The organism is Verrucomicrobium sp., from assembly GCA_028283855.1.
Classification (GTDB): Bacteria; Verrucomicrobiota; Verrucomicrobiia; order Methylacidiphilales; family GAS474; genus GAS474.
In genome coordinates, this window is the sequence record JAPWJX010000009.1 from 110,160 (window position 1) to 164,772 (window position 54,613).

The window sequence follows — 54,613 nt, forward strand, 5'->3', positions numbered from 1 at the left end:
GGGTGTCGACGATGTTGACGTGGTAGTCTTTGTACTGGAAGGCGGCGTTCTTGGCCCGGATGGTGATGCCCTTTTCCCGTTCCAGGTCCATGGAGTCCATGACGCGCTCGGCAACCTGCTGGTTGGAGCGGAAGGTGCCCGACTGGCGGAGGAGCTGGTCGACCATGGTGGTTTTGCCGTGGTCGACGTGGGCGATGATGGCGATGTTGCGAATCTTTTCCATAAATTGAAGGGGTTTCTTTTAGACGGAAACCCCCGGCATGACAAAGGAATTCAGCGCGCGGGCGCCGAAGGGGCCGCGGAGGCCGATTCCAGGACGGGCGGCGCGGGCAGGGGAGGCAGGTTGGCGAAGCCGTAGTTGAAGAGGAGGGAGGCGTCTTTCCACTTGTCCGGGCTGTTCAAGATGATGAGCTGCAGCTCGTGTCCGTCCCGGGTGGCGCTGGCGGCGTAGGTGTGGCGGGAGCGCTCCGTCCAGCCGGTCTTGGCCGGGCCCATGCCGGGGTATTTCCCCAGGAGCTTGTTGTGGTTCTTCAGGAGCTGGCCGCCGTGGGCGGTGACCATCCAGTAGGTTTTTGTCTGCATGATTTCCCGCAGTTCCGGAATGGCCAGGGTGCGCTGGAAGATGCGCAGGAGGTCCCGCGCGGTGGTGTATTCCCCGCGGGCGGGCAGGCCGTTGGGATTGACGAAGTGGGTGCGGGTGCAGCCTAGATCGGCCGCCCGCTTGTTCATGAGGGAGACGAAGGCGGGGACCGATCCGGAGACGTAGCGGGCCAGCGCCATGGCCGAATCGTTATCGGAGGCGATGAGGAGGGAGTGGGCAAGGACGTTGATGGAGACGGTCTCCCCCGGGATGAGGGGAACGTGGCTGGGCTCCACCCAGGTGTCCCCGGGCACGACGGTGACGGCGCCGCGCAAGCCCAGGTTGTGCTCGTAGAGGAGGAGGGCCGTCAGCAGCTTGGTGGTGCTGGCGGGCAGGAGCGGTTTGTCGATGTTGCGCGCGTAGAGAACCTGGCCGGTCGTCGCGTCGTAGAGGAGGGCGGACTTGGCCAGCAGGCGGTTGTTCACCTCCTCGGCGGTGGAAGCCAGGTAGGCGAGAGCGGCGGCGTCCGCGGCCCATGATCGGCCCAAGGGGCAAATCAATAGCAGGGCGAGGACGGCGATCAGACGCGGCATTTCGCGGGCGAAGGAGGCCTTCGCGGGCCGGGCGGGCCGGCTCCGCGCGGAGAGCTTCCGCCGGGAAAGGACGGAAGCCCCAGGAAGAAGGCGCCGGAGCGGGGGCCCGGTTAGGCCTTGTAACGCAGGCGCTTCTTGTGGCGGTTCTCCCGCCGGCGCTTGCGACGCTTGTGGTTGTTGATCTTGCTTTTGCGGCGCTTCTTTAACGAACCCATAATATCTTTGTCTGTTTTCTAATTGGGAGGCGGCATCATACCGATCCCGGTCTTTCGGTCAATGGTCAATAGACCACTTTGCTCAAGGGATATTCGATGATCCCTTCCGCCCCCATTTCCTTCAGGGGCGGAATGAGGTCCCGGACGACTCGTTCGTCCAGGATGGTTTCCACGGCCACCCACTCCTGGTCGGAGAGGGGGGAAATCGTCGGGCGGCGCAGGGCGGGGAGCTTCTTCAGGATGAAGTCGAGCTTCCGGCGCGGCACGTTCATCTTCAGGCCTACCTTGTCCCGGGCCAGGAGGGCGGCGGAAAGGAGGAGGGCGATCGACTGGAGTTTTTTCCGCTTGGCGGGGTTGTTCCAGGCGGCCTTGCTGCAGATGAACTGGGGATAGCTCTCCATCACCGTGTCGAGGATGCGGAGCTTGTTGGCCCGGAGGGAGGAGCCCGTTTCGGTGATGTCGACGATGGCGTCGACCAGCTCCGGGACCTTCACTTCGGTGGCGCCCCAGGAGAACTCGACCTCGGCCTTCACGCCGTGGCGTTTCAGGTAGGACTTCACCAGGTTGACCGGCTCGGTGGCGATCCGTTTGCCCTGGAGGTCCTTGACCGACTTGAAGGGGGAATTCTCCGGCACGGCCAGGACCCAGCGGGCGGGGAGGCTGGTGGCCTTGTTGTATTGGAGGTCGCAGAGGACGTGGACGTCGCTCTTGTTCTCGGCGATCCAGTCTTTGCCCGTGATGCCGGCGTCCAGGAAGCCCTGGTCGACGTAGCGGCTCAGTTCCTGCGGGCGGATGAGGCGGACTTCGAAATGCCCCCCTTCCACGTACGGGCGGTAGCCCCGGGCGGAACTGACGACGGGGTAGCCGGCCTTCGCGAAGAGGTTGAACGTGCTCTGTTCCAGGCTCCCTTTCGGGAGGCCCAGGCGCAGGGGCGCGGAGGCGGTCTTTTTCGTGCTCATCTTTTCAAAAAAAGCGGAGGGCGAGCGTGCTTGCCTCGGCCAGCTTTGTAAAGGCTAGAGATGAGCCTTGAGCGCCGCGTAGACGGAGGGGAGGTCGGCGGGGTGGATACGGACGTCCCCGGTGGTGGTCATGAAATTGGCGTCGGCCCGCCAGCGGGGAACCAGGTGCCAGTGCAGGTGCTGCTCGATGCCCGCCCCGGCGGCGCTCCCCAGGTTCAGGCCGATGTTGAAGCCGTGCGGGGCGAAGGCGGCGGCCAGGGCGGCCTTCACCTTCTTGAGCGCGGAGAGGCTTTCGGCCAGCTCGTCGTCGGAGAGCTGTTCCAGCTCCGCCACTTCCCGGTAGGGGATGATAAGGGCGTGGCCGGTGTTGTAGGGATAGCGGTTAAGGACGGCGAAGGAGGCCTTTCCGCGCCAGAGGATGAAGTTGGCCGCGTCATCCGTGGCTGGGGCCTGGGCGAGGGAGGCGAAGACGCCGCCCTGGCGGACGCCGGGATCTTCCACATAGGCCTTGCGCCAGGGAGCCCAAAGATGTTCCATCGTCTGCTTTCTTAACACGCCTCATGAAGCCCGTCACGCTCTACGCCGGTTCCGACGACTTTGCCGTGCAGCAGGCGGCCACCGCCTTCACGCAAAAGCACATGCCGGAGGACCCCCTCAATTACGAGGTGGTCAACGCGCAGGTCGACGGCGTGGACGCCGCCCTGGCTCAGATTGCCGCGCTGAAGGAGGCGATCCTGACCCTGCCCTTCCTGGGCGGGAGCAAGCTGGTCTGGTGGAAGAACGTCACCTTCCTGGCCGATTCGCCGCTGGGGCGGAATTCCTCTGTCCTGGAGGCGCTGGAGGGGCTCCTGCCCGTCCTGCAGCAGGTCGATGGGACCTCCGTGAGCCTGCTCGTCAGCGCCATCGGCGTCGACAAGCGCCGGGCCTTTTACAAGGCCCTGGGGAAGATCGCCGAGGTGAAGGCCTTCGACCTGCCCGACGTCCGCAAGATGGACGCCGGGGAGATTATCGACCAGATCGAGTCCCAGCTCTCCCAGGCGAAGGTCGTGGCGGAGCCTGCCGTGGCGGAGCGGCTCTTCGCCGCCTGCGGGGCCGATCCCCGCGCCCTGGCCCAGGCGGTGGAGAAGCTCTCCCTCTACGCCGGGGAGGGGGGGAAGGTCACCGCGCAGGAGGCGCGGGCCCTTGTCGGCGGGAACCGGGAGGCCGCCATCTGGGACTTTTGCGACGCTGTTCTGGCGGGCAAGCCGAAGGCCGCCCTGGCCGAGCTGGAACTCCTCCTGAAGCAGGGGGAATCGGAGATCGGCATTCTCATCCTCCTTTCCCAACAGGTGCGCCTGGCCGCGCTGGGCGGCGTCCTGCTGGAATATAAATTGATGCGCCTGGTGCCGAAGGGGGCCTTTACCAACGCGGAGGTTTCCCCGCAGGCGGAGCCCTGCCTGCCCCGGAAAAAGTCGGGCGAGGCGACGAGCACCTGGCAGCTAGGCCAGGTTTGCCAAAAGACCCGCGCCCGGCCGCCCGCCTTCTGGATCGGCGCGGTGGAAACCCTCCACCAGGCCAACAAGCAGATCGTCACCGGCGCGGCGGACAAGCGGCAGGTCCTGGAACGCGTCGTCTTGCAGCTGTCGGCCTAGGCTGCTAAACGGTACGGTCCCATGCCGCTCCTTTCCGTCGTCGTCCCCTTTTACAACGAGGCCGAGAACCTGCCCGCCCTGATTCGCGAGATTGACGCGGCGGTCGGCGACCTCGACGCGGAGCTGATCCTGGCCAACGACGGCAGCACCGATTCCTTTTCCCGGCCCGCCACCAGCCCCCGGCTGCCTATCCGCTGGCTGGACCTGACGGAGCGCTCCGGCCAGAGCGCGGCGATGTATTACGGCATGCAGGCCGCGCAGGGGGAATACGTCGGCCTCCTGGACGCCGACCTCCAGAACGATCCCGCCGACCTGCCGAAGCTCCTGGAAAAGGCCCGCGCGGAGAAGCTGGACCTGGTGACCGGCATCCGCCGCCGCCGCCACGACACCTGGATGCGCCGTACCACCTCCCGCATCGCCAACGCGGTCCGCTCCCGCGTGCTGGGCGACCACACCACCGACACCGGCTGCTCCCTCAAGATCGTCCGCGCGGAGGCGGCCAAGCGCCTGCCCCCCTGGAACGGGATGCACCGTTTCATCCCCGCCCTCATCCTCTCCATGGGCTTTGCCACCGGGGAGATGCCGGTGAACCACCGCCCCCGCCACGCCGGGCAGAGCAAGGTCCTGCAGGGCAAGCGCGCCTGGCGCGCCACCGTCGACATGCTGGGCATGGTCTGGCTGGGCCGCCGCCAGTTCAAGGGGCGGCTGGCGCGGTGAGCGCCGAGCAGCTGCTGGGCTACGCCGCGTTCTCCCTCGTCGCCGGGATCACCCCGGGGCCGAACAACGCGATGCTCCTTTCCTCCGGCGTCCACTACGGCATCCGCCGCACCCTGCCCCACATGCTGGGGATCGTCTTCGGCTTTCCCGCCATGATCCTGGTCATCGGCCTGGGGCTGGTGACTCTCTTCGAGGCGCATCCGAACCTCTACGTGATCCTCCGCTACGCCAGCGCGGCTTACCTCCTCTACCTGGCCTGGAAGATCGCCCGGGCGGGGACGATCCACGGCGGCGTCTCCTCCGGCAAGCCGATGACCTTCGGCCAGGCGGCGGCCTTCCAGTGGATCAATCCGAAGGGATGGGTCATGGCCCTGAGCATCGTCTCCCTCTACACGCCGCACGAGCACTTCGCGCGGAACGTCGCCCTGCTCTGCGCGCTCCAGGTGCTTCTCTGCCTGCCGTGCGTGCTGGTTTGGACCGCCTTCGGCCGCAGTCTGCGCGATTTTCTGCGCCATCCCCGCGCGGCGCGGGGGTTCAACGTCACCATGGCGCTGCTCCTGGCCGCCTCCCTCATTCCGATTTTTAAGGAAACGGCGGGCAAATAGCCTTATACTTTCCCTTTCCCATGGCCCTCGACACCAATATCGACCTTCCGGCCCTGCACAACCGCCTCGCGCAGTTGCGCAGGTTTCTTTGACCCTGCCTCCCTCCAGGCCCGCCTGGGCGAGATCGAGGCGCAGATGGCGGAGGCCGGGTTCTGGGACAACTCCCAGAAAGCCCAGGCCGTGATCGCGGAAGGCAACCAGATCAAGGCCCGGCTCAATCCCTTGAAGGAGCTGGAAACCCGCCTGGCCGACCTGAACGCCCTGGCCGAGCTGATCGCCGAGGCCCCCTCCGATAGCGACGAGAAGGAGCTGGCCGCCGAATACGCCGCCACGGAGACGGCCCTGGGCAACTTCGAGATCAAGATCCTCCTCTCCGACCCGATGGATGCGAAGAACGCGATCATCAGCCTCCACGCGGGCGCGGGCGGCACGGAGGCGTGCGACTGGGCGAACATGATGCTGCGCATGTACCAGCGCTACGCGGAGCGGGAGGGCTTCAAGGTCGAGATGCTCGACATCCTCCCCGGCGAAGAGGCCGGGGTGAAGGCCGTCACCCTCCTCATCAAGGGGGAATACGCCTACGGCTACCTTAAGGCGGAGCGCGGCGTCCACCGGCTGGTCCGCATCTCCCCCTTCAATTCCCAGGGGAAGCGGCAGACCTCCTTCGCCTCCCTGGACGTCATCGGCGAGGTCGACGACGAGGTGAAGATCGACATCCCGGAGACGGAGATCCGCGTCGACGTCTTCCGCGCGGGCGGCCACGGCGGCCAGGGCGTGAACACGACCGACTCCGCCGTCCGCATCACCCACCTGCCCAGCGGCCTGGTCGTCACCTGCCAGAACGAGCGCTCCCAGATCAAGAACCGCGCCTCCGCCATGAGCGTGCTCAAGTCCCGCCTCTACGAGCTGGAGAAGGACAAGAAGCGCGCCGAGATGGAGAAATACTACGGGGAGAAGGGGGAGATCGGCTGGGGCCGCCAGATCCGCTCCTACGTCCTGCAGCCCTACCAGATGGTGAAGGACCTCCGCACCGGCGAGCAGACCGGCGACGTCCAGGGCGTCCTGGACGGCAAGCTGGAAGCCTTCGTCGAGGCCTTCCTGCGCGGCAAGAAACGGACCGACGCCGACACCGACGACGAATAATAGAAAAATTTCCCATGAAGCTAGACATCCCCTCCGGGCCCTTTGACGGCGCCCTTTTCGACTGTGACGGCACCCTGGCCGACACGATGCCCTTCCACTACCAGGCGTGGCTCCACGCCTTCAAGCAGTTCCAGACTCCCTTCGAGTTCGACGAGGACTACTTCTATAGCCTGGGCGGCACCTCCACCGTGCACGTGCCGGAGATCTTCAACCAGAAATACGGCACGAATTTCGACGCGCTGGAAATCGCCCACGCCAAGGAGGAAATCTTCCTCAAGCTGGTGAACGAGGCGACCTCCATTCCGCCCATCGGAGAAGTCGTCGCCGTGGCGCAGGAATATAAGAAGGCGGGCAAGCCCGTCGGCGTCGTCTCCGGCGGCATGCGCTCCGTAGTCGATCACATCGTGGACGCTATCGGCCTGGGCGGCGGGTTTTTCCCCGTCGTCGTCACGCCGGAGGACGTCCCCGCCGGCCGGGGCAAGCCGCAGCCGGACATGTTCCTTTTGGCCGCGCAGCGGCTGGGCCTCGATCCGAAGAAGACGGTCGTCTTTGAGGACGCGCCTCCGGGCATCGCCGCCGGAAAGGCGGCGGGGATGGCGGTCGTTTTTGTTCCCCGGCCCTAGCTAAGGAGTTCTTCCCACTCCGTCTGGGTCAGGTTGGCCAGGAAGGCTTCCTCGCCCAGGAGGGTCTGGGCGACGAGTTCCTTCTTCCGCTCCTGGAGCTGGAGGATCTTTTCCTCCACCGTGCCGCGGGCGATGAGCTTGTAGGAGGTGACGACGCGCGTCTGTCCCATGCGGTGGGCGCGGGCGGTGGCCTGCTCCTCCACGGCGGGATTCCACCACGGATCGCAGTGGACCACGGTGTCGGCGGCGGTCAGGTTCAGGCCCGCGCCGCCCGCCTTCAGGCTGATGAGGAAGAGCGGCTCGCTTCCGCTCTGGAAGCGGTCGATCACCGCCTGGCGGTTTTCCGTCGCGCCGTCGAGGTAGGCGTAGGGGATCTCCTCCTTTTCCAGCCGCGCGCCGATCAGTTTCAGCAGCTTCACGAATTGGCTGAAGACGAGGAGCCGGTGGCCGCCCGCGCGGGCTTCTTCCAGAATCTCGAAAAGGGCGTCGACCTTCGCGGAGGGCTCCTTCCACGGCGCGTCGGGTTCCAGCGGCAGGAGCTGGAGGTGGCAGCAGGCCTGCCGCAGGCGGGTAAGGGCGGTGAGCATGGCCATGGTCCGCTTTCCGGGGCTGCCTTGCTTGCCCGATTGCTCGAAGACTTCCTTCCGCCCGGCTTCCAGGACCGATTGGTAGACCTGGCGCTGCTCGGCGCTTAGGTCGCAGTAGGTGACGCTTTCCAGCTTCGGCGGGATTTCCTGGGCCACGTCGGCCTTCGTGCGGCGGAGGAGGAAGGGGTGGATGCGCTGGCGCAGGCGCTTGAGGGCGGGGGCGTCCTGGTGCTTCACGATCGGCACCTCATACCTTTCCCGGAAGAGCGGCGCGGCGCCCAGGTAGCCGGGCATGAGGAAGTCGAACATCGACCAAAGGTCCAGGAGGCTGTTTTCCAACGGCGTGCCGGTGAGGATGAGCCGCTGGGCGGCCCGCGCGCCGACGGCCTTCACGGCCTGGGCGTTTTGGCTGAAGCGGTTCTTGATGGCCTGCGCCTCGTCCAGGATGACGGCGTCGAAGTCGAGCGCCTGGTGCTTTTCCACGTCCCGCCGCAGGAGGGCGTAGGAGGTGATGAGGAGGTCGCACTGGGCGGCGCGGGCCCAGGCCTCGTGCCGGTCGGCGCCGTGGAGGACCAGGGTCTTCAGCTCCGGGGCGAAGCGCTCCGCCTCCCGCTGCCAGTTGACCAGGAGGCTGGTCGGCGCGATGACCAGGGAGGGCCGCCCCCGTTTGCGGGAGGCCAGGTAGGCGAGGACCTGGACGGTTTTGCCCAGGCCCATTTCGTCGGCCAAAATGCCGGCCAGGCCGTTGGCCTCCAGCCGGTGGAACCAGGTGACGCCCTCCTTTTGGTAGGGGCGCAGGATTTTTTCCAAATGGGGAGGGCAGGGCGGCGGCGCGGCCTCCACCAGGCGGCTGGGCGCTTTCCAAGAAACGGGAAGCAGGCCGGTGTCCCGCAAGGCCGATTCGAGGTAGGAGGCGTCCCGCTTGGCGATCTTGGCCTCTCCCAGTCCGGCGGCGGGGTCGCAGTCGGCCAGTACCTCCCGCCAGTTTTCGATGGCGCCGGAGGGGAGGAGGGCGATCTGGCCGGAGGGGAGGCGGCGGTGGGTGCGGCCGGTTTGCAGGAGCTGCTGGACTTCGCCGGGGGTGAGCTGGACCGCGCCGTCCTGGCTGCGGAACTCGGTCGTGACTTGGAGCCAGTCGCCGCCGGATTGGAGGTGGACGCGGGGCTCGACGACGCGGCAGGAGCCGAGCAGCGCGGCCAGGCGGGGAGAGAGCTCGACCTGCCACTCCCGCTGCCAGCGGGGCAGGTGGTTGGCCAGGAAGGCGATGACGGCTTCCTCCCCGCCGAGGATTTGGCGTTCGCCCGGCTTTGGGCCGAAGCCGGCCTCCGCCAGTGCGGCGCGGGCGCGGTTTTCCGCCGCCGGGGAGCGGCCTAGATAGCATAGAGGCCGGGCCGGATCGGGCAGCCAGCGGCCCGGCGCGTCGGCGGCGGGGGCGGAAAAGGAGGGGCTGCTCAGGAGGATGCGGTGGTCGCCGTAGCGGGCTTCCAGGCGGCAGGAGAGGCCTTTGAGGTCGCCGTCGATCTCCGCGGCGAGGGTGGGGACGGCTTCCTCCCAGGCGATTTCCTGGCCCAGGCGGATGTCGAGTCCCTGCGCCAGGGAGGGAAGCTGGAGGAGGTGGGGCAGTTCTTCACGGGAAAGGATGAGGGGCTGGTTTCCGAGCCGCTGAAGGGAAGGGGGCAGGGGCGGATGCTCTTCCAGGGAGGAGCTGTCAAAGCGCCAGCGCCCGCCGGGAGAGGGGAGCCATTCGCCGGGGGCTTCGGCGTGGGGCGCTTCGGCGCGGAAGCGGCCGTCGGGCAGGGGGGTGACTTGGATGAAGGGGCGCTGGGTGGCGGCGCGGACGGCCAGGTTCGTTTTCTTTCCCAGCCATGCGCCGGAGACGCCGCGCAGCGCGCGGAAAAAGGCGTCGAAGGCGGCGGCGGACAGGATGGCCATGCCGGAGAGGCCGCCCTGCCGTTCCAGGACGCGGAGCGCGTCGAGCATCCCTTCCTGGACGGCGAGGGGGCCGTGAGGCTTTGCCCCGGCTTTCTTGAGCGCGGCTTCCCACGGGAGGGAAGGCTCTCCCGGGACGGAAGCGGCTTCCAGGATGACCCGCATTTTTCCGGAGCGCCACGCTTCCGCAAAGGCGAGGGGCAGCAGCAGGGTGGCGTGCAGGACCGGCGTCCCGGCGGGAGCCTCCGCGCGGGAGAGGAGGCGGGAGGGGGTGGCGGGAGCGATGGGATCAGGAACGGAGGCGGAGGGGGGAGGCGAGGCCTTGCCGTTCTGCCGCTCGATCCATTCCAGCCCCAGGGCGACGACGTGCGGGCAGACGGTGCCCCGCTCCCGCGCCTGGCGGCAGGAGCAGAGGTTCTCCACCTCGGAGAGGCGGTCGGAGATTTTCAGCCGCGCGGTCAGGTTTCCCGTGGTCAGCCGCAGCTGGCCGGTGAGGAAGGCGCCGTCCAGGGAGACGGCGGCGACCCGGCCCGCTTTTTGCAGGGAGGATGCTTCGTTCAGGACCGGCCACCCGCCGACCTTTGCCAAGAAGTCCCGGGTGATGGCAGCCATTAAGTAAGGAAGCGGGAGCCCATTTGGCGGGCGAAGAGGGAGGGCTGAATGAGCCAGAGGGTGCTCTCCGGCTTCAGATGGGGGCGGATGACTTTCAGGCGGCTTTCCGTCAGCAGGATGCCGCGGCTGGCCACGGGGATGCGGTCCTTCGGGTCGGCCATGATATTCTCGTTCAGGATGTCGCCGGGCAGGGCGCTTTCCGAGGGCTGGATGCGGGCGACGGAGGGCGCGGCGTGGACGTCATAGGCCAGGGAGAATCCGGGGAAGCGGAAGATGTGGGAGGAAAGGGGATCTCCCGCCTCGGAAACGTCGAAAATCGGGCGCACGATGGGCGGGGAGAAAACCGGCGTCGATTTTTCCGCGCCGCGCATGAGCCGGTCGCGGCAGGCGGCCTCGACGGCTTCCAGGAGGATGGTCACGCCGCGCATGAGGTGCTCGTCGTCCCGGGGATCATGGGGAAGGACCAGCTTGGCCAGATGCTCGGCGGCGGGGCGGGTGAGGCGGAAGAGGATGTCATACCAGCGCCCCTCCTGCGGAAAGAACGCGCCTTGCCAGCCGAGGAAGTCTCCCTTGAAAAGTTCCTTTAGCTCCCCTTTGCGGAGGTCGTGCCGGTCGACCTCCAGGTCGGTGAAGGCTTTTTCCAAGGCGTCCTCGATCACCTTTACGACGAGAAGCCGCCCGTCCTCCGCGAGGACGAAGGGGCGCGGCGCGGGCATTTCCTCCCGCTTGGCGGGAGGGTGCGCGGCTTCGGATTTCTTTTCCTGGCCGGCGGCTTCGGCCGCGGCGGCGGCCTGCGCTTGGATGGCTTTCACCTGGCGGCCCAGGAGGGCCAGGCGCCGCCCCGTCATGCAGGCGGCCAGGAAGGAGACCGGCTCCACGGGCTTTTTCAGCACCATGTCCGCTCCCGCGCCGAGGGCCAAAAAGGAAGTCACGGGGTTCTCTCCCTCCACGAGGGCCAGGAGGTAGGGGTCGCTCTTTTCCGCCGCCTTGCGCGCGCTGTGGGCGATCAGTTCCACGGAAAGGTCGGGCCAGCCGTCGTCGTAGATGATGAGGTCCATCCCCTGCGGGGACTTGAGGTAGGTGAAGAAGGCGGCCCCGTCATCCGCCCAGGAAAGCTCCGCCGGGAAGGCTTTGAGAAGGGCGGAGACGGCCTGCCGCGTCTTCTCCTCTCCGACGGCGATGAGGACGCGCGCGCTCATGCCAGGGGGACGATCGTGCGCCGGTGTTTTTCGTAGAGGGCGATTTCCCTGACTCCCGCCGCTTCCAGGACGGCGGGCAGGCGGTGGTAGTCTTCCGCCAGCTGGACGTGGGAATGGGCGTCGGAGGAAAGGGTGATGGGGATCTCCAGTTCCACGGCGCGGCGCAGGAGGGGAATCTCCGGATACTGTTCCCCGACCGGCTTGCGCCAGCCGGCGGTGTTGACTTCCATGGCCAGGCCGGCCTTTTTGATGCGTTGCAGGAGGGGGTCAAAGAACTCCAGGAGCGGCGCTTCCGGGCGGAAGCCGTGGATCTTCACCAGGTCCAGGTGGGCCAGGCAGTCGATATGGCCGCGGGCGATCATTCCTTCCACCTGGGCGATGTAGTCCCGGCAGATTTCCTCCAGCGGCCGCTCGGCGAATTGGGGGGTCTGGTCGGCGGAGTCGAGCATGCGGTCTTTCCCCGCCAGGTAGTGGGCGGAGCCGAGGACGAAGTCGAGCCGGTCCCAGTTCTTTTCCACCCAGGCCAGCCCGGCGGCGCCGGTCTGCGGGTCGTTGTCCAGCTCGATGCCCGCGCGCAGCGCCACGTCCGGATTGGCCTGGCGGACTAGGTCGAGGACGTCGAGGTCGATCCCCTCATGGTAGCGGTCGTGGTCGGTGAAGGCGATTTCCCGCAGGCCTTTCTCCCGGGCGGAATCGACCCATGGCTGGAGCAGCTCCGGGGTGTAGGGCTGGATGCGGTGCCCCTGGGGGTGGCTGTGATAGTCGGAGAAAAGCTTCATGGGGCGGTCAGGGCCAAGGGAGGCTTGCCGAAGTAGGCGCCGACGGGCTTCACGTCGGTCCCCGGGACGACGCCGTTGAGCTGGAACCAGCCCTGGTTCACCTCGATGGCGTAGGCGACCCGGTCGCTCTGGCTTTCCACCGTCTTTCGGTCGAAGGGGCGCATGTCGTAGATCTCCAGGATGCGGCCGCCCCGGTCCAGGAAGGCGATGGAAAGAGGGATGCTCGTGTTCTCCATCCAGAAGACGGCGTGCTTCGGCTTCCCCAGGACGAAGATCATCCCGGCGTTGTCGGAAAGGGTGGGGCGGTACATGAGGCCGGCGGCCAGCTGCTGGGGGGTGTGGGCCACCTCCGCGTCGATGTGGGCCTTGCCCACGTTGAGGACGATCTTCGCCAGCTCCGGCTGCGCGGCGGCGGGGGTTTCCTGGGCGCAGCTCCAGTCCTTGAGGAAAAAGAGGGCGCAGAGGGCGGCCCAAAGGAGCGCTCCGCCGCCCAGCGTGGCGCCCAGGGAATACCAGAGGGAACGTTTTTGCATCGCCTGTTCCGGGAACGATAGGTTCGCCCGGGAAGGGCAGCAAATCGAATCTTGGCGGGAGTCCCTTTTCCCGATGTAATGAACTTCCCCCGATGAAAAGCAAAACGCAGCGCTGGGTGGTCAAGCTGGGCACCGGCATCCTGACCACGCCCGAAGGCCGCCTCGACCTTCCCCAGATCGACCAGCTGGTGGGCCAGATCGCCGCCCTGAAAAAGAAGCGGATCGAGGTCATCCTGGTCACCTCCGGCGCGGTCGGCGGGGGCATGGGCCTTTTGGGCCTTTCCAAGCGGCCCAAGGCCATCGAGGAACTCCAGGCCTGCGCCGCCATCGGCCAGCCGCAGATCATGCACATCTACGAGGAGTTCTTCGCCAAGCGGGACCTCCACGTCGCGCAGATCCTCCTGACCTACTTCGACCTGGACAGCCGCACCCTCTACGCCAACGCGCAGAAGACCATCTCCCACATCCTGGGCCTGGGCCGGTTCATCCCCGTCATCAATGAGAACGACGTCATTTCCTACCAGGAAATCAAGTTCGGCGACAACGACAAGCTCTCCGCCTACGTCGCCCTCATGATGGGGGCCGACCGGCTCATCATCCTTTCCAGCGTCGCGGGGCTGACCCGCAACCCGGAGGGAAAGGGGACTCCCATCGCCCACGTGAAGAAAATCGACGCCCGCGTCTCCGCCCTGGCCGGGCAGACCGCCAGCGAGCGCTCCGTGGGCGGCATGATCACGAAGCTGGAGGCGGCCCGCCTGGTCAACGCCGCGGAAATCCCCATGCACATCGCCCACGGGCGGGAGGAGGGCGTCCTCCTGAAGATCGCCCGCGGGGCGCGCATCGGCACCCGCTTCGGCCCCTGATTTTCCAATGAGCCTGGAAACCGCCATCGCCTCCCTCTGCCAGGCCACGCGCCGCGCCGCGCGGAAGCTGGCCCGCGCCTCCCTGCCGCAGATCGACGCGGCGCTGGAGGAAATCGCCTCGGAGCTGGACGCGCGCCGGGAGGAGATTTACACCGCCAACCGGGTCGACCTGGAGGAGGGGAGGAAAAAAGGCCTCTCCGCCGCCATGCTGGACCGGCTGGCCATCAAGCCGGAGACTTTGGACAAGATCATCTCCGGCGTGCGCCAGGTGAAGGGCCTTTCCAGCCCCCTGGGCGCCGTCATGCGGGAATGGACCCAGCGGGACGGGCTGCGCATCCGGCAGCTGCGCGTCCCCATCGGCGTCATCGGCATCATTTACGAGTCCCGGCCCAACGTGACCATCGACGCCGCCGTGCTTTGCCTGAAGGCGGGCAACGGCGTCGTCCTGCGCGGCGGCAGCGAGGCCTTCAACTCCAACCGTGCCCTGGCCGCCTGCCTCCAGGCCGGGCTCTTCCGCGCCGGGCTGCCCCAGGAGGCCATCCAGATCCTGCCCACCACCGACCGGGAGGCCATCGGCATCCTCTGCCGCCAGAGCGATTCCATCGACCTCCTCATTCCCCGGGGCGGGCAGGGTCTGATCGAAACGGTCGCCGCCCAGGCCCGCATGCCGGTCATCAAGCATTACAACGGCATCTGCCACGTCTACGTCCATGCCCAGGCTGACCCGGACATGGCGGAAAAGATCGTCCTCAACGCCAAGGTGCAGCGCCCCGGCGTGTGCAACGCCGTGGAGACCCTCCTGGTCGACCGGGAGACGGCGGCGGAATTCGTGCCCCGCATCGTCGCTCGGCTGCGGGCGGAGGGCGTGGAGGTGCGGGGGGACGTGGAGACCCGCGCCTTCGGCGGGGAGGCGGTCTTGCCCGCCACGGAGGCCGATTGGTCGACCGAATACCTCGACCTGATCCTTTCCGTCCGCGTCGTCGGGGGGATCGAGGAGGCGGTCGACCACGTGGAACGCTACGGCTCCCACCATTCCGACACCATCGTGACCCGGAACGAGACCGCGGCGCGGCGTTTCCTGGCGGAGGTCGACTCCGCCACCGTCTATTGGAACGCCTCCACCCGCTTCACGGATGGGGAGCAATTCGGCTTCGGCGCGGAGATCGGCATCAGCACGGACAAGATCCACGCCCGCGGCCCCATGGGGCTGGAAGAGCTGACCTCCTACAAATACGTGATCGAGGGGACCGGACAGGTCCGGGAATGATCCGCCGCGCCGCCGTTTCCGACGCGGCGGCCATCGCGCGGCTTCACGTCGCCAGCTGGCGGACGACTTACGCGGGCATCGTCGATGCCGCTTATCTCGATTCCCTGAACGAAACCGCCCGCGTTCCCGGCTGGGAGGAGCAGCTGAAAAATCCAGCGCTGGACTGCCTCGTCGCGGAGGATGCGGGGAAATTGCTCGGCTTTTCCGTGGGCGGCCCCATTCGGGAACCGCTGGCCGGTTACGGCGCGGAGCTCTACGCGATCTATCTTTTGCGGGAAGCCCAGGGGCGGGGCGTCGGCCGGGCGCTTTTTGGGGAAACGGTGGCGGCGCTCCGCGCGCGGGGCTTTCAGGGCGTCGCGGCGTGGGTGATGCGCCGCAATCCCGCCCGCGTGTTCTATGAGCGGATGGGCGGCGTGCCGGCGGGCAGCACGGAGATGCTTCTGGCGGGCGAGACGTTTAAGCTGGCCGCCTACGGCTGGGCTTAAGCCGTCGCCATGGCGGCCTGGTGCGCCCGCAGGCGCTCCGCGCCGGTGCGCAGGAGCTTCTCCGTCGTCTCCCAGCTGATGCAGCTGTCGGTGATCGACTGGCCGGGGCGGATCGCGCCGCCGGGATTGGGGAAGGCCTGGCGGCCTTCTTCCAGGTTGCTCTCCAGCATCGCGCCCAGGAGGGCGGCGTTGCCGTCGGCCCGCTGGTCGAGGATCGACTGCCAGACGATTTCCTGCCGCTCCGGCTTTTTTTCCGAATTGGCGTGGCTGCAATCGACCAAGAGGGTGGCGGGCAGACCGGCGGCCTGCATGCGGGTGGCCGCCTCGGCCAGGCTCTTCGGGTCGTAATTGGTCCGCTTGTTGCCGCCGCGCAGGATGATGTGACCCCAGGGGTTGCCCTTCGTCAGCACGGTGGCGGTGCGCCCCTCGGCGTCGATGCCCAGGAAATTGTGGGAGTGGCGGGCGGCGTCCATGGCGTCGACGGCCACCTGGAGGCTGCCGTCGGTGCCGTTCTTGAAGCCGATGGGCATGGAGAGGCCGCTGGCCATCTGCCGGTGGGTCTGGGACTCCGTGGTGCGGGCGCCGATGGCGGCCCAGCTTACGAGGTCGGCGATGTATTGGGGGACGATGGGGTCGAGGAACTCGGTGGCCGCGCCCATGCCCATCTCCGTAATTTGGGAGAGGAGCTTCCGCGCCAGGCGCAGGCCCGCCTCCATGTCGCAGGAGCCGTCCAGGAAGGGGTCGCTGATGAGGCCCTTCCAGCCGATGGTGGTGCGGGGCTTCTCGAAATAGACGCGCATGAGGAGGAAGAACTCCTTCTCCACGTCCTTTTGCAGGGCGCGCAGGCGGCGGGCGTATTCCAGGGCCCCTTCCGCGTTGTGGATGGAGCAGGGCCCCACGACGACGAGGAAGCGGGGATCCTTCCGCTGGAGGATCGCCTTCACCGTCTCCCGCGTCTCCGCGACGGTGCGCAGGGAGGCCTCCGAAAGGGGAAACGCGGCCTTCAGGTCCTGGGGGGAGGGAAGGCGGACGATTCCGGAGATGTTGACGTCTTGCAGGGGCGTGTTCACGGGGTTTGGCATGGTGCCAGAATTGACCTGGAGAGGCAAGCCGGGTTCAATTCCTCTCTTTTATGAAAGGTAAGCTTCTTGAAATCCTGGCCTCGAAGGAGGCCGAATGGCAGCGGTTGGTTCCCGTGGCCAAGGAACTCCGTGCCCAGGCTCTGCGCCGGGACGATTTCCGCCCCTTCCGCGCCGGGCTTTTCCGGGAGCCGGAGCTGGGCCTCATCGCGGAGGTGAAGAAAGCTTCCCCCTCCGCCGGGGTCATCGCGGAAAACTTTGACCCCGTCACGCAGGCGCGGGAATACGAGCGGGCCGGGGCCCACGCGCTCAGCGTCCTGACGGACGAGAAATACTTCGGCGGCAACCTGAGCCTCCTCCAGGACATCCGGGATCAGGTCGACCTGCCCATCCTGCGGAAGGACTTCATCGTCCACGAGCTGCAGGTTTATGAGAGTGTGGTGGCCGGGGCCGACGCGATCCTCCTCATCGTGGCCGCGCTGGACGATCCGACGCTGGAGCGGCTCTACCAGCTGGCCCGCACGGTGCAGCTCGACGTGTTGGTGGAAGTCCACACCCTGCGGGAGATGGACCGCGCCTTGGAACTGGGAGCCGACATCGTAGGCATCAACAACCGGAACCTCGACACCTTCGAGGTCGACCTTTACACGACCGAGGCGCTGGCCGAGGAAATCCCCAGCGATTGCCTGGCGGTGAGCGAGAGCGGGATCCGCACCGCCGAGGACGTCCGCCGCCTGCGCCGCAGCGGAATCAACGCGATCCTGGTGGGAGAAACTCTGATGCGGGCGAAGAGCGTGCCGGACAAAGTCCGGGAGCTGCTCCTCAAGGAAGAGGATTAGGGGAAGCCTTCGCCTCGACGATCGCCTTGGAGGGAGGCGTCAGCCCCAGGGCCAGGAGGAGGACCAGCGTGCCGGTCCAAAAGGGCAGGGCGGCGTTCTTGTCCAGCAGCCAGCCGCCCAGGAGCGGTCCGACGATGCGGCCCAGGCTGCCCGCTCCCTGCAGCACGCCCAGAATGAGGCCCTGGGTGTTCGGCGGGGTCAGGATGGAGCCGATGCCGAAGAGGACGGGCCGGAGCATGCCCAGGCCGATGCCGATCGCGGTCAGGCAGACGAAGATTTGCCAGAGCTTCGCGCAGAGCGGCGTCACCGCCAGCCCGGCGGCCACGGAGATCAGCCCCGCCTTGAGCAGGACCGGTTCTCCCAGCGTCTTCACCAGCCGTCCCAGCAGGCCGCCCTGGAGCATGGCGACCAGCAGGCCGACGTAGGCCAGGAGCAGGCCCACTTCCTCGATGCCGAAGCCGAAGTAGGTGTCCCCCTGCATGAAGAGGGCGAAGGTCGTCTCCCACTTGGAAAAGGCCAGGTTGGTCAGGAAGGAGATGGCGATGAGGGAGGTGATCATCGGCAGGCTGGAGGCGTAGCGCCAGTCGTGGAAGTAGCCGTCCCATTTCTTGGCGGCGGCGGTTTCCTTCTTGGAAAGGGATTCGGGCAGGAAGAAAATCGCCAGCACCAGGCTCAGGCCGGAAATGCCCGCGGCGATGAAGGCGGGCAGCTCATGCCCGCTCCGGCCGAAGACGCCCGCAAGCACCGGCCCCAGGATGAAGCCCAGGCCGAAGGCGGCGCCGATGACGCCCATGCCGCGGGAGCGGTTCTCCTTCGTCGTGATGTCGGCCACGTAGGCGTTGGCCACGGAGATGTTCGCCGCGCAGATGCCCGCCAGGACGCGGGAGGCCAGGATGAGCCAGAACTGGTGGGAGAACGCCAGGATGAGGTAGGAGGCGGTCGATCCCGCCAGGCTGACCGTCATGATGGGCCGCCGTCCGATCCGGTCGGAGAGCCGTCCCCAGATCGGGGCGAAGAGGAACTGCATCAAGGAGAAGCTGCCGAAGAGCCATCCCACCATCGCGCCGGAGGCGCCGTAGTGCCGCCCGAAGTAGGGCAGGAGGGGCATGATGAGGCCAAAGCCGATCAGGTCGATGAAGACGACGAGGAAAAGGGTGAAAAGGGTCGGTTTGCGCATGGGCGGAAGGACTGAATATAGGCCGCCGGAAGGCGGAGAAAAGCAGGATTATTCCAGCACCCGGCGGGCCAGCCGTTCCAGCAGGAAAGGCGCGCGGCGCAGGAGGCCCAGGGCCCGCCCGCCTCGGCGGCTATCGGCCAGGAGCCAGCGGGCCAGGGCGTTGACCCGCAGTTCCCCGGCGTAGAGCCGCCGGTGCCGGGCCTGGTAGCGGGCAGCCAGCGCGGCGGGGGATTCCCCCCAGCCGTCCCGCAGCGTTTCCGCCGCAGCCTCCGCGGAAGCCAGGGCAAAGAAGATGCCTTCCCCGGTGAAGGGCTCCACGAGCCGGGCGGCGTCCCCCGCCAGCCAGATCCGTCCGCGGGCGGGCTCCGCCGGGGGGCGGGAAAGGGGGGCGGTGCTGACCAGGGACTCGATCCGCGCGCCGGGGAAGAAACGGGTGGCCACTTCCCGGGGATCGAGCCGGGAAGTGGCTTCCAGCGCCAGGGCCAGGTCCGCCCGGCCGCCGCCCAGGCTCACGCAGCCGTAGTAGCCGCCGGGAAAGACGTTCATGCGGAGCGTCTCCCCCGTATCGACGCCGGTGAGGAGCGCCTGCCAGCCGACCCGGCCGTCCCGCCGGAAGGGCTGGGCCAGCCCGGCGAGGGCGGCGATGGAGGAGGCGCGGCCGTCGGCGGCCAGGATGAAATCGGCGTGGAATGTCTCCCGCTCGCACTCCACGGCGCCGTCCAGGCCGACGCGGCGGACCGCCGTTCCTTCCCGCACCTCCGCTCCCGCCCGGCGCGCTTCCCCCAAAAGCCAGAGGTCCAGGGCCGCGCGGTCCACGGCGCGGAAGTCTCCCTTCACGGGGCGGCGGAAGACGGGTTTTCCGTCCCGCTGGAGTTCCAGTTCCCGGACGGTCCCATGCTCCAGCGCGGCGAAGCCCTCCGCCAGGCCGTGCCGCCGCCAAAGGTCCCAGGCGCGGGGATTGAGGCAGCCGCCGCAGGCTTTGGGCCGGGGAAAGCGGGCCTTTTCCAAAAGGAGGACGCGGCGGCCCGCCCGGGCCAAAATCAGGGCGGCCAGGGATCCGGCCGGGCCCGCGCCGACGATCGCCACGTCCCGGCGCATGGCTACTCCGCGCGACCCAGCACGAGGCAGGAATTGATCCCGCCGAAGCCGAAGGAATTGCTCAGCGCATGGCGGAGCGGCTGGGCGCGTCCGGCCAGGGCCAGGTCCAGCGTGCCGGGATGGTCCGGCTCCTGGCAGTGCAGGGTGGCGGGGACGTATTGATGGTGGAGAGCCAGGGCCATGACGACGGCCTCGATCGTTCCGGTGGCGCCGAGAGGGTGGCCGTAGAAGCCCTTCGTCCCGCTCACCGCGGGGCGATGGGAGCCGAAGACCTCCGTCAGGGCGTGCGTCTCGTGCTCGTCGTTCATCGGCGTGCTGCTGGCGTGGGCGTTGACGTAGTCGACCTGCTCCGGCTTCAGCCCGGCCTCCCGCAGGGCCTCCCGCATCGCCAGGATGGCGGAAGCGCCGTCCGGCAGGGAGGAGGTCATGTGGTAGGCGTCGTTGTTCAGGGAGTAGCCGAGGACCTCCGCGTAGATCGTCGCGCCGCGCGCGCGGGCGGCCTCCCGCTCCTCCAGGACCATGGCGGCGGCCCCTTCCCCCATGACGAAGCCGCTGCGGCGGCGGTCGAAGGGGCGGCAGGCCACGGCGGGATCGGCGGTCTCCTTCGACATTGCCTTGATCGCGTCGAACGCGCCGAAGGTCAGCGGGGCCAGCGGGGCCTCCGCCGCGCCGGCCACCATCCGGTCGGCGTAGCCGTCCCGGATGGCGCGGAAGGCCTCCCCCACGGCGACGGTGCCGGAGGCGCAGCTGTTGGAATTGGTGGTGGCGTAGCCGCGCAGGCCGTAATGGATGGCGATGTTGGCGTGGGCCGATCCGCCGAAGACCTGAAGAGCCAGGGAGGGCGGGATCGCATCCGGGCCCTTTTCCAGGAAGCGGGCGTGCTGCTGCTCCGCGTTGGCGATGCCGCCCAGGGCGGTGCCGAAGCTGACGCCGAAGCGCGGATCGGGCGCGGCTCCTTCCGCCGGTTCCAGCCCGGCGTGGCGCAGCGCCTCCTGCGCCACGACCAGGGAGAACTGCGCGTAGCGGTCCAGCCGCTTCAGCCGGTGCGGGGGAAAGAAGGCGGACGGCTCATAGTCGTTCACCTCCGCCGCGCACTGGGCGTGGTAGGCGGTCCGGTCGAAACGGGTCAGGTAGCCGATCCCGCCGCGCTCCTCCCGGATGGCCTGCCAGAGCTTTTCGGCCCCGATGCCCAGGCTGGTCAATGCCCCCAGGCCGGTGACGACGACGCGCCTGCCGCTCACGAGCCGCCCTCCAGCCGGGCCTTGAGCCCTTCCAAGGTGAGCCCGGCGACGTGGTCGATGAGGAAGCGGCCCACCACCGCGTCCGCGATCCAGGGGCCGACGAGGGGCCAATCCAATTCAAAATCGTGGATGATCTCCACCCGCACGCCGTGCGGGGAGGGGGTGAACTCCCACCGGACTTCCATGCCGCGCGTCAGCGGCTTGAGGTGCTGGAAGCGCATTTGCAGCCGGGCCGCGTCGGCGCGGTAGACGGAGACCCAGGAAAGGGGGATGCCGGAGCGGACGCAGGCCATCTTCACGATCCCGCCGTCGCCGCCCGGAGCGCGGGTCAGAAACTCGTTGGAGCGGTAGTGCGGGAGGAATTCCGGCCACCGCTCCAGGTCGGAAGCCAGGGCGAATGCCTCCTCCCGGCTCACGGCGATCTCGATCTGCTTGTGCGCGTGCATCGAAGAAGCGAAGGCTAGCACAGATTCAGCCGCGCGACACCATGGCCTGCCGGAACCAGGGCAAGCGCGTCCACCGCAACGCCTTCCACCCCGCCCGCCGGGCCAGGGCGACGAATTCCGCCGGGGTGAACGAGCGGCGGACGGAGAGCCGCCCGTCGTGCCGCGTGGCGGCGTCCCGCATCCAAAGCTGGGTCAGGAGCCAGACGGCGGCGTAGGCCAGGCGCCCCCGCACGAGGTCCACGACGGCGGCGTTCCGCGCCACGCGGCGGGCTTCCCGCAGCACGGTCACCGCGTCCTGCTCCGAAAAATGGTGGAGGGCCAGGGAGCAGTAGGCGGCGTCGAGCGCCCCGTCGCGGAAGGGGAGGCGCTTCAGATCGGCCTGGATGAAGAAGACGGGCAGGCCGGGCGGCGTCGCCTCCCGGGCCAGATGCAGGGTGGCGGCGTGGCGGTCGACGGCAAGGACCAGACAATCGGGCCGCCGCGAGGCCAGGAGACGGGCATGGTCGCCAAATCCGGAAGCCAGGTCGGCCACGGCGGCGGGGCCTTTTCGGGGCAGGAGGGCGCGCAGCGTCCGGCGGACGGCCGCGTGGCCGCCGAACCAGCGGTTGATCTGCTCCAGGCGGCGGAGCTGCTCCCGCAGGGCGGCAGGATCGGCTTCATCCTTGTCCATCCACTCGGGGTGGTCGGCGGCAAAATCCCGGCGCATGGCCGGAAGCTACCGGGCCGGGCCCAGCGACGCAAAATTTCCTTTGCGGGGCCGCCCGTTAGCGTTTATCACCGCTGCACGCCATGACTCCATTTCGCATCGGGGTGCTTACCAGCGGGGGGGACTGCCCCGGACTCAACGCGGTCATCCGTGCCGCCGTTTGCGCGGCGACCAACCGGGGCTGGGAAGTCATCGGCTTTACCGACGGCTACGAGGGGCTCCTTTCCCCTGTCCGCTACCGGAAGCTGACGGAGGCGAACACCGCCGGCATCACCAGCCTGGGCGGCACCATCCTGGGCACGACCAATAAGGGCCGCTTCGTCGCCAAGGTCGGCATGGGAGAAAAGGCGCTCATCCCCGCGGCCATCATCGACGAGGCAAAGGAAACCCTGGAAGGCCTGGGCATCGGCGCTCTGGTCTGCATCGGCGGCGACGGGTCCCTGACCACGGCGCAGCAGCTTTTCGAGTCCGGCATCAACACCGTGGGTGTGCCCAAGACGATCGACAACGACATTTCGGCCACCGCCAGCAGCTTCGGCTTCGATTCCGCCGTCCACTGCGTCACCGACGCCCTCGACCGCCTGCACACCACCGCCCACAGCCATAAGCGGGTGATGGTGGTGGAGGTGATGGGCCGCCACGCCGGGTGGATCGCCCTGCACGGCGGCCTGGCGGGCGGCGCGGACGCCATCCTCATCCCGGAGATCCCCTTTTCCTACGAGAAGCTGGCCCGCTATATTAAATACCGCGTGGCCGACGGCTACCCCACCACCATGATCGTGGTGGCGGAAGGAGCCGCTTCTGCGGAGGGGGAGGCCGTGCTCCAGCAGGTTTCCCAGGGGAAAGGGGAGCTGCGGCTGGGCGGCATCGGCCAGGAAGTCGGCCAATACATCGAGCGGATGACCGGCCGGGAAACGCGCGTCATGGTCCTGGGCCACCTCCAGCGCGGCGGCGCGCCGACGACGGTCGACCGGATCCTGGGCACCCGCTTCGGCGTGGGCGCCATCGAGATGATCGAGCGGAAGGAATTCGGCCACATGGTCAGCTACCGCAACCAGATGATCGGCTCGGTGTCGATCGCCGACGCCGTCGGCCAGCTTCAGACGGTGCCGCCGGACGGCCAGATGGTCTCCGCCGCGCGGGCCATCGGCGTTTACTTCGGCAATTAGAGGTCGAGGACGGCGTCCAGCGCCGTGCTGTAGATCCGGCTCCGCAGCGTTTCCATCCCGGGAAAGAAACCGGCCAGGGCCTCCCCGTAGGCGTGCAGCTGCGCGCCGTAGCGTTCCGCCAGCCCGGCGGCGAAGGCCTCGCGGGAAAGCTCCCGCGGGTTCCACGTATCGGTCTTCCAGTCCAGCAGCACCCAGGTTCCTTCCGGTTCCCGGTAGAGGAAGTCGATCCGCCCGTCGGCCTCCCGCAGGCGGCTGTAGGGGATTTCCTGGAGGCGCGCCTCCGCGGGGAGGGCGGCCAGCAGGCCGTGCAGGGCGGAGCGGCGGAAGGCTTCCAGCTCCCGCGCGCCGCGCTCCTGCGCGGGGCCTTCCGGGAGCTGCCGGACGGCCAGGGCGGCGAAGGCGGCGGCGTCCTTCCCCCAGGGCCAAAGGCGGAGCGTCTCGTGCCACCAGGTGCCGTAGTCGGTCCCTTCCGTCGCCATTTCCTCGATCCATTCCCGGCGCGGCAGCAGGCTCTCGGCGGCGGGGGAAAGCGGCTCCTCTTCCGTTTCGTGGCGGCTAGGCGCCTTCTTCGTGGCCAGGAGGAGCGGGGCCAGCTCCACCTTTTCCGGCCAGGCGTCGGCCTGGGCGGGCAGGGCGGTCTTTCCGCCCGCTTCGGCGGCCAGCGGCGTTTCGGAAAGGAGGGCCGCGCTCAGCTCTAGGGGGTTGGCGAACGCTTCGGCCGATTCCTGGGGGCCCAGCATTCCGGTGTAGCCGTTCGGGCCGGGCAGGGAGACGCCGGTTTTCGTTTCCCGTTCCCAGACCGGCGCGTCGTCGACGAAGACGAGGGTGTGCCGGGCCCGGGTGCAGGCGACGTAGTAAAGCCGCCGCCGCTCCCGTTCCGCCTCCTCCTGATTCCGCTCGATGGCCGCGCGCAGCGTGCTGGAGGCGAAGGTGGGGGAAAGGGCCAGGGGGACTTCCTCTTCCCCTTCGCCGGAGGCCGGGTCGAGGGGAAGGAAGACCTTGGGATAATCGCCCTGGCCGCCGGGTTTGTCCTGGTGGCCCAGGAAGGGGATGACCACGGCGTCCCACTGCAGGCCTTTGGCCTTCTTCATCGTCATGAGTTCCACCGTCTCCCCGCCGGAGGCCGCCTGGACCGCGCCGGGTTCCTCCAGGCCGCGCCGGAGGGATTCGTGGAATTCCCGCAGGCTTCGGCCCTCCTGCTGGGCCGCGTGGGCCTGGAGGAGCAGCCGCTCGAGGCCTGTGCCGGGAGCGCCCAGGGCGGCCAGACGGTCGCGCAGGCGGCTCTCCTCGATCCACGCGGAGACGGCCAAGGCCAGCGGCAGGCGCTCCGTTTGGCCGCGCCGCCGGTGCCAGGCGTCGAGGAAGGCCTCGACCGGGCCGTCCGGGGAGGGGAAGGGCGCGGGCGCGACGCGCCGGGGCCGGGCCAGGCCGTCCCGGTAGCGGAAGCGGTAGATCGCCGCGTCGGAGACGCCGTAAAGTTCCCGCAGGAGGCCGGCGACCTCGAACTCGTCGCCCGGATCGGTCTGGAGGGTGAGGAGGGCGGTGAGCCAGAGGTAGGCCGGATCGTGGGCGCGGGGCAGGTCGAAGTGGAGGAGGCTGGGAATGCCTTCCTTCCGCAGCGCCTCGTGGATGACGGTGAGCCAAGCCCGCTTCGGGCACAGGATGGCGACTTCCCCCCAATTCCGCGCGCCCAGGCCGGCCGGGCCCAGGCGGCCCAGTTCACGGGCCAGCCAGGCGGCTTCCGCCGCTTCCTTCCGGCCGCTGCCGTCGATCATTTTGGGCCGTTGCCACCGGACGACGCGGCCCGGCGTGTCCCGGTTCTCCGGCTTGAGGGGGACGAAGCGGGCCTGGCCAGGCTCCCCCGTCAGCACGTGGGGGAAGCGGTCGTTGACGAAGGCGGCGACGCCCGGGCGGCAGCGGTACGTCTCGGAAAAGGTCAGGCAGGCCCCGTGGGCGGAACGGCCCACGGCGTCGTGGTAGCGGCGGTAGACGTCGATGGAGGCGCGCTCCCGGTAGATGGCCTGTTGGCCGTCCCCGACCATGACGAAGCGGCCGGGAAGGGGAGGCTCCGCGTCTGCGGCGGGCCAGCTGAAGAGGCCGCTTTCCGGGGGGCGGGCCAGTTCGGCCAGGAGCTGAAACTGAAGCGGGTCGGTGTCCTGCGCCTCGTCCAAAAGGATGTGGAAGCCCTCTCCCAGGAGCCGCGCGCGGACCTCCGGCTGGCGCAGGAGGCGGTGGGCCAGAACGATCTGGTCGCCGAAGAAGAGCCGCCCGGCGCGGAGCCGGAATTCCTGGTAGGCGGCGGCCTCCCGCACGGCGGCATGGAGGACGGCCTCCAGCATCGGATCGCCCCACTTCGCCAATTGTAACGGCCAGGCTTCCTGGAGGCCCTTGCCGCCTTCCTTTCCGTCATAGGCGGGCATGGGGACGAAGGCGCCGTCGGCGGCGTTCCAGGCGGCGGCCATTTCCCGCCAGCGGGAAATCCAGTGGGCGATGGTTTCCCTGGCCTTGGCGCTGACGCTGGTCACGTCGGCCAGGGCTTCCGGGTCGATCTTGAGGGCCAGGAGGGCGGCTTCCCGCTCCGCCGCGTTGGGGCCGGGCAGCCCGGCGACGGCGCTCCAGTCGACGGCCCGGCGGCTCAGTTCCCGGGCCAGCGCGGAAATCTCCCGCGCGGTGACGGCGCGGTGGACGTGGGCCAGCCACGCGGGCTCCGCTTCCGGCGCGCGCTGGCGGACGAAGTCGCGGAAGAGGAGGGCGTCGTCCTCCCCCTCCGTGACGGGGGAGGCGCCGTAGCCGAGCCAGAGGCCGTATTCCCGGATGAGGCGCAGGCAGAAGCTGTGGATCGTCCCGATGAAGATGCGGGAGAAATGCTGGGCCAGCGTTCCCGCGCGCCCGTCGGCAAAGGAGGGGAAGAGTTCCGCCTGGACGCGTTGGCGCATCTCGTCGGCGGCGCGGTGGGTGTAGGTGACGACGACGAGGCGGTCTAGCGTCTCCGGCTTCTCCCGGGCCAGGGCGGCGATGCGGCCCACCAGGGCGGTGGTCTTCCCGGTCCCCGCGGCGGCCTGGACGGAAAAGTTGGCGTCCAGCTCGCTAAGAAACCGCTGCCGATCGGACATTGTCTTGAGGGGCGGCGGCGCCGGATCCGCTCAGGAGCTCTTCCGCGCGGCGGCGCGCCTCGCGCATCTTGGGGTAGCGCACCTCCCGGTAGCCGGTGGCCTGTTCCGGCATGCGGAGGGCCTCCACCCAGCGCTGGTAGGAGGCGCGGTCGGTGAAGGAGAAGCGGGAGGCCAGGTCCAGGTACCAGTCGCGGAAGGCGCGCTCCTCCGCGTGCCAGCCGGGCAGGACGCGGCGCAGGAACCGCGCGCGCCGCATGAGGCGGAGCATCCAGGGGCGGCTCTTCAGTTTGAAGCGGAGCTTCTTCCCGCCCAGGATGAATTCAGGCCGGTTCAGGTGGCCGTAGACGGCGCGGTCGCCCAGGGAGGGGTCGATGTGGTAGCGCTCGCGGTCCCGCTGGTATTTTTCCTCGCTGGTGAGGAGGTGGGCCACATAGACCTCGTCCTTGATCGCCATGACGCGGTGCATGTTCCAGAGGGCGGCGGCGGTGGCGGCGTAGCCGAAGCGGATCTCGTCCTTCTCGTGCAGGGCGGAGAGGCGCTGGAGGTAGTCGGCGGCGTAGGCGGCGTCCTCGTAGCAGACCAGCTCGTAGAGGCGGTGGGCCAGACGGGACTGGTTATCCGGGTCGAGGCGCAGTTCCTGGAGGCCCTTGCGGGCCAGGGCCTGGTAGGCCTCCGCCTGGACCTCGCCGCGGGAGCGGCGCAGGAGGGAGGCCTTGGCGGCGACGACGGCGGCGGCCGGGCTGTCCTCATCGACCTTGGCCTCCCGGCTCCGTTCGGCGTCGACGACCAGCTTGCGGCCGATCTTGAGGGCCAGGTAGTTGGCCGCCGCGGCGTTGCCGACGGTCTCCCGGATGCCCCATTCCAGGCTTTCGAGGGAAAGCGGGATTTGCCCGCGCTGGAAGGCGACGCCCAGCATCATGATGTTGGCGTAGATCTTCGTGCCGAAGATTCGCTCGGAGATTTCGGAGATGTCCGTGCTGAAGTAGTCGTCCCCGCGCGTGTAGCGGCGCATGGAGCTTTCCAGGGAGTCGACGCAGAAGTCGTCCTTCCCCAGGAGGGTCAGGATGGTGGGCGTCTTTGCCGTGTTAATGATGACGGCGGTGTGGGAGACGGAGCCGACGCGCTGGTTGCCCGCGGGGTCGAGGCTGCGGGCGGCTTCCAGGGCGTCGATGCCCAGGATGAGGTCCGCCTTGCCGTAGGGGATGACGGAGGAGACGCGGGAGGCGTCCCCCGCCTTGATGAGGGTGACCTGGGAGTAGACGCCGCCGTTGCGGATGGCCAGGCCGTTCTTGTCGCAGAAGAGGACCTGGTGCCCTTCCCGGTGCGCGGCGCGGACCAGGGTGGCGGTGGCGCTGGCGATGCCCATGCCGCCGATGCCCGCCAGGTAGACGTGCCAGCGGTCGTTGAAGGCGGGGACGCTGGGCAGGGGCAGGTCGCCGTCCTTGATCTCCGGCAGGCGGGAGAGCGGCTTGCGCGTGCGGACGACGGTGATTTCCTCGAAGGAGGGGCAGGCGTGGATCTTCGTGCAGGCGGTGTCCGCCACGCACCAGGAGAGATCGGTCTCCACCTTGCGGCCGAACTCGGTCTCCGTGAAGGTGAGGCCGGGGCAGCCGGTCGCCTTCGTGCATTCCAGGCAGTTCTCGCAGACGTCGGTGTTGATGTTGATGAAGGTCTTCGTCTTCACGAAGCCCCGGGCCTTGGCCTCCTCCCGCTCCTGGCGGTTCTTCCGGCGGTGGAAGGTGATGCCGCATTCCTTGTCGGCGATGAGGACTTTCACGCCGTCCTTGAGGATCGTCTCCTCCAGCAGGGCGCGGTAGGGGTCGCGGAATTCCGGGTTGACCCGGATGACTTCGACGTGCGGGTCGTCGGCGATGGCGGCGACGATCTTGTCGATGCTCTGGACGAAGGTCTGGTTCCCCATGAGGTCGGCCTCGATGCCCGGCGTGGGCTGGTGGCCGGTCATGGCGGTGGTGCGGTTGTCCAGGATGATGTAGGTGATGTCCTGGCCGTTCTTGATCGAGTTGGAGATGGCGATCTGGCCGCTATGGAAGAACGTGGAGTCGCCCATGAAGACGACCTGCTTGTTCGAGATGAACGGGTCGATTCCCATGCCGGTGCCGCCGCCCAGCCCCATGCCGCTGTAATTGTGCATGAGGTCCTTGGTCGGCTCGAACATGAGCATCGTGTAGCAGCCGGTGTCCCCGTGGAAGAGGAGGTCGACCGGCTCCCGCCGGTGCTTGGCCTTCATGTAGGCGGCGTCGGAGAAGTCTTTCTTCACCTCCCGCAGGACGCTGGCGGAGTCCCGGTGGGGGCAGCCGGCGCAGAAAGTCGGGGTGCGCGGGGCCAGGTCCAGCTGGTAGCCGGCGGTCAGGTCGATGAGGGCCAGCTCGGCGCGGGCGACGTCCTCGTCCAGGGGGACGCCTTCCTTCCGCAGCTCCAGGAGCAGCGGGGCCAGGATCTGGATGACCAGGGAGGGATTGAGGCCGCGCGAGTCCGGGAACCCGGTCAGGCCGAAGGGGAACTGCTTGCCGAAGAGGGCCGGATTCGGTCCCGCGCGCCGCGCCAGGATGAGGGCGATCTGCTCTTCCAAAAAGCCGCGCCGTTCTTCGACGACGACGATGCGCTCCACCCGCCCGGCGAAGTCCTCCACCAGCGCGGGGTCCAGGGGGTAGGTGACGCCCAGCTTGAGGACGGGGATCTGCCCGGCCAGGCCCAGTTCCGTGAGCGCGTGGTCCAGGTAGGTGGCGGCCATGCCGGAGGTGACGAAGCCGACGGGGAAGCGCCCGCTCTTCCCCTCCGGGAGGGAGAGGCGGTTAACGCCGTGGCGCGCCGCGCTCTGCCAGAGCCGCTCGTAGCGGGAGGGGAGGTTCTGTTCCCGCCGCCAGGTGCGGGGAGGGAGGAGGACCATCTTCTCCAGGTCGATGGCGGCCGTTTCTAGCACTTCCTTCTGCTGCGTGTTGACCTTCGGGAAATGGTTGCGCCGGACGGTGACCGACCCGCCGCCGTCGGCCTGGTTCGTCGTCACGATGTAGGCGATGTAGAGCTCCGACTCGCGGGAGAGCTTGAAGGCCAGGTCGATCCAGTCCTTCAGCTCCTGGTAGTCGGCGGGTTCCAAGACCGGCATGTGGAGGTGCTTGGCCAGGTAGCGGGAGTCGGCGGGGACCTGCGTGGAGTCGCTCCAGGGGTCGTCTCCGCAGACGACGACGGCGCCGCCGTCCGGGTGGGCCCCGGCCAGGTTGCCCAGGGCCAGCGCGTCGGCGGCCACGTGGACGCCCACGCTCTTCATCGCCGTGATGGCGCGCAGGCCGCTCATCTGGGAGCCGTTGACCATGGCGGCGGAGAGCGCCTCGTTGTTGGCGATCATGGCGGAGATGCCGTACTGCTTCGGGATCTCCTGGATCGACTCGATGGTGTCGAAGAAGCCCGCCACGGGGGAGCCGGGGTAGCCGGTCCAGAGATGGGTGCCGCCCTCCGTTTCCAGGAGGCCTTTCACCAGCAGCTCATTGCCGGTGAACACCTCTGTGCCTTCTTCCTTCAAGAAACGGGGGTCGACTTTCATAGCGGAAATGGAAAAAAAGCCGCCGGGAAACCGGCGGGGAAAACGTTTCCAGGATCGTAGCCCGGGAGGGGAGTGGGTCAAGGTTCCCACCCTGTAAAATTGCGCCTCGCGAAGCAAAAAGCGTTGCATTTTGGGTTGATTTGCCCTTTCAACAACAGGCAATGCTCCCCCGCCACGACGGCCGCCAGCCCGGCCATATCCGCCCCTATACTTTCACTCCTGATTTTGCGCCGCACGCCGCCGGATCGGTGCTGGCCAGCTGCGGCCGCACGCAGGTCATCTGCGCCGCCTCCATTCAGGACGAGGTGCCCCGCTGGATGAAGGCGCAGGGCGTCTCCGGCGGCTGGATCACGGCGGAGTATTCCATGCTCCCCTACAGCACCCTGGAGCGGAAGCCGCGGGACATCTCCAAGGGCCGCCTGGACGGCCGCAGCGTGGAGATCCAGCGCCTCATCGGCCGCTCGATCCGCGCCGCCGTCGACCTGGAAAAGCTGGGGCCCCGCACCCTCACCATCGACTGCGACGTGCTGCGGGCGGACGGCGGCACCCGCACCACCGCCATCACGGGCGCCTTCGTCGCCGTGGCGCGGGCCTTCCGCGTCCTGGAGGCCCGGGGCGAGCTGCGTTCCTCCCCCATCCAGGCGCAGATCGGCGCGGTCAGCGTCGGCGTCGTAGGCGGGCAGGTCCTCGTCGACCTCGACTACGAGGAGGACAAGGCCGCCACCGTCGACATGAACGTCGTGATGACCTCCCAGAACCAGTTCGTCGAGGTGCAGGCCGCCGGGGAGGAGAGCACTTTTTCCCCCGAGCAGTTCACCTCCCTCCTGGAAGGGGCCCGCGTGGGCCTTAAGCAGATCTTCGATCTCCAGCTGGCCGCGATCGAGGCATGAACCCGGAAGCCTTCGCCAATCAGCCCTCCCTCCGCCGCCACCTGGGCGCGGCCGCCGTCCGGGGGCTCAAGAAGAATTGGTTCCGCACCGTCTTCATCGACGCCTTCGCGGGGGACAAGGCGCTCAAGGGCGGCATGCTCCTGGCCGCCGCCTGGGAACTTTCCGCGTGGCTGAAGAAGCACACCCCGGCCAAGCGCGTCGGCCTGGTCCTGCCGCCGGGCCTCGGCGCCGCCGTGGCCAACCTGGCCTGCGTTCTCGTCGACAAGACGCCGGTGAACCTCAACTTCACCGCCGGGCGCGGCCTCAACGAGGCGTCGATCCGCCAGGCGGAGATCGCCACCGTCCTCACCGCCGCCGCCATGCAGGCGAAGGTGAAGGACTTTCCCTGGCCGCAGGACTGCGTGGACCTCAAGGAACTGCTCCAATCCCTGCCGAAGTGGCGCATCCTCCTGCGCTGGGTCGTCGGCCTCCTTCTTCCCGCCTGCCTTCTAAGCCGCGCCATCGGCGTGCCGGAGCGGGGAGGGGACGCGGAGGCGGGCCTTCTCTTCACCAGCGGCTCCTCCGGCGAGCCGAAGGGCGTCGTCCTTACCCACCGGAACATCCTGGGGAACGCCGCCCAGTTCGAGGTTGTCCTGGAAGGCCTCCCCATCCGGTATTTGCTGGGCTGCCTGCCCATCTTCCACAGCTTCGGATTCACCGTCACCCTGTGGTGGCCGATTTTGGGCGGCCTGCCCGTCGTCACCTACGTCAGCCCGGGCGAGACGGCGACGTTGGCGGAAATCATCGCCCGTCACCGGGTGGGCCTGCTCCTGACCACGCCCACCTTCCTGCGCCATTTCCTGCGGAAGGCCTCGGCGGAGCAGCTCGCCCCCCTCGTCATGGCCATCACCGGCGCCGAAAAGCTGCCGAACGATCTGGCCGAAGCCTTCGAGGCGAAATTCTGCGTCCCGGCCTGCCAGGGCTTCGGCATGACGGAAGCCAGCCCCGCCGTGGCCACCAACCTGCCCAAGCCCGGCATGAGCCGCCTGGGCAGCGTGGGGAAGCTCTTCCCCGGCATGGCCGCCCGCATCCGGGACCCGCAAACCGGCGCCGACCTGCCGCAGGGCCAGACCGGCATGCTCTGGCTCAAGGGGGTCAACATCTTCCCCGGCTATCTGAACGACCCCGCCCGCACCGCCGACGTCCTAGAGGACGGCTGGTATAAGACCGGCGACCTGGGCCGCCTGGATGCCGACGGCTTCCTCTTCATCGAAGGCCGCCTGACCCGATTCTCCAAGCTGGGCGGGGAGATGGTGCCCCACGGCACCATCGAGGAGCATCTGGCCGCCGCCTACCCGGAGCGGGGGGAGGACTTCCATCCCGTCGTCATCGGCATCGACGACGCGGGGAAGGGGGAGGCCCTCATCGTTCTCTCCCCGTCGGACATCGACGTGCAGGACCTCCGCCAGCGCCTGGGCAGCCGGGGCCTGCCGAATCTTTGGATTCCGCGCAAGGTCCTGGTGGTGCCGGAAATTCCCCGCTTCGCCACCGGCAAGGTGGACCTGAAAAAGTGCCAGGAACTGGCCCGGCAATAGCCGAATTATAACCCGTGATGAGCGTCCGTTCCGGGCTAAAGGATATTCCCCTGCGTAAGGGGACCCCCGCCTGGCCCGCCCTGGTCCTAAGGAACCAGGACCGGCTGGCCGAGGCAGGCAGCGTCGTGAAGACGAATTCCAGCAACGAGTTCGGCTACTCCCTCCTGCGGCTCCGGGACATCTGGAACCGGAATCGTCCCTACACCCGCGCCGTCGTCTTCCCGGCCGATGCGATCGACATGGCGGGCCGCTGGCTGGTGGCCGCCGCCCGCGCCAGTGGAAAGATGGGGGAAACCGCCGCCGTGGCAGCCGAAAGCCTCAAGACCCTTTCCCCCCGCGCCGCGCGGCGCGCCCAGGACGCCTTTGAGGCATTCGGCCTCCAGCCGTGGGAAATCCGGGGCCGGAAAGAACCTTCGGTCCTGGACCGGCTCAAAGCCCCCTTCGCCTTCACCCGGGCGGACCGGATCGCGCGCGACGGCGTGTGGAAGCCCTCCATCTATCCCCGGCGGGAGCGGACCTAACCCAGCGCCTTAAGCAGCCGGTCCCGCGTGGCGGGCATCGAGTGGTGATGGCTGGCCACGGCGTGTTCCAGCGCCTTGGGACGGTCGGCGGAAAGGCCGCTCATTTCCAAAAGCCGCGTCTCGTAGCGATCGACCAATTTCCGGTGCGGCTCTTTTTCCTCCAGGTAGCGGAGGGCTTTTTCCAAAAGCTCGAACGGCTCCGCCATTTCCGTGTGCGGCTCGGAAAAGGCGGCCAGCAGATCGGCGAAATATTGGGCGCAGAGGAGCGTCCGCCAATCCCGCCGCAGCGCTAGAAAGGGATGGAGGAGCCGGGCCTCCCGCAGCGCGGCGATCTCGCTCTTCGCCGACGGCTTGTAACGGACCTCGCAAAGGTAGAAGAGATCCAGCACCAGCTTGGACTTCGGCCCCAGGGCGCCGCGCGCCATCGTCTTCATCACGCCCGCCCCGGCGGTGGCCCAGGTGACCAGCAGGCCGGTGTCCCCGTAAGGCATGCGGGCGATGACGATGCCCGGCGTCGAGGCTTCGGAAACGGCGTTCAAGAGGCGGCGGCCAGGTGCCGCGTCACCAGCGCGCGCACGTGGTGGAGGCTTTCGGAAACGGTGACGCAGAGCGCCTCGATCTCCGCCGTGGCGGTGAGCAGGTCGGGCACCATGATCGTCATCATGCCGGCCGCCGCGGCGGAACGGACGCCGTTGTGGGAATCCTCCAGCGCCAGGCATCCGGCGGGGTCGACTCCCAGCCGTGCCGCCGCCGTGAGGTAGGGTTCCGGGTGGGGCTTGCCCTGGGCGTAGTCCCCCTTGGCCACGATGGTGTGAAAGCGGTGGGTCAGGCCGTGGACGCCCAGATGGTGGTCAACCGCCTCCCGGCGGGAGGAGGTGGCGATGGCGCGGGGCAGCCGCGCCTCGTCCAGGAGGTCGAGCAGCTCCACGACGCCCGCCTTAAGCCGCAGCTGGGTGTCGGCCAAGGCGCGGACTTCCTGAATCACCTCCGCCCAGAAGGTTGCGAAATCGAAGTCCGGGCCGAAATGTTCCATGCAAACGGCGCGGCTTCCTTCCACCGGCAGCCCCACCATTTTGAGGTAGACTGAGATATCCATGGCCCGGCCCCGCCTGGCGGCGGCGGCCAGGATGGTGTCCCGGTAAAGGACCTCCGTGTCGAAGAGGAGGCCGTCCATGTCGAAGACGACGGCCTGAAGCTTGCGGGGCAGGGGCATGGGCTGGGAGGTTAGGCTTTGCGCCGCTTCGGGGCAGCCTTCTTTTTCACCCGTTTCCAGACCTCTTCCTGGGCCTCGGCCATCGCCTTGTATTGGGCGGGCGTGGCGTCGTCCCAGCCGCGCAGGTGCAGGAGGCCGTGGATGCCGTAGAGGAGGACTTCTTCCTCCATCGTCCGGCCGTAGGCCTTGCCCTGTTCCCGGGCGACGCGGGGGCAGATGAGGATCTCGCCGTGGTCGAAGGTGATGACGTCCGTGGGGGCGGGATCGTCCAGGAACTCGGCGTGGATGCGGCCGCTCTCCTCGGCGGAGAGGAGGTTCACCTCGATGCGGGAGGGCAGGGGACGCCCCGCGCGGCGCGGCGGCGGGATCAGCTCAAGGGAGGCTCGGAGCCGTAGCGCGAGGCTTTTCGTAGCCACCCGACATTCGCTTTGCAGATTGAAGACTTCCAGACGAGGGCGGGAGGGGGGATTCATTCTTGGGATAGCTGATGCGGCTGTGGAGCATCGTCTTGAGCGTGAAGATGAAGGCCTCGGAGGCTTGGCGCAGCTCCTTGAGGGAAAGGCCGGACTCATCCAGCTGGTGGCGGGCGATGCGGTCGGCCACGATGTCGTTCACCAGGTCCTCGATGCGCTGGGGCGTCGGCTTTTCCATGGAGCGGGAAGCGCCCTCGATGGCGTCGGCCAGCATGAGGAGGCCGGTTTCCCGGCTTTGCGGAACGGGACCCGGATAGCGGAAGTTTTCCTCCGGCACCTCCGGCACGTCGTCCTCCGGGAGGTTTAGGATCTCGCTGCCCGCCTTGGCGTCCTCCGCCAGCTGCTTGGCGCGCCGGTAGAAGTAGTAAACGTAGGAGGTGCCGTGGTGCTCGCGGATGGCGCCCAGGATCGGCTTCTTGAGGCGGTGCTTCACCGCCAGGTCGATGCCCTCCTTCACGTGGGAGATGATGATGAGGGAGCTCATCGTGGGGGAGAGGGCGTCGTGCGGGCTCTCGCCGGTGACGGCGTTTTCGGAGAAGTATTCGGGCTTGGTCAGCTTGCCGATGTCGTGGAAGTAGGCCATGACGCGGCAGAGGGTGGCGTTGGCGCCCACGGCGGCGGCGCCCGCCTCCGCCAGGTTGGCCACGGAAAGGCTGTGGTGGTAGGTCCCGGGGGCCTCCAACGTGAGCTGGCGCAGGAGGGGATGGTTCAGGTCGGCCATCTCGACCCACGACATGTTCGTGGTGATGTTGAAGAGGGTCTCGATGATCGGCAAAAGGGAGCTGACGACCATCGCCGTCAAAAGGCTGATGCCGACGGCCAGGGCGGCCTGTTCCCACAGGGCGTGCATCTCCCGCCCGCCCAGGGTGCCCAGGGCCAGCGCGCAGACGACGCTGACGATGCCGATGGCCACGCCCGCGCGGATCAGGTCCCCGCGGCGGCGGACGTTGCGGGAAAAGAAGACGGCGGTGAAGCCGACCAGGAGGCTGATGGTCAGCAGCTGGAAGTTCTGGTTCACCAACAGGGAGGTCAGCAGGCTGGCGACGAAGACGCTGTAAAGCCCGGCGCGCGTGCCCAGCAGGACGGTGATGAGCAGCGGCGCGAAGGCGAGGGGGACAAGCAGGACGCCCTTGGCCATCGGGACGTGCTGGTGGAAGCCCAGCCAGATGAAGAAAAGCTTGCTGGTGAAAAGATTGAAGGAGATTGCGCCCAGGAGAAGGAAGAGCTTGGAGTTGCTGTCCCAGACCTCCCTTTGGTCCATGGTCAGCAGGATGATGGAGCTGGCCAGGATGAGCAGGGTCAGGAGGATCAGCATCGGCGGCTGGACCATCCAGGTCACCGTCTGCTCCGAGTCGACGAAGAAGGAGCCGCAAGCCAGGGCGAAGAGGGCGTAGGTGGCGCAGATGACGGCGCGCATCCCCACGCTGTGCTCCAGGTGAAGGCGCCACTCGACGCTGCCGGGGTCGCGCCGCGTCTTGTCGCAGGCCATGCCCTTGCTGACCAGGCGCTTTCTTTGCAGCCAGGAGATCATAGATGCATGCTGGTCATCTGGTCCCCGCGGTGGGCGCGGTAGGCGCGGATGATCCGCTGGACCAGGTCGTGACGGACCACGTCGGCCTCGTCGAAGTCGCAAAAGGCGACGCCGGCGGTGTCCCGCAGGGCCTGCCGGGCCTCGACGAGGCCGGACTTGCGCGTGCGGGGGAGGTCGATCTGCGTCGGGTCGCCCGTTACCACGCACTTGGAGCCGGGCCCCAGGCGGGTGAGGAACATGAACATCTGTTCCGTCGTCGTGTTCTGCGCCTCGTCCAGGACGATGAAGCTCTGGCCTAAGGTGCGTCCGCGCATGTAGGCCAGGGGGGCGATCTCGATCGCGCCGCGCTCCACGTAACGGGCCAGCTCCTCCGTGCTCGAGCATGTCGTTCAGCGCGTCGTAGAGGGGGCGGAGGAAGGGGAGGACCTTGTCCTTCAGGTCGCCGGGCAGAAAGCCCAGGGCCTCGCCCGCTTCCACGGCGGGGCGGGTCAGGACGATGCGCTTCACCTCGTCCCGGCGGAGGGCGCCGATGGCGCAGGCCATGGCCAGGTAGGTCTTGCCCGTGCCCGCGGGGCCCGCGCCGAAGACGAGGTCGTGATGGCGGATCGCCTCCACGTAGGCCTTCTGGGCGGGGCGTTTGGGGACGATGAAGGGTTTCTTTGGGGAAACCTCCACGCGGGCGTCGTGCAGCTCGGAGAGGGAGACGGCCTCGGCGTCGTCCACGGTGTCCAGGGCGTATTGCAGCTCCTGCTTCTTGATGGGCAGGCCCTTTTGCTGGGCGGTGCGGAGGACGTCGATCACCTTGCAGGCGCGGACGACATCCTTCTTTTCCCCGTCAAACTTGATCCAGCCGTCGCGCGTCGTGGCTGTCACGCGGAGGCGGTCTTCGATCAGCTTAAGGTTGCCCAGCTCGTTGCCGAGCGTCGCCTGCAGGATGCGGGCGCTTTCAAAGTCGAGGGTTTCGGTGTGCTTCATGGATGCCGGCGAGGGGCTGCCGGCTGAAAAAGGAGCGGTCGTACTTGTAACCATAACATAGCATGCTTTAGTCCCTTGCGTGAACCTCCTTTTTGCCGCCAGCGAGTGCTCTCCCTACGCCAAGACCGGCGGCCTGGGCGACGTGCTGGCCGCTCTCCCCGCCACGCTGCGCCAGCGGGGCCACTCCGTTTCCTGCGTTTTCCCTCTCTATCGTGGTCTGCTAGAGAAACTTCCCAATGCGGAGCTGACCCCCTTGGAACTCTCCATTCCCTTGGGCGGCGCGACGGTCAGCGGCCGGATTTGGAAGGCGCGGGCGGAAAACGGCCTGCCGCTTTTTTTAGTTCAGCAGAATGAATTTTTTGACCGGGACAGCCTCTACGGCCTTCCGCTCGACTTTCCGGACAACGCCGGACGCTTCCTCTTTTTCAGCAAGGCCGTGGTGGAGCTGGCCCGGCACTTGAGCCCGCTGCCGCAGGTCATCCATTGCAACGATTGGCAGACCGGCATCATCCCCGCCCTGGTGAAGGCGCAGGGCCTGCCGTTCAAGACCGTCTACTCCATCCACAACCTGGCCTTCCAGGGCTCCTTTCCGGCGGCGGACTTCGGCCTCACCAACCTGCCGGGGGAATACTTCTCCGCGCCGGGCGTCGAATACTACGGCACGCTCAACTTGATGAAAGCGGGCATCGTCCTGGCCGATCAGGTCACCACCGTCAGCCCCCGCTACGCGGAAGAGATCCAGACCGAATCGGTCGGCTGCGGCCTGGACGGCGTCCTGCGCGCGCATAAAGGGAAACTCACCGGCATTCTCAACGGCGTCGACACCGCCCTGTGGGACCCGGAAAACGATCCCGCCCTCCGCGCGCCTTTCAGCGCGGAAAGCCTCAAGGGGAAGGCCGCCTGCAAGGACGCCCTCCTGGCCGAATTCGGCCTCGAGCCCGGGGAGGGCGCTCCCGTCTTCGGCGCGATCAGCCGCCTGACCGGGCAGAAAGGCTTCGACCTCATGGAGTCGATCGTCGAGGGGCTCCTTTCCCAAGGCGCGCGCTTCATCCTCCTGGGCAGCGGCGAGGCCCGTTACGAGAGCTTCTTCCGCACGCTGGCCGCCCGTTATCCGCAGCAGGTCGGCGCGCGCATCGGCTTCGACGAGGCCCTTTCCCACCGGATCATCGCCGGGACCGACTTTTTCCTCATGCCCTCCCTCTTCGAGCCGTGCGGCCTGACCCAGCTCTACAGCCTCCGTTACGGCACCATCCCCGTGGTCCACGAGACGGGCGGACTGGCCAATTCCGTCCAGGACTACCGCCCGGAGACGGGGGAGGGGACCGGCTTCACCTTTACCCCCTACAGCGCCCAGGCCTTTACCGGGGCCTGCCGCCGCGCCCTGGTCCTTTACGAGGACAAGGCCGCCCTTCAGAACGTCCGCCGCCAGGGGATGGCCCAGCGCTTCACCTGGGATGAAAGTGCGGCGGCCTACGAGGCGATCTACGCCCGCCTGCTGGCATGAGCGTGGAATCCGGCCTCAAGAAAGCGGGCGCGCTGGGCAAAGGGCCGGCCCGCGCCCACCTCTTCCTTTGCCTGGGACCGGAATGCTGCTCCCTGAAAGAAGGGAAGAAAGTCTGGGACTACCTCAAGGAAGCGACCGCCGAATTGGAAAAGAAGCAGGGCATCCTGGTCCTGCGGACAAAGGCCGACTGCCTGCGCGTCTGCTCTGGCGGCCCCTGGCTGGTCGTTTATCCCGAAGGGACCTGGTACGGAGACGTCACCGTGGAGCGGTGCGCCCGCATTCTGGAAGAGCACGTCGTCGGCGGGCGGCCGGTCGAGAAATGGGCCGCCGCCACCCAGCCTCTGACCGGCTGCGAGAAGAAAGACGGGGCGTAAAATTTTGCGGATTGCGCGGCGCGGCGGAATCTGCACACTAGCCCCTCGCCGAGACCCCATAGTGTAGCGGTTAGCACTTCACCCTTTCACGGTGGCGGCACGGGTTCGAATCCCGTTGGGGTCGCTTCTCTTTTTCTCCCCCTTCCCAAAGCGCGGGCGCGCGAAATTCGCCGAAGGAACGGAATCGCTTACTGGTCGACCGTCCGCTTTCCGGTGAAAAATTCCTCCATATCCCCGCCGACGCCCAGGAAGGTGTTCTTCACGTCGGTGCCGAAGCCCGACACGGACGCCTTCACATCGGCCCCGGCATATTTGGAATAGGCGCCGCTGCCGTCCGTGTAGACCACGCCGCGGGAGCGGCCGTCCTGCAGCAGCTGCACGCGCCAGGTGGGAGCCTGGCCCGCCTCCGGTCGGCGCAGGAGGACGCGCGTCTGGTTATAGGTGATCTGGTTGCGGGAGGCGTAGTCCTGCGCGGTCTTCAGCGCCGTTTCCACCGGCACGGAAGTGGCGGATGGATCGAAGGCCAGGTCGGAACTGGCGGAGCGGTGATAGTCGCCGGAGGAAACGGTTTCGGCCTTCCCGTTGGCGATCTGCACCTCGCGGATGTTGTTCTTGGCCGTCGGGTCGTAGAAGTAATAGGTCCAGCTGTCGATGGACGCGCCGCCGCCCTTGCCCTGGACCAGGAGCGCCTCCGTCCGGTATTTGGCGTCCACCGCCGCCTGCGCCTGCTGCGTGGCGGAAAGGGGCTGGGACCAGGCCGTCCGCATCGCCATGAGGACGACGATGGCGGCGCACAGGCCAAGGATGAGATTCAGGCAGGTCCGCAGCACGGACCCCGTGATGGTGGAGCGGTGGGTGGAATTCATAACGCGGGGTTGGTTGCCGCAATATAATTCCGAAGGAGCCCCGCGCAAGGGACCTGCGGCTCACTTTTTTCGCGCGTCCCGCCAGGCCCCGGGCGTGCGGCCTTCCCACCGCTGGAAGGCGCGGAAAAAGGAATTGGGATCCTCATAGCCCAAAAGCAGGGCTGTCTCCCCCAGTGCCAGGGAGGATTGCTCCAGGTAGCGGCGCGCCAGCTCGCGCCGGGTCTCGTCCACCAGGCGGCGGAACGTCGTGCCCTCCTCCGCGATGCGGCGCTGAAGCGTCCGGCTGCCCAGGCCGATTTCCCGCGCGATGTCGGCAATGTCCAGCGTCCCTTTTTCCAAGGAGCGGCTCACGACCCACTTCACCTTTTCGGAAAGGGTGCGGGATTTGCGGCGCCGCGCCACTTCTTCCTCCAGGCTGGGGGAAAGCAGCGCCAGCAGCTCCGCGTTGTACGTGGCGAAGGGGAGATCCAGGTCGCCGCGGCGGAAGACCAAAAGATCCCGCCGGGCGGACCAGCGGACGGGGCAGCCGAAGTGGGCCTCATGGTGGCCGCCGGAGGCCTTGGGCCGCGCCAGCTCCACGCGCAGGGGAGCCAGCCGACGGGCCGTGCCGCGCCGCCCCAATTCCAGGATGGCGGCAAAGACGATGTCGACGAGCAGCGGAGGATGCGCGCCGGAGAAGCCCGGGTAGTCGAAGGAGAAGCGGCCTTCCCCCTCCTTTTCCTCCAGGCGCATTTCCTCGCCGCAGGACAGGAGCTTATACCGGGCGAAGCGCTGCAGCGCGTCCCGGAAGTCGCGCGCGTGCTGGGAGACGATGCTGGCCGGATGGAATTTTTCCGGCGGATACTGCTGGTGCAGCCGCAAGGCGAAGGCCGGGTCCGGGCAAAGCTTTTCCAGCGCGGCGCAGATCCGCCGGAACTCCTCCACCGTGGACAGAGCGGGATCCTCGGCAAAAAAAGCCGGGGGAAGCCCCGCCTGCCGCAGCAGCTCGGCCAGGTCGACGCCGGCTTCCTTGAGCGCGGCGGCAAAGCTGGCCGCGATCCGGAGGGGTTCCGGCGCGTTTCTTCTCATATGGGGAAGGGAACGCCGGTCAGCTCCTCACTGACAGTCCAGAGGCGTTCCGCCGACTGGGGATCGGCCGCCCAAGGGTGGAGGCCGGTGAGGCTAAGGTCGCCGCTTTTCTGCTCCTGGGCGAGGGGGGACACGTCGCAATCCTCGCAGTAAAGCCCGCCCATGCCCTCCAGCTGCGGGCTGACGGCGCACCAGACCGTGGTGGCGGCCCCCTGGGGGACATCCTTGAAGGTGAAGGGGCAGTCTGAGGCGGGGGCAAGGGTGCCGTCGGCTTTCTTTTCGATATGCCAGCGCTTCAGGTCGTCCGGGCCAAGATGCCGCGCCAGGTCGGTTGTCAGGATGGCTCCGGGGTGGAGGGAGAAGGCGCGCACGCCGTGCGGGGCTCCGCGCCGATCGAGTGCCTGGGCGAAGAGGATGTTGGCCGTCTTCGATTGGCCGTAGGCATGCATCTTCTCATAGTCCCGCCGGGCGTAGTGGATGTCGTCGAAGTCGATGCCCGAATAGCGGTGGCCCCGGGATGAGACCTGCACCACCCGCGCCCCCTGCGCCCGGGCCAGGGCGGGCCAGAGCCGGGCGGTGAGCTGGAAGTGCCCCAGGTGGTTCGTGGCGAATTGGACCTCGTAGCCCCGCGCGTCCCGGGTCAACGGCAGGGCCATCACCCCGGCGTTGTTGACCAGGAGGTGCAGCGGCTTGCCGGAAGCGAGGTAGGAAGAGGCAAAGGCGTCGATGGAGGCGGAGTCGAGCAGATCCAGGGGGGCGATTTCCACACCGGGGATGCCCCGCAGGTTTGCCTGGGCCTTTTTCACATCCCGTGCGGGGACGAGGACGGACGCCCCCGCTTCCGCCAGAACGCGGGTCGTCTCCCGGCCGATCCCGGCGTAGCCGCCGGTGACGATCGCGTTCTTGCCGGAAAGATCGGCGCCGCGGATCACCTCGGCGGCGTTCGTCTCCGCGCCGAAGCCGGAATGAAGCGGAGCCTGGGAGGGGGCGGAAAGGGAAGGGGTGGTAGTCATGCCTTCATCCTATCGATTTCGGTCCCGCCTGTGACTAGCGCGGGATGCCAAAATACTTGCCCGACGTGCCACCCCCCTGCGGGGCCCTTTACATCCGCTGGGCGCCGATTTCCGCCAGGGCGCTGCGCTCGCCCTTGCTCAGGGAGATGTGAGCGGTGATGGCCTCTCCCTTCAGCCGGGTGCGGGTGTAGACCAGGCCGTTGGAGCGGCTGTCGACGTAGGGGTTGTCGATCTGGGCGGGGTCGCCGACCATGATGAGCTTGGAACCCTTCGACATGCGGGTGACGATCGTCTTGGCCTCCAGCGGGGTGAGCTGCTGGGCCTCGTCCAGGACGAAGTAGCGGCGCGGGATGGAACGGCCGCGGATGTAGGCCAGGGCCTCGATTTCCAGGAGCCCCTGCTCCACCAGCCGCTCGTAGGGCTTCATGAGCGGGGCGCCGGGCGCGCCGCCGGACTGCTGGGGGCTGTCCTTTTGGGAGGAATTCTTCGCCTTGCGGGCGGGGTTGGACTGCTTCTTCCCGGCGAAGGGAGGGGCCTTCGGCGCGTGTGCGGGCAGCAGCACCTCCAGCGCGTCGTAGATGCACTGGAGCCAGGGGCGCATCTTTTCCTCCAGCGTGCCGGGAAGGAAGCCGACCGACTCGCCCATCGGCACCACGGGGCGGCTGATGGTGATGCCGTCGTATTGGGAGTCGTAAACCCGGTTGAGGCCCGCGGCGATGGCCATGAGGGTCTTGCCCGTGCCCGCCTGGCCGTAGCAGGTGACCAGGGAGATCTCCGGGTCCAGGAGCGCGTCGAGGAAGCACTGCTGGCCCAGGTTCATCGGGCGGATGTCGATCCCCTTCGGAATATGGATCCGCTCCGGGATGGAGAGGCGCTGGAAGGTGCCGTCGCCCCGGTAGCGGGCGGGCATCGTCTTCGCCTCGCTGGCGGTCAGCAGGACGTATTCATTGAGGGTCAGCGCCTCCGAGCGGCTCCCCACGCCCAGACGCTGGGTGGAGGCGAAACGCTGCAGCTCGTTGGGCGTGACCTCGAAGCGGGGCAGGTCGAAGCTCTCGACGTCCTTGGCCTCCACCTTGTCCGTCAGGTAGTCCTCCGCCGGGATGCCCAGGACCATCGCCTTGAGCTGCATGTTCAGGTCCTTCGTGACCAGGATGGTGGGGCGGGGGGACTGGTGGTGGACGTAGAGGCAGCAGGCCAGGATGCGGTGGTCGATCTTCTCCATGTCCGGGAAGACCTTCAGGAAGCGGTCCATCTCCGGGTGGCGCTTCTTGCGGCCGATGAAGTCGTTCACCGCGATGCGGACGGTGCCGCCGGCGGGCGTGGCCGCGCCGCCGAGGATCTGCTCGGAGTGTTCCTTGGAAAAGAGCTTGGTTAGGTTCCGGTGGACGGCGCGGGCGTTGGCGCCGCGCTCCGACTGCTCATTCTTGAACTTGTCGAGTTCCGCCAGGACCTCCACGGGAATCCAGACGTCATTGTCGACGAAGTGGAAGAGGGACTGGGGATCGTGAAGGAGGACATTGGTGTCCAAGACGTAGTTTTTCACCCGCAGCCCGTTCAAATCGACCCCCAGGCGCTCGCCGCTGCCCTGATTGTTGGAAACCTCGCTGACAATGAATTCAGACTGATAATGCATGGTTTGTGGGTTGAAAGATCGCGGGCTGCAGATGCGAAGCGGGCGTGAACTATCCCCTTAACCCTCACGTCGCTAATGGGAAGAGCGATCTTAATGCGCTGTTATTAACATAGTTATTCACAGCCGCGCAAGAAATTCCTGTCAATCATTCGCGGGGCGAACCATTTGGCCAATAGGCGAATTATAGGGATGGCCGTTTCCCATTTGCCCGTCGTCCTTCTGGGGGAGATCCATGGCGATCCCGCATGCTATGAGGCGGAGAGGGAGGTCGTCGCCGGGCTGAAAGGCGTCTATGATACGTTGGCCCTGGAAATAGATGCGACGCAGGAGCGGCTGCTCCGCGACTATCTCCGCACCGCGCGGGCGCCGCAGGACTATGCGGCCTTTATCGCCGCCGACATGGAGAGGACTTTTAGCGAGACGGCTCCCGAGATCGTGGAGATGCTGGCCTTCATGCATGACGAGCGCGACCCGCAGAAAGGGCTGCGGAAGTTAAAGCGGGAGCTGGTGGAAAAGACGCTCAACGGGGACGACTGGTTTCTCAAGTCCCGGCGCGACACGCATCGCCTGGCCGCGGAGGCCTGTGACCAGGGCTACCGCATCCGCTGTACGGACCTGCCCCTCGGCTTGATTTTTGAGGAGATGACGTCCCTCATCCTAAATCCGGAAGTGATGAGAAAACGCAATCACGTGATGGCGCAGGCGCTGGCCCGGGATGTCCGGGAAGGGCACGGCGTCATCGCCGTCAATGGCAGCGCGCATCTGGCGCGTTTTTCCGGCGCGCCTAACTCCCTAAAAAGCGAGCTGAACCAGCTGCATATTCCCAACCTGACTTTTCAGCTGCCGTCCCGTGAAGCGCATCCCGCTTTTTTCAATGTCGACCATGTGGCCGCTTCCGGACGGGAGGCGGTCGAAGTTGTCCAGCAGGACATCGCCCGCCGCACCGCGCGGCAGGAATGGCGGGAGCATCCCTTCCGCAGGGCGGCGGACATGGGCATCCGGCTCCTGCGTTTGGACGCAAGAGAGCGGGATAAGGATAAGGCCTAGGCCTTCAGCGCCTCGCGGGCGACGATCTCGACCTTCTCCAGGCCGACGCGCTCGACGGGCTTGCTCTTCTCGCCCCCGGCGGCCTTCGTGGGGGAGTTGCCGAGCTTTTCCAGCACGTCGTCCCCTTCGATCAGCTTGCCGAAGGCGGTGTACTGCCGGTCCAGGAAACGGGCGTCGTCCAGGCAGATGAAGAACTGGCTGCCGGCGGAATCGGGATCGGAGGAGCGGGCCATGGAGAGGACGCCGCGGACGTGGGGGCGGTCGTTGAACTCCGCCTTCACCTTGTGGCCGGGGCCGCCGGTGCCCACACGCGGGTCGTCCTTCTTGCTGAGCGGGTCGCCGCCCTGAATCATGAAGCCCTTGATGATGCGGTGGAAGGCGGTGCCGTCGTAAAAGCCGTCCTTCGCCAGCTTGGTGAAGTTTTCGACGTGCTTCGGGGCCACGTCGGGCCAGAACTCGATGACCAGTTTTCCGGCGGTGGTGGTCAGGACGGCGACTTCGGGGGAGGGGGTGCTCATAAGTTAAAAAGGAGGTTCAACGTGGCAGAATTTGTCTATTTGGCAAGTTGGCAGTGGGGGCACCAGCAGGCGGTCCGTCCCCCGATCGCGGCGTGCTTCAGCGGCTTCCCGCAGCGCGGGCAGTCGCCGCCCTTTTTCCAGCGGACGGCGAAGAGCCAGCCCTGCGGCAGCTCGCCCCAATCCTCGCCGTTTCCGTGCCCCTTCGGGATGTCCCGCAGGGACACCCGGCAGACTTTCCGCAGCGCGTCGTGGAGCGCGCGGACGGCCTGCGGGGGGAGGGAACCGGCGGCCTGGCGCGGCGCGATGCGGGCCAGCCACAGCACTTCGTCCGCCATCCAGTTGCCGATGCCAGGGAAGATCGCCTGGTCCAGGAGGAGCGCCTTGAGTGGGCCGCGCCGTCCCTTGAGCGCGGCGGCCAGGTAGGGGAGGGTGAAGGCCGGGTCCAGAATTTCCGGCGGCAGGTCTTTTTCCCAGGCAGCCTTTTCCTTCCCCTGGGAAAAGCGGACGCGGCCGAACATGCGGAAGTCCTCGAAGACGAGCGTCCGTTCCTTCTGCCGGAGGACCAGGTGGTCGTGCCGTTTGGCTTCATAGCCAGGCTCCCGGACGGAAAGATGGCCGGTCATCCCCATGTGGAGGCCCAGTACGGCGCGGGGCTGGAAGTAAAAGAAGAGCTGCTTCCCGTGCCGGGAGGAGGAGGCCAGGCGGGCTCCTTCCAGCGCCCGCGTCAGCGCGGGCACGTCGACGCCCTTGAGCGGGCGGGCCTTCGGGTGGGCCTCGACTTTCAAGATCTTGCCCCCCAGGCCCGCGTCCCAGCGGCGGCGGTAATATTCGACTTCACCGAGTTCCGGCATAGGAAGGCCGATTCAAAGGCCTTGTCCCGCTCGCGGCAATCCCTATCCTAAACGGTGCATGAGCGAAGCGATTCAGACCCAGTGGGTCATCATCACCGGCGCCCCTTCCAGCGGCAAGACCTCCCTTCTGACCGCCCTGGAATCCCAGGGACACCGCACCGCGCCGGAAGCCGCCCGCGCCTATTTCGAGCAGAAGCTCTCCTCCGGCAGCACCCTGGACGAGCTGCTGGGCTGGGAATATTCCAAGCTGGGGCTGGAGATCAACGAATTCGAGGAATCCACCCGCGCCCATCTGCCGAAGGACGAGCGCGTTTTCCTGGACCGCGTGGCCGCCATCGAGTCCCTCGCCTACGCCGAAGTGCGCGGCGCGGTGACGAACGACGCTCTGCGCGAGTGGCCGAGCAAATACCGCCACCACGGCACCGTCTTCATCCTGGATCCCCTGCCGGTGAAGAAGGACGGCATCCGGTCGGAGGATGACGAGCAGGCCCGCGCGCTCGATAAGGCCTTCGAGAAATACTACAAGCACTTCGGCTACGACGTGGTCCGTGTCCCCGCCTACCCCCTTGATCCGCAGGAGGCTTCCCTGGAGCGCCAGATTGCCAAGTCGGTCGGCCAGCGTCTCGACTTCATGCTGGCGCGGCTGGAAGCCGTCGCCGCCGTTTCCGAGGCGGAGGACGCCGTGACCAAGCGCGCCGCGCTCATCGAGCTGCAGAACGCCTCCGCTAAAGGAGCTCAAGCTGGGTCCCGCCCGGCCGGCGAAAGCGATCAGTCGAAAGCGCGCTAGTCCGGCGCGGCAGGCCCGCCCGCAGGCAGCTGACGCGGAATAGCTCCGCCAGCGCCTCCGCATGGGGCCCTTCCCCCGTGTGCCGCGTGTTCCAGCGCGGATCGCTCAGTTCCCCGTCCCGGTACTCCCGGATGCGGGAAATCACCCCGTTGGCCTTTTCCGGGTAATGGGCGTGCAGCCATTCCAGGAAAACCTCCCGCACCCCGTAAGGAAAGCGGACCAGGCTCATCCCCGCGTCCCACGCGCCCGCCTCCGCCGCGGCCTGGACGATGCGCGGGATCTCGTGGTCGTTCAGCCCCGGGATGACCGGCGCCACGTTGACGTAGGCGGGGATTCCCGCCTCGTTCAGGAGCCGGACCGCTTCCAGCCTCCGCGCGGGCGATGAGGCGCGCGGCTCCAGCCGCCGGGAAAGCTCCGGGTCTAGAGAGGTGACGGAAAGCATCACGGAGACCACGCCGTCCGCCGCCATGCGGGAGAGGACGTCCAGGTCCCGTGTGACCAGGAAGTTCTTCGTCACGATGCCCACGGGGTTGCGGAACTCGGCGAAGACCTCCAGGCAGGCCCGCGTCAGGCGGAAACGGCGCTCCGCCGGTTGATAGCAATCGGTCACGCCGCTCATCATCACCACCTGCGGCTTCCAGGAAGCCTTGGAAAGCTCCTGCCGCAGCAGGCGCGGGGCCTGTTCCTTGACGAAGATGCGGGTTTCAAAGTCGATCCCGGCGGAGAGGCCCAGATACTCGTGCGTCGGCCGGGCGTAACAATAGGCGCACCCGTGCTCGCACCCCCGGTAGGCGTTCATGCTGTAGCCGAAGCCGAGGTCCGGGCTCTGGTTGCGGGAAAGAATCGTCTCCGTCAGGTCCTTGAGGAAGACCGTGCGGGGTGAGGGGGCTTCCTCCCCCGGCTCCGCATAGCCGGGATCGATATCGGGATCGGCTACGATCCGGACCGCCTCAAAGCGGTTCTGAGGATTGATCGGGCTGCCGCGCCCGCGGAAACCGGGAGTCATTATACATAAGAATAATATCTCTCAGTCGAAAGTCGAGCGTCAGGATTCGTCTTTCTCTTCGTATTGGGCGTCCGGATTCCGGTCGTTGGGCTCGTGCCGCCGGTTCGGCTGATGCGGCTTGTTCTCCGGCATCTTGTTCGTGCCGGAGGGAGACTTGGAGGGCTGCGGTTTTAAAGTCGGTTTCATCAGTAAACCTACCCCTTCTCAAGCCGAACACAATATTTTGTACAACAAATATTGTGCGAAGTAATTATCTATCCTGCCCGCGCCACGGAGGCGGCCTTCCGCTCCAGATAATAAGCGGGCCGGGCCAGGGATTCTTGCGGGGTTACGGTGCCGTCCACCAGCGGATGAATCGCGTCAAAGAGGTCGCCCGCCTCCGCGGTCGAGACGCCGCAGAAGGCGTGGACCGTCTTGCCGTGGCGGCGCGCCATGCGGGCCACGCCTGCCGGACCCTTGCCGAAGAGGACGGTCTGCCGGTCCAGGGCGCCTTCGCCGGTCACGACCCAATCGGCTTCCCGGATCGCGTCTTCCAGCCCCAGGGTTTCGGCGACGGTTTGGAAGCCGTCGGCCAGGGTGGCGTTGCAAAAGGAAGCCAGCCCGTAGCCCAGCCCGCCCGCCGCCCCGGCGCGGGGCCGGTCCCGCTCGTCCCGGCCCAGGACCGCGGCGACCTTTCCGGCCAGCCGGGTGAGCGTCCCGTCCATAGCCTCCGGATCCTTCAGGCCCTTCTGCGGTCCATAGACATGGGAGGCTCCGTCGGGGCCGAGGAGGGGGTTCGTCACGTCGCACAGGCCCGTGACGGCGGCGGGGAAAGGGGAAGGGACAATCGTGGCGATGCGGTCGAACGCGCGCGGAACGGGCTCCACTTCCCTGCCCTCCCCGTCCAGGAAGCGCCAGCCGAGCGCGGCGGCCATGCCGAGGCCCGCATCATTCGTCGCGCTGCCGCCCAGGCCGACGAAGATCCGCGCGGCGCCGCGCGCCGCCAATTCCCGCAGCACGATGCCGACGCCGTAGGTCGAGGCCGTCCAGGGATCGCGCCGTTCCGGCTCGATCTGGGCCAGCCCGGCGGCGGCGGCCATGTCGACGACGGCCAGGCTGCCGCACCGGGCGACGAGGGCCACGCAGGGCCGTCCCAAGGCGTCGACGGTTTCGATCTCCTCAAGGAAGCCTTGCATCGCGCGGCCGAAGACCTCCGCCGTCCCCTCGCCTCCGTCGGCGATGGGGAGGAGGCGGCAGGCGGCCTCCGGCCAAACGGAGCGGAAGCCCGCCTCCAGCGCGCGGGCCACGTCCCACGCGCCCAGGCTTCCCTTGAATTTATCGGGAGCGATCAGCAGGCGCGGAGCCATGGGCGGAAGGGTCCAGGGAGCGGAAACAGGAAAGCAGCACGGCGGCCAGGAACATGAAGGCGGACGTCAGCCAAGGGCCCGCCGCGAGGCGGCCGGTCTTCTCCACCAAAAGGCCGACGAGGGTGGGGCTGAGAAAGCCGCCGAGGTTCCCGCAGGAATTGACCAGCGCGATGGCGGCGGCGGCCGCCGCGCCGCTCAGGAGGCTGCCCGGCAGCGCCCATTGCGTCGCCATCATGCCCATGACGCCCGCCGCCGCCAGGCAGAGGAAGAGGAGGCCCTCCCATCCCCTGCCCCCGGAGCCGTATCCGCACAGGGCGAAGCCAACGCCGCCGACAAGCGCGGCGAAGGCCGCGCAACGCCGCCAGGAGCGCCGCCGATCGGCGCGGGCTCCCAGCCAAACCATGAACGCCGCCGCCGCGCTCCAGGGCACCGCGCTGGCCAGGCCGATCTGGAGCGGCGTTTCCCAGCCCAGGTTCTTGAGCAGTTCCGGAAGCCAGAAGGAAAAGCCGTAGAGGCCCATCATCGCGCAGAAATAGACGGAGCAGAGCTTCCACACCACCGGCAGGCGGAAGGTGGCGGCGGCCTGGGACGGAGCGCCGTGGAGCGCGCGTTCCTCCGCCTCGGCGCGGAGGGCGGCCTCCAATTCCCCGCGCTCCTCCTGCGTGAGGGATTTCAGCTCCGCGGGCCGGTCCGGCAGCGCGGCGAAGATCCAGAGTGCGGCCAGGAGGCACGGGATCCCCTCGATGAGGAAGAGCCATTGCCAGCTCTCCAAGCCGCCCCCGTGGAAGGCGCCCATGATCCAGCCGGAGAGCGGGCCGCCGACCAAGCCGGAGACCGGAATGGCGGTGAGGAAAGAGGCCAGGATCCGCGCGCGGACGCGGGCGGGAAACCATTCCGTCAAATAAAGGATGACGCCCGGAAAGAATCCGGCTTCCGCCGCCCCCAGGAAAAAGCGCACCGCATGGAACTGCCACGCGTGGCTGACCAGCGCCGTGGAGGCGGAGATGGCTCCCCAGACCAGAATGATGAGGGCCAGCCAGCGCCGCGCCCCGTAGCGGCGCAGCAGCAGATTGGCCGGCACCTGGCAGGTGAAATAGCCGATGAAGAAGAGCCCCGCGCCCAGGCCGTAGGCTGCGTCCCCCAGTCCCAGGGAGGCCGACATGGTGAGCCGGGCAAAGCTGATGTTCACCCGGTCGAGGTAGTTGACCAGGTAGCCGAAGAAAAGGATGGGAACGATCCGTAGCCCCAGCTTGGCGTAGAGGGAACCGGCCATGGCCCGGTACGCTGCGGGGCCCGGCGGCCGGAGTCGATGCTAAAGGCGCTTGGCGGAACGGGCGCTCAGCCGCTCAAAGAAAAGGATGCCCAGGAGGACTGCCGCCGCGCCCCAGGCGGCCAGGCCGCGGGGCCACGCTTCTCCCAGGAAAAGCGCGCCGAGCGCGGCGGAGATGGGAAGCTCCGCCGCCTGCATCGCCTCCACGGCGGCCAGGGCGGTGGGGTCGCTGGCAACGCTCTGCGTGGCGTGGAAAAAGGCGACGGTGGCGATCGTCCCGCCAAAGAAGGCGATGCCGAGGCAAAGGCCGATTTCCCGCAGGCTGGGCGGTCCCTGCGCGGCCCATGTCCCGGCCCCCAGGAGGAACCAGAGCGGCAGGCTCATCAACGTCATGCCGAAGACGCGCTGCGTGGGCGTCAGAACGGTGCCGGTCCGTTCCAGGTGCAGGAGGATCTTCCGGTTTCCCAACGGGTAGGAGAACGCCGCGACGAGGACCGCCAGGATGCCGGGCACGTCCCCCCACCCGGGCGTCCGTTCCCCGCGTCCCGCCTCCATCGCCGCGATGCCCAGCAGGATCCACCCGCCGATGGCCAGAACCGGCCAGGAGATCTTCCCTCGCCGGTCCCGGTAGATGAGAGGCGCCAGGAGCGGCCCGGCGACGATCGTCGTCTGAAAGCATCCCGCCGTCAGCCAGGCGGGCCCGTTGGCCGCTCCCCAGGCCAGGCCGATGCCGCATCCGCCGAAGCCCACGGCGCTCCACAGGAGCCAGACCGGCCAGTGGGCCTTGAGTTCCCCCGGCAGGCCGCCCAGCCGCCGCACCACCAGGGCCAGGCATGGCAGCGTCAGCAGGAAGCGGAGCGTCACCGCCCACGCCCAGGAGCCGCCGCCGGAAACCAGCGCGCGGTTGAAGAGGTAAACGGAGGTGAAGAAGAAGGCCGCGACGAGGCCGTAGAGGATGGCGCGCGGCGCCCGGGAATCCATTGAAATGGAGAACCTAGCGCGTGCGCTGCCGATCCGGCCCGATGCCGCGCGCGTCGGTCTCCGTGGGGGTGCTGTGGGTGGCCCCGGATAAGTCCCCCTTCTTGATTTCCCACGCCTTGGCGATCGACTGGGGGCCGCGCCGGAACGGCGTCAGCGGCTCGGAACGCTTCCGGTTCCAAAAGTAGCTGACCACGCAGACGGTCATGAGCAGGAGGAGGAGCAGAAGCATGCGGAACTTTAGGCCGGATCGTGCCCGCTGACCAGCAGAAGCGTCTCCGGGCCGCACAGATGGACGCGCTGCGCTTTGGGGTCGAAAGACGCCTCCCCTTCCCCGCCGAAGCGCGGCTCGTTGCTGTCCACGGCGCGTTCCCAGGGGCCGTTTTCCGCGGCGGCAAAAGGCACATCATTTAGGTTGAGGGAGCCGCCCTGGAGGGTGAAGAGGAGGAGCCACGATTCCCCGTCGAAGTCCCAGCGGACCGCCGTGACGGTTCCGGCCAATTGTTCGACGCGGACCCGCTGCCGGTCGATGGAAAGGGAGGGGCGGCGACGGCGCCAGCGCAGCCCCTCCCGGTAGAGGGCCAGGAGGCCTCCGTGCGGCGGCTCGCCGATTTCCTCCCACTTCAGCTTGGCGCTTTGGAAGGTATCGGCCGCCTGAGGATTGGGCATGACGGCGAACATGGGGGAATCCTCCCTCACGCCGGAGCGGACCAACTCCTCCTTCCGCCAGTGGGAGATCTTCTCGTGCCGGTCGCCGCCGTATTCGCTGAAAAAAGGGAAGGCCGTGGAGGCTCCCCATTCCTGGCCCATGAAGAACATCGGCGTGAAGGGCGCCAGGCAGAGCAGGAGAGAGGCGGCGCGGTAGTCCCGGGGGGAGACGATGTGGTGGATGCGGTCCCCCAGCACGCGGTTGCCGGTCTGGTCGTGGTTGGAGATGAAGACCAGAAAGCGGTCGTAGGGAAGGTGCGCGGCGTAGGTGCCGCGAAACGTCTCCCGGTGAGGATCATATTCTCCCTTGTAGAGCCACCCGTGGGAGAGGATCTCCACCAGCTCGATGGTCGTCCCCCGGTAGCTGCCGTAGTGGAAGTCCCCCTCCCCCGTCATGGCGATGCGGACGGAGTAGTGGAAGTCGTCCGCCCAGACGGCGTTGCAGCCCCAGCCCCCCTCCCCGCGCGGAGTGATGACGCGGGCCTCGTTGCGGTCGTCCTCCGCGATGACGAAGGCGCCGCGCGCCTGGGCGGCCTCCGCCAGCTCGGCGACGAAGTGGCGCGGCGATTCGTCGACGATGGCGTGGGTGGCGTCCAGCCGCAGGCCGTCGAAGCGGAACTCGTCCAGCCAGTAGAGCGCGTTGGAGAGGAAGAAGTGCCGTACGGGCCCGCTGTCCGGTCCGTCCCAGTTGAAGCCCGGGCCCCAAGCCGTTTCGCGCGTTTTCAGAAAATAGCGGGAGGAGTATTTCCCCAGGTAGTCGGACGGGAGGCCCAGGTGGTTGTAAACCACGTCCAGGACGACGGCCAGGCCGTGGCCGTGCGCGGCGTCGACGAGGGCGCGCAGGTCGTCCGGCGTGCCGTAGTGTTTCGACGGCGCGTAGAGGAGCGCGCCGTCGTAGCCCCAGTTGCGGCTCCCCTCGAAGGAGGCGATGGGCATGATCTCCACCGTGTTCACGCCCAATTCCTTGAGGTGGGGCAGCCGCTCGATGGCGGCGCGGTAGGTTCCCTCCGCCGTGAAGGCGCCGATGTGCAGCTCGTAAATAATCCGGTCGCCCCAGGCGGGGCGCTTCCAGCCGACGTGCTGCCAGGCATAGGAGTTCGGATCGACGACCTGGGATGGGCCCATCAGTTCCAACGGCTGGAAACGGGAGGCGGGATCGGGCAGCTCCTCCCCGTTTATTTGGAAGACGTAGAGGTCTCCCGCGCGGCCCCGGGAGTCGATCCCCTGGAAATAGCCGTCGGCGCTTTTCCGCAACGGCACGGGGCGCCGGCTTTCGCCTACGAGAACGGAGAGCCCCTCGCGCTCCGGAGCCCAGACGGTGTAGAGGACTCCCTCCCCGACCACCCGGGCTCCCGGATCGCTCACGCTTTCTGCGGGGTTTGCCGGGCGGCGTGGGAGTTTTCCCCGCCGATCTGGCGGAAGACGACGACGGAGCGGGCCTCCATTTCCCAGGAGGTCCCGGCGGCCATCGCCTGGTTTCCGGGAATGAAGCCGGCTTCCTCCTTCGTGTCGAGGAGCAGTTCCCAGCGCACGGTGGGGCTGCCCGGCAGGACGCAGCCCACGGGATTGGACTGGTCGTTGAGATAGACCAGGAACGTGTCGTCCATGACGGGATGGCCGTGGGCGTCGCCGATGCCCAGGGCGTCGCCGCAGAGCATCATGGCGATGCCGTAGGGCGGCCCGTTCCAGATCTCCTCCGTCATCTCCTGGCCGGAGGTGTCGAACCAGGCTATCGGGATGGGCGCCTCGTCGACGTTCTCCATCTTCATACGCGGGGCGAAGAATTTGGTCCGGCGGAAGGCCGGGTGCTTCTGCCGCAAAAGCGAGAGCCCGCCGACGAAGTCCTGGAGCCGTTTCTGTTCCTCGTTCCGCTCCCAGGCCATCCAGCTGACCTCGTTGTCCTGGCAGTAGGCGTTGTTGTTGCCGCCCTGGGATCGGCCGTATTCGTCCCCGGCGGTCAGCATCGGCACGCCTTGGGAAAGGAAGAGGGTGGCCAGGAAGTTGCGCTGCTGGCGGCGGCGCAGGCGGTTGATCTCCGCGTCGTCCGTGGGGCCCTCGGCGCCGCAGTTCCAGGAGTTGGAGTTGTCGTCCCCGTCGCGGTTGTCCTCCCCGTTGGCCTCGTTGTGCTTGTCGTTGTAGGAAACGAGGTCGGCCAGGGTGAAACCGTCGTGCGCGGTGACGAAGTTGATGCTGGCCCGGGGCGACTTGCCGCTCCCTTCATAGAGGTCGGGGCTGCCGCTGAGACGGGTGGCCAGCTCGCCGACGAGCGCGCCGTCCCCCTTCCAGTAGCGGCGGACGCAGTCCCGGTATTTCCCGTTCCATTCCGACCAGGGCGCGGGGAAGTTGCCCACCTGGTACCCCCCCTCCCCGATGTCCCACGGTTCCGCGATGAGCTTCACGCGGGAGAGAACCGGGTCCTGGCGGACGGCGTTGAGGAAGGCGGAGAAGCGGCCCACTTCGTTCGCCTCACGGGCCAGGGCGGGGGCCAGGTCAAAGCGGAAGCCGTCCACGCGCATCTCCGTGACCCAGTAGCGCAGGCTGTCCATGACCAGGCGGAGGACGGTGGGGTGCGGCACGTTGGGCGTGTTGCCGCAGCCGGTGAAATCGACGTAATAGCGCGGGTCTTCCGCCAGGCGGTAGTAGGTCTGGTTGTCCAGGCCGCGGAAGCAGAGGGTGGGGCCGCGCTGGTTGCCCTCCGCCGTGTGGTTGTAGACGACGTC

Annotated in this window: 53 protein-coding genes, 1 tRNA gene and 1 pseudogene (2 of these 55 only partly in view); 18 read left to right on the forward strand and 37 right to left on the reverse strand. The window is 67.6% G+C overall.

What is annotated here, in order from left to right; genetic code table 11:
• The 5 genes from typA to PW734_11885 form a co-directional block, all read right to left on the reverse strand.
• A protein-coding gene (typA, locus tag PW734_11865; GenBank protein MDE1171881.1) for a translational GTPase TypA crosses the window boundary here: on the reverse strand, positions 1-223 show its beginning. Its footprint begins 1,610 nt before the window's first position; 223 of the gene's 1,833 nt are visible here — the first part of the coding sequence; it begins with the start codon at positions 221-223; the stop codon falls past the left edge of the window.
• Between the two features lie 50 nt (positions 224-273).
• Complete coding sequence (locus PW734_11870; protein MDE1171882.1) at positions 274-1,173, reverse strand: serine hydrolase; 900 nt, start codon at positions 1,171-1,173, stop codon at positions 274-276.
• Positions 1,174-1,283: 110 nt separating this feature from the next.
• Complete coding sequence (locus tag PW734_11875) at positions 1,284-1,388, reverse strand: AURKAIP1/COX24 domain-containing protein (GenBank protein MDE1171883.1); 105 nt, start codon at positions 1,386-1,388, stop codon at positions 1,284-1,286.
• Positions 1,389-1,453: 65 nt separating this feature from the next.
• Complete coding sequence (gene hisG / locus PW734_11880) at positions 1,454-2,347, reverse strand: ATP phosphoribosyltransferase (GenBank protein MDE1171884.1); 894 nt, start codon at positions 2,345-2,347, stop codon at positions 1,454-1,456.
• Between the two features lie 54 nt (positions 2,348-2,401).
• Positions 2,402-2,884 (reverse strand): HIT domain-containing protein, encoded by a 483-nt coding sequence (locus tag PW734_11885; GenBank protein MDE1171885.1) that lies wholly within the window; start codon positions 2,882-2,884, stop codon positions 2,402-2,404.
• Between the two features lie 23 nt (positions 2,885-2,907).
• Here PW734_11885 and holA point away from each other — a divergent pair, with 23 nt between their 5' ends.
• From holA to PW734_11910, 5 genes are all read left to right on the forward strand, one after another.
• Positions 2,908-3,978, forward strand: coding sequence for a DNA polymerase III subunit delta (holA, locus tag PW734_11890; GenBank protein ID MDE1171886.1), 1,071 nt, complete (start codon positions 2,908-2,910; stop codon positions 3,976-3,978).
• Positions 3,979-3,999: 21 nt separating this feature from the next.
• Positions 4,000-4,695: a glycosyltransferase family 2 protein gene (locus PW734_11895; protein ID MDE1171887.1), complete on the forward strand. Its 696-nt coding sequence runs from the start codon at positions 4,000-4,002 to the stop codon at positions 4,693-4,695.
• Positions 4,692-5,300: a LysE family translocator gene (locus tag PW734_11900; protein MDE1171888.1), complete on the forward strand. Its 609-nt coding sequence runs from the start codon at positions 4,692-4,694 to the stop codon at positions 5,298-5,300. The genes PW734_11895 and PW734_11900 overlap by 4 nt, the downstream gene beginning before the upstream one ends.
• Before the next feature lie 20 nt (positions 5,301-5,320).
• Positions 5,321-6,443, forward strand: a protein-coding gene (prfB, locus tag PW734_11905; GenBank protein ID MDE1171889.1) for a peptide chain release factor 2 whose coding sequence is annotated in 2 segments (ribosomal slippage) — positions 5,321-5,389 and positions 5,391-6,443 — 1,122 coding nt in all. Because the reading frame shifts where the segments join, the coding sequence is not laid out codon by codon here.
• Between the two features lie 14 nt (positions 6,444-6,457).
• Entirely contained in the window at positions 6,458-7,066 is a 609-nt protein-coding gene (locus PW734_11910; protein ID MDE1171890.1) for an HAD family phosphatase, read from the forward strand.
• Here the strand turns inward: PW734_11910 and PW734_11915 are convergent.
• From PW734_11915 to PW734_11930, 4 genes are read right to left on the reverse strand one after another with little or no spacing between them, the layout of a single operon-like run.
• Positions 7,063-10,194, reverse strand: coding sequence for a DEAD/DEAH box helicase (locus tag PW734_11915; protein MDE1171891.1), 3,132 nt, complete (start codon positions 10,192-10,194; stop codon positions 7,063-7,065). The two genes, PW734_11910 and PW734_11915, sit on opposite strands and share 4 nt — an antisense overlap.
• Positions 10,194-11,393: a hypothetical protein gene (locus PW734_11920; protein ID MDE1171892.1), complete on the reverse strand. Its 1,200-nt coding sequence runs from the start codon at positions 11,391-11,393 to the stop codon at positions 10,194-10,196. The genes PW734_11915 and PW734_11920 overlap by 1 nt, the downstream gene beginning before the upstream one ends.
• The gene (locus tag PW734_11925) at positions 11,390-12,172 is read right to left on the reverse strand and encodes a PHP domain-containing protein (protein MDE1171893.1); all 783 of its coding nucleotides are present in this window, start codon (positions 12,170-12,172) and stop codon (positions 11,390-11,392) included. The genes PW734_11920 and PW734_11925 overlap by 4 nt, the downstream gene beginning before the upstream one ends.
• Positions 12,169-12,705 (reverse strand): DUF192 domain-containing protein, encoded by a 537-nt coding sequence (locus tag PW734_11930; GenBank protein MDE1171894.1) that lies wholly within the window; start codon positions 12,703-12,705, stop codon positions 12,169-12,171. Before PW734_11930 ends, PW734_11925 begins: the two co-directional genes overlap by 4 nt.
• Before the next feature lie 92 nt (positions 12,706-12,797).
• Here PW734_11930 and proB point away from each other — a divergent pair, with 92 nt between their 5' ends.
• Genes proB through PW734_11945 form a run of 3 tightly spaced genes read left to right on the forward strand, consistent with a single transcriptional unit; the run spans position 12,798 to position 15,320 of the window.
• Entirely contained in the window at positions 12,798-13,568 is a 771-nt protein-coding gene (gene proB / locus PW734_11935; protein MDE1171895.1) for a glutamate 5-kinase, read from the forward strand.
• 7 nt (positions 13,569-13,575) lie between these two features.
• Complete coding sequence (locus tag PW734_11940; GenBank protein ID MDE1171896.1) at positions 13,576-14,835, forward strand: glutamate-5-semialdehyde dehydrogenase; 1,260 nt, start codon at positions 13,576-13,578, stop codon at positions 14,833-14,835.
• Entirely contained in the window at positions 14,832-15,320 is a 489-nt protein-coding gene (locus PW734_11945) for a GNAT family N-acetyltransferase (protein MDE1171897.1), read from the forward strand. The genes PW734_11940 and PW734_11945 overlap by 4 nt, the downstream gene beginning before the upstream one ends.
• On the opposite strand, the gene PW734_11950 is transcribed toward PW734_11945, so the two are convergent.
• Positions 15,317-16,390, reverse strand: coding sequence for a 3-deoxy-7-phosphoheptulonate synthase (locus PW734_11950; GenBank protein MDE1171898.1), 1,074 nt, complete (start codon positions 16,388-16,390; stop codon positions 15,317-15,319). The two genes, PW734_11945 and PW734_11950, sit on opposite strands and share 4 nt — an antisense overlap.
• 62 nt (positions 16,391-16,452) lie before the next feature.
• On the opposite strand from PW734_11950, the gene trpC reads away from it, so the two are divergent.
• Entirely contained in the window at positions 16,453-17,238 is a 786-nt protein-coding gene (trpC, locus tag PW734_11955) for an indole-3-glycerol phosphate synthase TrpC (protein MDE1171899.1), read from the forward strand.
• Here trpC and PW734_11960 read toward each other — a convergent pair.
• The 5 genes from PW734_11960 to PW734_11980 are packed head-to-tail and all read right to left on the reverse strand — an operon-like array spanning position 17,222 to position 21,906.
• Positions 17,222-18,415, reverse strand: a complete 1,194-nt coding sequence (locus PW734_11960) for an MFS transporter (GenBank protein MDE1171900.1) — start codon at positions 18,413-18,415, stop codon at positions 17,222-17,224. The two genes, trpC and PW734_11960, sit on opposite strands and share 17 nt — an antisense overlap.
• A 48-nt stretch (positions 18,416-18,463) precedes the next feature.
• On the reverse strand, positions 18,464-19,513 hold the full coding sequence (locus PW734_11965; protein MDE1171901.1) for an NAD(P)/FAD-dependent oxidoreductase: 1,050 nt from the start codon (positions 19,511-19,513) through the stop codon (positions 18,464-18,466).
• Between the two features lie 2 nt (positions 19,514-19,515).
• Positions 19,516-20,754, reverse strand: a complete 1,239-nt coding sequence (locus PW734_11970) for a beta-ketoacyl-[acyl-carrier-protein] synthase family protein (protein MDE1171902.1) — start codon at positions 20,752-20,754, stop codon at positions 19,516-19,518.
• On the reverse strand, positions 20,751-21,200 hold the full coding sequence (locus PW734_11975) for an SRPBCC family protein (protein ID MDE1171903.1): 450 nt from the start codon (positions 21,198-21,200) through the stop codon (positions 20,751-20,753). Before PW734_11975 ends, PW734_11970 begins: the two co-directional genes overlap by 4 nt.
• A gap of 25 nt (positions 21,201-21,225) precedes the next feature.
• The gene (locus PW734_11980) at positions 21,226-21,906 is read right to left on the reverse strand and encodes a methyltransferase domain-containing protein (GenBank protein ID MDE1171904.1); all 681 of its coding nucleotides are present in this window, start codon (positions 21,904-21,906) and stop codon (positions 21,226-21,228) included.
• A gap of 83 nt (positions 21,907-21,989) precedes the next feature.
• Here PW734_11980 and PW734_11985 point away from each other — a divergent pair, with 83 nt between their 5' ends.
• Positions 21,990-23,075 (forward strand): ATP-dependent 6-phosphofructokinase, encoded by a 1,086-nt coding sequence (locus PW734_11985; GenBank protein ID MDE1171905.1) that lies wholly within the window; start codon positions 21,990-21,992, stop codon positions 23,073-23,075.
• On the opposite strand, the gene PW734_11990 is transcribed toward PW734_11985, so the two are convergent.
• Together PW734_11990 and PW734_11995 are read right to left on the reverse strand one after the other, a co-directional pair.
• Positions 23,072-26,188 carry a UvrD-helicase domain-containing protein gene (locus PW734_11990; GenBank protein ID MDE1171906.1) on the reverse strand — a complete coding sequence of 1,039 codons (3,117 nt, stop codon included), beginning with the start codon at positions 26,186-26,188 and terminating at the stop codon, positions 23,072-23,074. The two genes, PW734_11985 and PW734_11990, sit on opposite strands and share 4 nt — an antisense overlap.
• Complete coding sequence (locus PW734_11995; GenBank protein ID MDE1171907.1) at positions 26,163-29,747, reverse strand: 2-oxoacid:acceptor oxidoreductase family protein; 3,585 nt, start codon at positions 29,745-29,747, stop codon at positions 26,163-26,165. Before PW734_11995 ends, PW734_11990 begins: the two co-directional genes overlap by 26 nt.
• A 161-nt stretch (positions 29,748-29,908) precedes the next feature.
• On the opposite strand from PW734_11995, the gene rph reads away from it, so the two are divergent.
• The 3 genes from rph to PW734_12010 are packed head-to-tail and all read left to right on the forward strand — an operon-like array spanning position 29,909 to position 32,732.
• Positions 29,909-30,637, forward strand: a complete 729-nt coding sequence (gene rph / locus PW734_12000) for a ribonuclease PH (protein MDE1171908.1) — start codon at positions 29,909-29,911, stop codon at positions 30,635-30,637.
• Positions 30,634-32,211, forward strand: coding sequence for an AMP-binding protein (locus PW734_12005; protein MDE1171909.1), 1,578 nt, complete (start codon positions 30,634-30,636; stop codon positions 32,209-32,211). Before rph ends, PW734_12005 begins: the two co-directional genes overlap by 4 nt.
• Before the next feature lie 17 nt (positions 32,212-32,228).
• A complete protein-coding gene (locus PW734_12010) occupies positions 32,229-32,732 on the forward strand; it encodes a hypothetical protein (GenBank protein ID MDE1171910.1) in 504 nt (167 codons plus the stop codon).
• Here PW734_12010 and recO read toward each other — a convergent pair.
• The 6 genes and pseudogenes from recO to PW734_12040 form a co-directional block, all read right to left on the reverse strand.
• Positions 32,729-33,271 carry a DNA repair protein RecO gene (gene recO, locus PW734_12015; protein MDE1171911.1) on the reverse strand — a complete coding sequence of 181 codons (543 nt, stop codon included), beginning with the start codon at positions 33,269-33,271 and terminating at the stop codon, positions 32,729-32,731. The two genes, PW734_12010 and recO, sit on opposite strands and share 4 nt — an antisense overlap.
• Positions 33,268-33,945: an HAD family phosphatase gene (locus PW734_12020; GenBank protein ID MDE1171912.1), complete on the reverse strand. Its 678-nt coding sequence runs from the start codon at positions 33,943-33,945 to the stop codon at positions 33,268-33,270. The genes recO and PW734_12020 overlap by 4 nt, the downstream gene beginning before the upstream one ends.
• A gap of 11 nt (positions 33,946-33,956) precedes the next feature.
• Positions 33,957-34,361, reverse strand: coding sequence for an rRNA maturation RNase YbeY (gene ybeY, locus PW734_12025; GenBank protein ID MDE1171913.1), 405 nt, complete (start codon positions 34,359-34,361; stop codon positions 33,957-33,959).
• The gene (locus PW734_12030; GenBank protein MDE1171914.1) at positions 34,318-35,949 is read right to left on the reverse strand and encodes an HDIG domain-containing protein; all 1,632 of its coding nucleotides are present in this window, start codon (positions 35,947-35,949) and stop codon (positions 34,318-34,320) included. The genes ybeY and PW734_12030 overlap by 44 nt, the downstream gene beginning before the upstream one ends.
• On the reverse strand, positions 35,946-36,302 hold the full coding sequence (locus PW734_12035) for a PhoH family protein (GenBank protein ID MDE1171915.1): 357 nt from the start codon (positions 36,300-36,302) through the stop codon (positions 35,946-35,948). The genes PW734_12030 and PW734_12035 overlap by 4 nt, the downstream gene beginning before the upstream one ends.
• Positions 36,303-36,381: 79 nt before the next feature.
• Positions 36,382-36,924: pseudogene (locus PW734_12040) on the reverse strand (PhoH family protein).
• A gap of 79 nt (positions 36,925-37,003) precedes the next feature.
• Here PW734_12040 and glgA point away from each other — a divergent pair.
• The 3 genes from glgA (at position 37,004) to PW734_12055 (ending at position 38,926) form a co-directional block, all read left to right on the forward strand.
• The gene (gene glgA, locus PW734_12045) at positions 37,004-38,428 is read left to right on the forward strand and encodes a glycogen synthase GlgA (GenBank protein MDE1171916.1); all 1,425 of its coding nucleotides are present in this window, start codon (positions 37,004-37,006) and stop codon (positions 38,426-38,428) included.
• Positions 38,425-38,802 carry a (2Fe-2S) ferredoxin domain-containing protein gene (locus PW734_12050; protein MDE1171917.1) on the forward strand — a complete coding sequence of 126 codons (378 nt, stop codon included), beginning with the start codon at positions 38,425-38,427 and terminating at the stop codon, positions 38,800-38,802. The genes glgA and PW734_12050 overlap by 4 nt, the downstream gene beginning before the upstream one ends.
• A 52-nt stretch (positions 38,803-38,854) precedes the next feature.
• Positions 38,855-38,926, forward strand: a tRNA-Glu gene (locus PW734_12055).
• A 64-nt stretch (positions 38,927-38,990) separates the two neighbouring features.
• Here the strand turns inward: PW734_12055 and PW734_12060 are convergent.
• The 4 genes from PW734_12060 to PW734_12075 form a co-directional block, all read right to left on the reverse strand.
• A complete protein-coding gene (locus PW734_12060) occupies positions 38,991-39,668 on the reverse strand; it encodes a hypothetical protein (GenBank protein MDE1171918.1) in 678 nt (225 codons plus the stop codon).
• Positions 39,669-39,728: 60 nt separating this feature from the next.
• Positions 39,729-40,736: an AraC family transcriptional regulator gene (locus PW734_12065; protein ID MDE1171919.1), complete on the reverse strand. Its 1,008-nt coding sequence runs from the start codon at positions 40,734-40,736 to the stop codon at positions 39,729-39,731.
• Positions 40,733-41,749 carry an oxidoreductase gene (locus PW734_12070; GenBank protein MDE1171920.1) on the reverse strand — a complete coding sequence of 339 codons (1,017 nt, stop codon included), beginning with the start codon at positions 41,747-41,749 and terminating at the stop codon, positions 40,733-40,735. The genes PW734_12065 and PW734_12070 overlap by 4 nt, the downstream gene beginning before the upstream one ends.
• A gap of 88 nt (positions 41,750-41,837) precedes the next feature.
• Entirely contained in the window at positions 41,838-43,382 is a 1,545-nt protein-coding gene (locus PW734_12075; protein ID MDE1171921.1) for a PhoH family protein, read from the reverse strand.
• 189 nt (positions 43,383-43,571) lie between these two features.
• Here PW734_12075 and PW734_12080 point away from each other — a divergent pair, with 189 nt between their 5' ends.
• Entirely contained in the window at positions 43,572-44,429 is an 858-nt protein-coding gene (locus PW734_12080) for a ChaN family lipoprotein (protein MDE1171922.1), read from the forward strand.
• On the opposite strand, the gene PW734_12085 is transcribed toward PW734_12080, so the two are convergent.
• Complete coding sequence (locus tag PW734_12085) at positions 44,426-44,947, reverse strand: peptidylprolyl isomerase (GenBank protein MDE1171923.1); 522 nt, start codon at positions 44,945-44,947, stop codon at positions 44,426-44,428. The two genes, PW734_12080 and PW734_12085, sit on opposite strands and share 4 nt — an antisense overlap.
• Before the next feature lie 35 nt (positions 44,948-44,982).
• Positions 44,983-45,798 carry a hypothetical protein gene (locus PW734_12090; GenBank protein ID MDE1171924.1) on the reverse strand — a complete coding sequence of 272 codons (816 nt, stop codon included), beginning with the start codon at positions 45,796-45,798 and terminating at the stop codon, positions 44,983-44,985.
• Between the two features lie 58 nt (positions 45,799-45,856).
• Between PW734_12090 and PW734_12095 the strand changes: the two genes are divergently transcribed.
• Complete coding sequence (locus PW734_12095) at positions 45,857-46,585, forward strand: ATP-binding protein (protein MDE1171925.1); 729 nt, start codon at positions 45,857-45,859, stop codon at positions 46,583-46,585.
• Here PW734_12095 and PW734_12100 read toward each other — a convergent pair.
• The 8 genes from PW734_12100 to glgX all read right to left on the reverse strand — a co-directional run.
• Complete coding sequence (locus PW734_12100) at positions 46,524-47,591, reverse strand: PA0069 family radical SAM protein (GenBank protein ID MDE1171926.1); 1,068 nt, start codon at positions 47,589-47,591, stop codon at positions 46,524-46,526. The genes PW734_12095 and PW734_12100 overlap by 62 nt on opposite strands.
• 39 nt (positions 47,592-47,630) lie before the next feature.
• A complete protein-coding gene (locus tag PW734_12105; protein ID MDE1171927.1) occupies positions 47,631-47,777 on the reverse strand; it encodes a hypothetical protein in 147 nt (48 codons plus the stop codon).
• Positions 47,778-47,845: 68 nt separating this feature from the next.
• On the reverse strand, positions 47,846-48,937 hold the full coding sequence (locus PW734_12110) for a glycerate kinase (GenBank protein MDE1171928.1): 1,092 nt from the start codon (positions 48,935-48,937) through the stop codon (positions 47,846-47,848).
• A complete protein-coding gene (locus tag PW734_12115) occupies positions 48,906-50,210 on the reverse strand; it encodes an MFS transporter (GenBank protein ID MDE1171929.1) in 1,305 nt (434 codons plus the stop codon). The genes PW734_12110 and PW734_12115 overlap by 32 nt, the downstream gene beginning before the upstream one ends.
• 39 nt (positions 50,211-50,249) lie before the next feature.
• Positions 50,250-51,188, reverse strand: coding sequence for a multidrug resistance efflux transporter family protein (locus tag PW734_12120; protein MDE1171930.1), 939 nt, complete (start codon positions 51,186-51,188; stop codon positions 50,250-50,252).
• A gap of 13 nt (positions 51,189-51,201) precedes the next feature.
• Positions 51,202-51,417 (reverse strand): hypothetical protein, encoded by a 216-nt coding sequence (locus PW734_12125; GenBank protein MDE1171931.1) that lies wholly within the window; start codon positions 51,415-51,417, stop codon positions 51,202-51,204.
• An 8-nt stretch (positions 51,418-51,425) separates the two neighbouring features.
• Positions 51,426-53,258, reverse strand: coding sequence for a malto-oligosyltrehalose trehalohydrolase (treZ, locus tag PW734_12130; protein ID MDE1171932.1), 1,833 nt, complete (start codon positions 53,256-53,258; stop codon positions 51,426-51,428).
• Positions 53,255-54,613: the 3' portion of a glycogen debranching protein GlgX gene (glgX, locus tag PW734_12135; protein ID MDE1171933.1), read on the reverse strand. The gene runs 822 nt beyond the window's last position; 1,359 of the gene's 2,181 nt are visible here — the last part of the coding sequence; the start codon falls outside the window, past its right edge — the gene reads right to left on this strand; it ends in the stop codon at positions 53,255-53,257. The genes treZ and glgX overlap by 4 nt, the downstream gene beginning before the upstream one ends.

What these genes read in the sequence shown, in the direction of transcription:
- PW734_11870 (MDE1171882.1), bottom strand. Translation starts at nt 1,173, where the DNA reads ATGCCGCGTCTGATCGCCGTCCTCGCCCTGCTATTGATTTGCCCCTTG.
- PW734_11875 (MDE1171883.1), bottom strand. Translation starts at nt 1,388, where the DNA reads ATGGGTTCGTTAAAGAAGCGCCGCAAAAGCAAGATCAACAACCACAAG.
- hisG (MDE1171884.1), bottom strand. Translation starts at nt 2,347, where the DNA reads ATGAGCACGAAAAAGACCGCCTCCGCGCCCCTGCGCCTGGGCCTCCCG.
- PW734_11885 (MDE1171885.1), bottom strand. Translation starts at nt 2,884, where the DNA reads ATGGAACATCTTTGGGCTCCCTGGCGCAAGGCCTATGTGGAAGATCCC.
- holA (MDE1171886.1), top strand. Translation starts at nt 2,908, where the DNA reads ATGAAGCCCGTCACGCTCTACGCCGGTTCCGACGACTTTGCCGTGCAG.
- PW734_11895 (MDE1171887.1), top strand. Translation starts at nt 4,000, where the DNA reads ATGCCGCTCCTTTCCGTCGTCGTCCCCTTTTACAACGAGGCCGAGAAC.
- PW734_11910 (MDE1171890.1), top strand. Translation starts at nt 6,458, where the DNA reads ATGAAGCTAGACATCCCCTCCGGGCCCTTTGACGGCGCCCTTTTCGAC.
- PW734_11915 (MDE1171891.1), bottom strand. Translation starts at nt 10,194, where the DNA reads ATGGCTGCCATCACCCGGGACTTCTTGGCAAAGGTCGGCGGGTGGCCG.
- PW734_11920 (MDE1171892.1), bottom strand. Translation starts at nt 11,393, where the DNA reads ATGAGCGCGCGCGTCCTCATCGCCGTCGGAGAGGAGAAGACGCGGCAG.
- PW734_11925 (MDE1171893.1), bottom strand. Translation starts at nt 12,172, where the DNA reads ATGAAGCTTTTCTCCGACTATCACAGCCACCCCCAGGGGCACCGCATC.
- PW734_11930 (MDE1171894.1), bottom strand. Translation starts at nt 12,705, where the DNA reads ATGCAAAAACGTTCCCTCTGGTATTCCCTGGGCGCCACGCTGGGCGGC.
- proB (MDE1171895.1), top strand. Translation starts at nt 12,798, where the DNA reads ATGAAAAGCAAAACGCAGCGCTGGGTGGTCAAGCTGGGCACCGGCATC.
- PW734_11940 (MDE1171896.1), top strand. Translation starts at nt 13,576, where the DNA reads ATGAGCCTGGAAACCGCCATCGCCTCCCTCTGCCAGGCCACGCGCCGC.
- PW734_11945 (MDE1171897.1), top strand. Translation starts at nt 14,832, where the DNA reads ATGATCCGCCGCGCCGCCGTTTCCGACGCGGCGGCCATCGCGCGGCTT.
- trpC (MDE1171899.1), top strand. Translation starts at nt 16,453, where the DNA reads ATGAAAGGTAAGCTTCTTGAAATCCTGGCCTCGAAGGAGGCCGAATGG.
- PW734_11960 (MDE1171900.1), bottom strand. Translation starts at nt 18,415, where the DNA reads ATGCGCAAACCGACCCTTTTCACCCTTTTCCTCGTCGTCTTCATCGAC.
- PW734_11965 (MDE1171901.1), bottom strand. Translation starts at nt 19,513, where the DNA reads ATGCGCCGGGACGTGGCGATCGTCGGCGCGGGCCCGGCCGGATCCCTG.
- PW734_11975 (MDE1171903.1), bottom strand. Translation starts at nt 21,200, where the DNA reads ATGCACGCGCACAAGCAGATCGAGATCGCCGTGAGCCGGGAGGAGGCA.
- PW734_11980 (MDE1171904.1), bottom strand. Translation starts at nt 21,906, where the DNA reads ATGCGCCGGGATTTTGCCGCCGACCACCCCGAGTGGATGGACAAGGAT.
- PW734_11985 (MDE1171905.1), top strand. Translation starts at nt 21,990, where the DNA reads ATGACTCCATTTCGCATCGGGGTGCTTACCAGCGGGGGGGACTGCCCC.
- PW734_11990 (MDE1171906.1), bottom strand. Translation starts at nt 26,188, where the DNA reads ATGTCCGATCGGCAGCGGTTTCTTAGCGAGCTGGACGCCAACTTTTCC.
- PW734_11995 (MDE1171907.1), bottom strand. Translation starts at nt 29,747, where the DNA reads ATGAAAGTCGACCCCCGTTTCTTGAAGGAAGAAGGCACAGAGGTGTTC.
- rph (MDE1171908.1), top strand. Translation starts at nt 29,909, where the DNA reads ATGCTCCCCCGCCACGACGGCCGCCAGCCCGGCCATATCCGCCCCTAT.
- PW734_12005 (MDE1171909.1), top strand. Translation starts at nt 30,634, where the DNA reads ATGAACCCGGAAGCCTTCGCCAATCAGCCCTCCCTCCGCCGCCACCTG.
- PW734_12010 (MDE1171910.1), top strand. Translation starts at nt 32,229, where the DNA reads ATGAGCGTCCGTTCCGGGCTAAAGGATATTCCCCTGCGTAAGGGGACC.
- PW734_12020 (MDE1171912.1), bottom strand. Translation starts at nt 33,945, where the DNA reads ATGCCCCTGCCCCGCAAGCTTCAGGCCGTCGTCTTCGACATGGACGGC.
- PW734_12030 (MDE1171914.1), bottom strand. Translation starts at nt 35,949, where the DNA reads ATGATCTCCTGGCTGCAAAGAAAGCGCCTGGTCAGCAAGGGCATGGCC.
- PW734_12050 (MDE1171917.1), top strand. Translation starts at nt 38,425, where the DNA reads ATGAGCGTGGAATCCGGCCTCAAGAAAGCGGGCGCGCTGGGCAAAGGG.
- PW734_12060 (MDE1171918.1), bottom strand. Translation starts at nt 39,668, where the DNA reads ATGAATTCCACCCACCGCTCCACCATCACGGGGTCCGTGCTGCGGACC.
- PW734_12065 (MDE1171919.1), bottom strand. Translation starts at nt 40,736, where the DNA reads ATGAGAAGAAACGCGCCGGAACCCCTCCGGATCGCGGCCAGCTTTGCC.
- PW734_12070 (MDE1171920.1), bottom strand. Translation starts at nt 41,749, where the DNA reads ATGACTACCACCCCTTCCCTTTCCGCCCCCTCCCAGGCTCCGCTTCAT.
- PW734_12075 (MDE1171921.1), bottom strand. Translation starts at nt 43,382, where the DNA reads ATGCATTATCAGTCTGAATTCATTGTCAGCGAGGTTTCCAACAATCAG.
- PW734_12080 (MDE1171922.1), top strand. Translation starts at nt 43,572, where the DNA reads ATGGCCGTTTCCCATTTGCCCGTCGTCCTTCTGGGGGAGATCCATGGC.
- PW734_12085 (MDE1171923.1), bottom strand. Translation starts at nt 44,947, where the DNA reads ATGAGCACCCCCTCCCCCGAAGTCGCCGTCCTGACCACCACCGCCGGA.
- PW734_12090 (MDE1171924.1), bottom strand. Translation starts at nt 45,798, where the DNA reads ATGCCGGAACTCGGTGAAGTCGAATATTACCGCCGCCGCTGGGACGCG.
- PW734_12095 (MDE1171925.1), top strand. Translation starts at nt 45,857, where the DNA reads ATGAGCGAAGCGATTCAGACCCAGTGGGTCATCATCACCGGCGCCCCT.
- PW734_12100 (MDE1171926.1), bottom strand. Translation starts at nt 47,591, where the DNA reads ATGACTCCCGGTTTCCGCGGGCGCGGCAGCCCGATCAATCCTCAGAAC.
- PW734_12105 (MDE1171927.1), bottom strand. Translation starts at nt 47,777, where the DNA reads ATGAAACCGACTTTAAAACCGCAGCCCTCCAAGTCTCCCTCCGGCACG.
- PW734_12110 (MDE1171928.1), bottom strand. Translation starts at nt 48,937, where the DNA reads ATGGCTCCGCGCCTGCTGATCGCTCCCGATAAATTCAAGGGAAGCCTG.
- PW734_12115 (MDE1171929.1), bottom strand. Translation starts at nt 50,210, where the DNA reads ATGGCCGGTTCCCTCTACGCCAAGCTGGGGCTACGGATCGTTCCCATC.
- PW734_12120 (MDE1171930.1), bottom strand. Translation starts at nt 51,188, where the DNA reads ATGGATTCCCGGGCGCCGCGCGCCATCCTCTACGGCCTCGTCGCGGCC.
- PW734_12125 (MDE1171931.1), bottom strand. Translation starts at nt 51,417, where the DNA reads ATGCTTCTGCTCCTCCTCCTGCTCATGACCGTCTGCGTGGTCAGCTAC.